Genomic DNA, 55,588 nt, shown 5'->3' on the forward strand with positions numbered 1-55,588 from the left:
AGGAGTCATCTCTTGGCCTGCTAAATAAAAGGCTGCTTTTAATCAGAGTCCACAAACCGGGTCACAGTTCAAGCTTAGCTTTGTGGCTGCTTTTTTTGTTCCATAACCTCTCCGTTTCTGCCGGAGATGCTTCCCGTTGAAATAAAACAATGGTAAACTTTTAATGATACCTTGTACCGCTGTCTGCATTGTTTTACAAATTTTGCAGTGTGTGAAAAGGAGAGGTAAATGGTTAAAGTAAAAACAAAGTTCTATTGCACGGAATGCGGGTATGAAACGCCCAAATGGTACGGCAAATGCCCCGGCTGCGGGTCATGGAATACCATGGTGGAGGAGACGGAGAAGGTCGTTAAGACTCAGGGTCTCACTTCAGGGATTTTTCATACGAAAGAAAAGCCGCTTCCGATCATAAATATAGAGAGTGGTCAAGAGCCGCGAATTCAGACCGGGATTGCCGAGCTTAACCGGGTATTGGGCGGAGGCGTAGTGCCTGGCTCCCTTATTCTGGTCGGCGGAGATCCCGGTATCGGCAAGTCGACACTGCTGCTGCAGACCTCTCATGAAATGGCCCGGGCAGGCTTGCGGGTGCTCTATATTTCCGGAGAGGAATCAACCCGGCAGACGAAGCTTCGCGCGGAGCGCCTGGGAGCCCTCTCGGCAGAACTGTACGTTCTGTGCGAGAGCAGCATGGACAATATCGAGGAAGCCATTGATCAGATCAAGCCGGACTTCCTTGTCATTGACTCCATCCAGACCGTCTATCTGGCAGAAGTAACAAGTGCGCCTGGGAGCGTGTCCCAGGTGCGGGAATGCACCGCACGCTTCATGCGGATTGCCAAAGGCCAGGGCATTGCTACGGTTCTCGTAGGCCATGTGACCAAGGAAGGCGCCATTGCGGGGCCGCGAATGCTGGAGCATATGGTCGATTGCGTTCTCTATTTTGAAGGGGAACGGCATCATTCCTATCGACTGCTGCGGGCGGTAAAGAACCGCTTTGGTTCGACGAATGAGATCGGGATCTTTGAAATGAACGAGGCAGGGCTTACCGAAGTAGCCAATCCTTCTGAGTTGTTCCTCTCCGAACGGCCGCTTGGAGTGGCAGGATCAACGGTCGTCGCCAGTATGGAGGGTACGCGTCCGATGCTGGTCGAATTGCAGGCGCTGATTGCCTCCACACATTTTCCTTCACCGAGAAGAATGGCAACCGGAGTTGACCATAACCGCATGAATCTGATTATTGCTGTGCTGGAGAAGCGGATGGGCATGTTCCTTCAGAATCAGGACGCCTATGTGAATCTGGCCGGCGGGGTCAAGCTGGATGAACCGGCTGTCGATCTGGCTATGGCAGTGAGCATTGCATCCAGCTTCCGGGATCTGCCTACCAAGCCGTATGACGTCATCTTCGGTGAGGTGGGACTGACTGGTGAAGTTCGGGCGGTGGCACGAGCGGAGCAGCGGGTCAAGGAGGCGGCAAAGCTTGGCTTCAAGCGGGTAATCCTTCCCGAGAAGAGCATGAAGGGCTGGAATAGCCCTAAGGATATTCAATTAATCGGTGTTAATACCGTTGCAGATGCGCTAGCTGTTGCGTTAGATTAGGGGGCACTAGATAATGAAGGAAACTACCCAGGCGGAAAAAATGAATGACTTGCTCAGGCTTGTGGCACCGGGAACGGCATTTCGCGACGGCCTTGAGAATGTGCTTCGCGCGAAGACGGGAGGGCTGATCGTTGTCGGATACAGCCCGGAAGTGATGGAGGTCGTCGAGGGCGGCTTCTCCATCAATTGTGATTTCACACCTAACTATCTGTACGAACTGGCCAAGATGGATGGTGCGATTATTCTGAGCGAAGACTTGAAACGGATTCTTTATGCAAATACCCAGCTCATCCCCGATTCATCGATTGCCTCCTCAGAGACGGGAATTCGGCACCGTACCGCGGAGCGGGTTGCGAAGCAGACCGGCAAGCTTGTGGTCTCGATCTCGCAAAGACGGAACATTATTACACTGTATCAAGGCGGGCTGAGATACGCCCTGAAGGAGATCGGCGTTATTTTGACGAAGGCGAATCAGGCGATTCAGACCCTGGAGAAATACAGATCCGTATTGAACCAGACATTGACCAACCTGTCTGCCTCGGAATTTGAAGAGCTTGTTACGATTCCGGAGGTTATTAACGTAATTCAGCGGGTTGAGATGGTGATCCGCATCAAAATGGAGATCAAGCGTTTTATTAACGAGCTTGGTACCGAGGGACGCCTGATCAGCATGCAGATGGAAGAATTGGTCAGCAACATGGAAGAAGAAGCTTGGCTGTTGTATAAGGACTATGCAAAGGACGGCAGTGATGAGGCAATCCGCGAGATTATCGGGGGATTGAAACGCTCAACCGATGACGAACTGCTGGATGACAATCATATTACCCGTCTGCTTGGCTATCCGCCTTCAGCTACGACTTCCGAGGAATTGATCTCTCCAAGAGGATACCGCATCCTGAACAAGATTCCCCGCCTTCCGAATGTGATTATCCATAATCTCGTTGAAAGATTTAATGAGCTTCCCAATGTACTTACCGCTTCAATCGAAGAACTGGATGAGGTGGATGGCATCGGTGAAGTGAGAGCCCGTGCCATTAAGGAAGGGCTGAAGCGACTTCAAGAGCAGGTGTTCATTGACAGACAAATCTAAATTCCCTACAATCAAGTGATGTTACCTGAATATCTATGAGGTGAAAAGATGATTACAAAATCAATTCCGAACTTGTTTACCCTTGGTAACTTGTTTCTCGGAATGCTGGCCATGATGCTGGCTCTTGACGGCAGGTACAGCCTTGCTGCCATCATGGTAATTGTCGCTATGCTGCTGGACGGCCTGGATGGACGTGTCGCCAGAGCCTTGAATTGCTCGAGCGAATTCGGCAAACAGCTTGATTCCTTATCAGACGTCATTTCATTTGGCGTAGCACCAGCACTTATTATGTATCTGATTTCATTCCAAAGTCTGCCGCAGACCGGATTAGTCTGGGTGGTTACGGCGCTGTTTCCGATGTGTGGAGCTTTGAGGCTTGCACGATTTAACGTTCATAAGGGAATCCCGGGATATTTTATTGGACTGCCGATTCCCGCCGCAGGCGGCGTAGTCGCTACGCTTTCCTTATTCAGCAAAGATATTTCCGCACTTTATCTGATGATTTCTATGATCTTGTTGTCTTACTTGATGGTCAGCTCTGTGAAATATCCGAACTTCAAAAAAGTGGGCTTACCCAAAAAGGCGCTTATCTTTACTCCTTTTGTAGTCCTTCTGGCCGTGATGATCGCGGTGATCTTTCCCGAACAGATTTCCAAGCTGATATTTGTGCCGCTGGTACTCTATGCCGGTTACGGCCTGAGGCAGAATGTCCGAAAGCTGCTGCGCCGCAAACGCAGGGAAGATGAGGACTCCGAGCGAATTTTCAAGTCGAAGCGTTAATTAATGCAATCATAAAAGGTTAGGGGCGGAAAATAGCTTCTCAAAAATAAAAAGTTGGGCGAGAAAACGTAACGATCCGTTTTCGGTCCAACTTTTTTGCTTTACTCCTTTTAATGCCTTTTTGCACTTAAATCGCCACATGAACCCCCCGCGCTGGCAATTTTAGTGACATTCTGCACTAAATTCACCATATGAGCTCCGACAACAACAATTTGTGCATTCCAGCACTTATTCACTTATTTCTACACCGCGCAGCGGCGGAGGTACGTTCAAGAAGCTGTCATCTACGATGACTTTGAGACTGCTTCTTTTGTTGATATTTGAACTAGGACATATTAAAAAAACCTAAGGTAGAACACTTTTGGGATTCCCGCTGCAGCACCTCTTCAAGCTCAATCCCGAGCAAATTACCGAGAGCGGACATATAGAACAGGCTTCGTCCAAGCTCATTGATCACGGCATCCCGGCAGTTCTCGCACAGTTCTCCGTGAACATGATGCTTGATATGCTCTTTGGCTTCTTCCAGAGCAATACCCGAAACGAATTCCTGCTTGGTGGCATGCAATTCGACACAACCGCATTCAGTGACCGCTTTGGTTACCGAACGGACGGCCGCTGTATTGGTTTGTCCCATTTTGGACATCACATCCAGCAGACTACGGTGACGGAGCAACAATTCCGATACTTGATCCTGAAATGCTTGTAGACTTGATGCGCTCATTTTCCATCCACCTCAACATATTTGAATTGCCTCCATTATATGCCACTCTTTCCTGCGTAATCAACCAGAAATCCCGCACTGACTGTAATTGGGTCATGCCGACATCAGAAAACAGACCAAAAAAATGTTCTCCGCCCCGGATTACAACGCCAAAAATTGGATCATACTGGTAATGAAAAAAGAATCAGGAGGTGAGGAATAACATGCTGAAACGTTATGTAAGGATATTGGCCGGCGTATGCGGGGCATGGTTCGGTTATACATTGGAGGGGGCGGCAGGCTTTTTTCCCCGTCCGTTGAGAGACTGGTTCATGATGATGCATCCGATTGCAGCGCAACTGTTGCTGGCGGCGGCAGGCGCATGCCTGTTTTTGTTTGTTTATTCGCTATCGTTTGAGATATTGTCCTCAAAGGTGAAGCAAGGAATATCCGCTCTGACACAGATTCCGATGAAGGATATGGCGGCGGGATCGGCCGGATTGACTGCGGGACTTCTTCTATCATTAATGGTCTACCCTATTCTAGCCGGATTGGGGAGTTTAGCGGGATTTCTTCAGTTTGCGGTGTCCATGCTGCTCGGATATGTAGGGCTCTGTGTCGGATTGGCGAAGAAGGAAGAGCTGTCCTCTCTATGGATTTCGGGAAAATGGGGAAGCGGAAGCACAGAAGAAACGTACAGGTTCGAGGAACACAAAATTTTGGATACAAGCGTCATCATTGATGGCCGGATTGCAGATATTTGCAAGACCGGATTTATAGAAGGAACAATCGTGATCCCTGAATTTGTGCTTGAGGAGCTGCAGCATATCGCCGATTCATCGGACTTGCTTAAGCGTAACCGCGGGCGCAGAGGGCTGGATATCCTGAACAAAATCCAGAAGGAGCTGGATGTGAAGGTGATGATCTATGAAGGGGATTTCGAAGAAATCTCCGAGGTAGACAGTAAGCTTGTCAAGCTGGCCAAGGTACTCCAGGGCAAGGTGGTTACCAATGATTTCAACCTGAACAAGGTATGCGAACTGCAAGGCGTGTCCGTGTTGAATATCAACGACCTGGCCAATGCGGTGAAGCCGGTGGTTCTGCCGGGTGAGGAGATCATGGTTCAGGTTATTAAAGATGGCAAGGAGCATGGGCAGGGGGTAGCGTATCTGGATGACGGCACCATGATTGTCGTAGAGGGCGGACGAGATTATATCGGCTCCATCACGGAGGTGCTGGTAACCAGTGTGCTGCAAACCTCGGCGGGACGGATGATCTTTGCCAAGCCGAAACTGTTGGAAAAAGCCCAATAATTAGGTATGATGGGGGTAATGACATTTCGACAGGGTGAGGCTTAACGATCATGGAGAACGGAAATTTTCCTGCGGCAGACGCGGGTGCGGTTATTGTGGCCGCCGGACGGGGAAGCAGGATGGGGACGAAGGAGAGCAAGCAGTTTCTCGTGCTTGAGGACAAGCCGATTATCGTCCATACCTTGGCGGTGTTTGACCGTCATCCTTTAATTGGGGAGATCGTCTTGGTGACAGGAGCGCAGGATGTAGATCGCTGCAAGGCCTGGATTGCCGAGTACGGCTTCAAGAAGCAGATCAAGGTTATACCGGGCGGCGCCGAGCGTCAGCACTCCGTATTCCAGGGACTCGCGGAACTATCCGCTCCCTGGGTACTGGTGCATGACGGCGTCCGCCCTTTTGTCACGAGCAGGGAGATTACTTCCTGCTACAAGGCCGCGGTCGAGCACGGGGCCTCCGTACTGGCGGTACCTGTAAAGGATACCGTCAAGCAGGTGAACGCAGAAGGCTATGTAACGGCGACGCCTGATCGACGCAGCTTGTGGGCGATTCAGACGCCGCAGGCCTTCCGGCGGTCTGACCTGCTGCTTGCCCATAAGCAGGCTGAGTCCGAGGGCTTTACGGGGACGGACGATGCTTCGCTCGTGGAGCGGATGGGCAAGGCCGTCAAGGTGGTTGAGGGCAGATATCATAATATCAAGATTACTACGCCGGAGGATCTCGGCATTGCCGAGTCCATTCTCAGACGGATGAATGAATCGAAAGAGGGAGAGGACGTTTCATGATCGCAGTGGGACAAGGTTTCGACGTGCATCAGTTGGTTGAGGGCAGACCATGTATTATCGGCGGTGTTCATATTCCTTATGAAAAGGGTCTGCTTGGGCATTCGGATGCCGATGTGCTTCTTCATACTGTGAGCGATGCCATTTTGGGAGCGCTGGCGCTGGGAGATATCGGCCGGCATTTTCCGGATACGGATGCCGAATATAAGGATGCGGACAGCCTGGTGCTGCTTCAGCGGGTATGGGAAATGGCGAAGGAGCGGGGCTACCGTCTCGGCAATCTGGATGCAACCATTATTGCGCAAGCTCCAAAGATGGCGCCTTATATCCCGCAGATGGTAGAGATTATCGCTGGAGTCCTGGAGTCTTCACCGCAGAAGGTGAATGTGAAGGCAACGACAACGGAGCATCTCGGGTTCGCCGGAAGAGGCGAGGGGATTGCTGCACAGGCTATTGTATGCCTAGTTTCCGATGTGCTATCATCGAATAGCGAGATTACCGGGAGGGGATTGTAATGACTGAGGTTCGTGTACGGTATGCCCCAAGTCCAACAGGGCATTTACATATCGGGAATGCCAGAACGGCATTGTTTAACTATTTATTCGCAAGACATCATGGCGGCAAGTTCATTATCCGCATTGAGGATACGGATGTGAAGCGGAATATCGAGGGTGGCGAGGAGAGTCAGCTTACCTACTTGAAGTGGCTTGGCATCGATTGGGATGAGAGCGTGGATGTCGGCGGAGAGGCTGGACCTTACCGTCAGACCGAGCGTCTGGATATTTACAAGACATATTGGCAGGATCTGCTGGACCGCGGTCTGGCTTACAAGTGTTATTGTACGGAAGAGGAGCTGGAGCAAGAGCGGGAAGGGCAGATTGCCCGCGGGGAACAGCCGCGGTATTCCGGCAAGCATCGGGATTTGACGCCCGAGCAGTGCGCAGCCTTTGAAGCGGAAGGACGGGTAGCAAGCATCCGATTCCGCGTACCGGAAGGACGGACCTATACCTTCGATGATCTGGTGAAGGGAAACATCTCCTTCGAATCCGAGGTTAGCGGCGACTTTGTAATCGTCAAGAAGGATGGCATCCCTACCTATAACTTTGCCGTAGCCTTGGATGACCACCTCATGAAGATTACTCATGTGCTCCGGGGTGAGGATCATGTCTCGAATACACCGCGGCAGCTGATGATTTACGAAGCGTTTGGCTGGGAACCTCCGGTGTTCGGACATATGACGCTGATTGTCGGAGACAACCACAAGAAGCTAAGCAAACGCGACGAGACAGTGATTCAGTTCATTGAGCAATATGACAAGCTCGGCTATTTGCCGGAAGCATTGTTTAATTTCATCGCACTGCTCGGCTGGTCGCCTGAAGGTGAAGAAGAAATCTTTTCCAAGGATCAGTTGATTTCAATCTTTGACGCGAATCGATTGTCCCGCAGCCCGGCAGTATTCGACAAGAACAAGCTTGCTCATTTGAATAACCATTATATCAAGAATGCGGATCCGGATCGGATTGCTGCGCTTGCCATTCCTCATTTGCAGGCGGCATCTCGTCTTCCTGCCCAATTGACTGCAGAGCAGGAAGCATGGGCGAAGACATTAGTGGCGCTCTATCAGGAGCAGATGGTGTCCGCTTCCGATATTGTCGAATTGTCGGACATGTTCTTCCGCAGTCACCTTGAGATGGATGAAGAGGCTGCCGGTATTCTTGCTGAGCCGCAGGTTCCTCAAGTGCTGTCTGCTTTCCTGGAGAAGGTTGAAGCCGGAAGCGAATACTCGCCTGAAGCGATTGCCGGTTGGATCAAGGAAGTTCAGAAGGAGACCGGCGTGAAGGGAAAAGGACTCTTTATGCCGATCCGTGTGGCCTTGACGGGGCAAACTCATGGGCGGGATCTCAATAAGAGCATCTACCTGCTGGGCCGCGACCGCACGATGGACCGGTTGAAGAGTCAGATTCGCGGGGCTTAACAGCATAGCTAAGATAAATCGGCTGTTGTCAATCTGACAGGTGATCGGGTAAGATACAGTAACAGGTATAGAAAATTAGGATATATTAAAGGCGTTGAACGGGAGAAGTACGCTGAATGAACCGCTTGGCCCAGAGAGGATAACAGTGGTTACAGGAGAACAGCCTGTACCCGTAGCTGAGAGTTATCTCCTTGCGAACAGTGGAAATGCACCCGGGAGCTGCAGATTTAGGAGAGTCAGTCTTGGACACCCCATAAATCTGACGATTGTCCGCGTTAAGGACGCACAAGGGAGAGGTCTTCTGACTCGGCTGCTCATGCAGGATAGTTAACGGCATAGAGCACTAACGTACAGGTAGACTTCATCCAAAGCAGAGTGGGACCACGCAAACCGGCGTCTCTGCAGCTAAGGCTGCAGGGGCGCCTTTTTACGGTTTTAGCCAGTTGAGCTTGCGAAATGTGAGAAACAAAACCTTTTATAAGGCTGAGAGAACGAGGGTTGAACCAACAGGATTATTGCTCCAGTTAATATTTAACCTAAGATGAGGGTTTAATTGTAACAGGTACACTTAATTTCTGAACTTTGGCTCCGAATCTAAAAGTAACTGTATGGAGTACAGTTAGATTCGCAAAAACTCAGCCATTCTGAAAAAAACGGGTTTTTAGCTGTGGTTTTTACAATTAAACCTATGAAGTTAAGAAATGGCGAGGATTTTAGTTGTACTTTCTACAATTAATCATCAAGGTTGTCCAGCAATCAGCCACAAAAGGATTAAATAAGATGAAGTAAGCAACAGGCGCAAAATACGTGAAGATCATTCAGCAGCTTGTATCCTGTATTGCTGCCTACGCGGATCAATCAGAATATGATTTTGCAACAATAACCGAACCAAAAGCCTATGTAGAAAGGGCATAAGTGTGAAGTGTGCTGTAGAAACGTAGTGGTCGCCTTTGCTAGCGGATTTCTCCCTTGTTCATTCAATCAAGGAATCCGCTAGCAACAGCGATCGTAGGCATACTTCACACGCTGCCCCGGCACACATCGTTAGTTAGTTCGGTTTGTATTACCACACAAATTGTTCGAGAAGGCTTTGGGAGAGAGGGTACTGAGAGGCGAAGCAGAAAGAGGGGGAGCCTATGTTTAAGAGAATGAAATCGGATATTCGGGCGGTCTTTGAGAATGATCCGGCTGCCAGAAGCAGATTTGAGGTCATATTTACTTACTCCGGTCTGCATGCCATTTGGAGCCACCGGATTGCGCATTTCCTCTATCATCGGCGTTGGTATACACTCGCGCGCATCGTGTCTCAGGTAAGCAGGTTTTTTACGGGAATCGAAATTCATCCCGGCGCAGTGATCGGGGAACGGCTGTTCATTGATCATGGCATGGGGGTCGTCATTGGCGAAACTTGCGAAATCGGAGATGATGTGGTTATCTATCAGGGAGTAACCCTGGGCGGGAGCGGCAAGGAGAAAGGAAAGCGTCATCCGACGATCGGCAATAATGTCGTTATCGGCTCCGGTGCCAAGATTCTTGGATCGTTCACTGTCGGAGACCAGTCCAATATTGGAGCCAACTCGGTTGTTCTGAAGGAGGTGCCTGCCGGCAGCACCGTAGTCGGTATCCCGGGCAAGATTGTTCGTCAGGGAGGCAAGCGTCTGGATCGCCTGAGCCATCAGCTCCCCGATCCGGTTGTCGATACGATGCGCGAGCTTCAGGAACAGATTGTACAGCTTCAGGAAGAGCTCAGAAGCTTGAAGGAGCAACGCTCGGACGAACAAGCTGTGAAGACGCTGCCGGATTGAGGCTTGAGCATATAAATACAGAGTAACAGTAACCGAGATTAGAAAGGGAAGAGAACATGAGCCTGCAAATATTCAACACCGTAACCCGGAGCAAGGAGACGTTCCAGAGTCAAGTGCCGGGACAAGTATCAATGTATGTATGCGGACCGACCGTATACGGCTATATTCATATTGGGAATGCGAGACCGATGATCTTTTTTGATGTGGTGCGCAGTTACCTGGAGAATCAGGGCTACAAGGTAAATTACGTCGTCAATTTTACAGACGTGGATGATAAGCTGATTCGCAAAGCGGAAGAGATGGGCGCGTCTGTGCCGGAGGTCGCGGAGACCTTCATCGGAGCGTACTACGAGGATTTGGAGGGCTTGGGTATACCCCGTGCGACGGCGAACCCGCGCGTAACCGAGAGCATGGAGCTGATCATCGAATTTATCCGTGATCTGGAGAACAAGGGCTACGCTTATGCTAATGGAGGCGATGTCTTCTTCCGGACGAAGAAATTCGCGGATTACGGCAAGATCTCCGGCCAGAATATTGAAGAGCTTCAATTCGGCATTCGGATCGATGTGGATGACCGCAAGGAGAGTCCGGAGGATTTTGTCCTGTGGAAGGCGGCCAAGCCGGGTGAGATTTTCTGGGAAAGCCCGTGGGGACCAGGACGTCCCGGCTGGCATATCGAATGCTCGGCAATGTCGCGCCATTTGCTTGGCGATACGCTGGACATTCACGGAGGCGGCCAGGATTTGCAATTTCCGCATCATGAATGCGAAGCAGCGCAATCCGAGGCAGTCACCGGCAAACCGCTCGCGAACTATTGGATGCATAACGGATATATTAATATCGGCGGCGAAAAGATGTCGAAGTCGCTGGGCAACGGCGTACTTGTAAAGGATTTGCGCGGTCAATACACGAAGGAAGCGATTCGCTACTTCATGCTGTCGACGCATTACCGGAACCCGCTTAACTTTACTGAAGAAACGATGCTTCAAGCGGTGCGCGGGGTGGAGCGGATCTCGAATGCGGCCGGCAACCTGCATTACCGGCTGCGGGAGGCGGAAGCTGCGAACGATGCTGCAGCGGCAACCCCGGAATGGACGCAGAAGCTGGAAGCGATCCGCAGCATGTTTCATGCCAAAATGCAGGATGATTTCAACACGCCGGATGCGATTACAGCCTTGTTCGAATGGGTCAGCGAGGTTAATGGCCTGCTGGCGCAGACTGAAGTGAAGGCGGCCGATCTCAAGGCGGCGGCAGAACTGTTCGCGGAGATGAACGGCGTGCTGCGTGTCGCTGCCGGTGAGGCAGAACCGGAGCTGCTTGACGAAGAGATCGAAGCGCTGATTGCGGAGCGGGTGGAAGCGCGGAAGCAGAAGAACTGGGCCCGGGCCGACGAGATCCGCGATCTCCTGCAGGAGCAGGGTATCCTGCTGGAGGATACCCCGCAGGGCATGAGATGGCGGCGCAAATGACGGGCCCGGGTGCAGAAGGCGGCGCCGGAGGCATGACCGGCGCCGATGATGCGGCGCTTTGGTTCCCCGAGCCGCCGTCCAAGCCCGCGCGGCTGCTGCCGCCGCTCGCGCTTGCCTATATCGGGGACGCCGTCTATGAGGTCGCCGTCCGCCAGCACGTGATAGCGCGGCCCAATCTCCGGCCGCACCAGCTGCATCTTCGCTCGACCAGCTACGTCTCCGCCAAGGCGCAGGCAACGATCCTGTCCCTGTTGGAGCCGGAGCTTGCCGAGCCGGAGCAGGACATCGTCCGCCAGGGACGCAACGCCAAATCCGGCACTGTCCCCAAAAATGCAAATGTGCTCGATTATCGCCATGCAACGGCATTTGAAGCGCTAATCGGTTTTTTATACTATTCGGGAAAGCATGACCGGCTTCGCTCGTTAATTGCTCTGGGTTTTGAGCGCTATGAAGCCTCAGAACAAAAGTGATGCATGAAACGGTATCAAGCACGGATAATGAATGAATGAACATGAATATCGATCAGGAGGATTTATTATGGAGGATCAAGAGTGGATTGCAGGCAAGCACTCGTTGCTGGAGGCATTGAGAGCTGGCCGCACCATCAATAAAATTTGGATAGCCGAGGGGGCGCAGAAGCATCTGACCCAGCCGATTATTTCGGAAGCAAAGAACCGGGGGATCATCGTTCAGTTCGTGGACAAGCGCAAACTGGATCAGATGGCTCCGGGTCTTCAGCATCAGGGCGTTGTCGCTCAAGCGGCTCCTTATGCCTATGTTGAAGTGGAGGACCTGCTGACCCGTGCATCCGAACGGGGAGAACCCCCTTTCTTGCTTATTCTTGATGAAATCGAAGACCCGCACAATCTGGGTTCGATTCTTCGGACGGCAGAGTGCACCGGCGTGCATGGCGTAATCATTCCGAAGCGGCGTTCGGCGGCAGTTACCGCTACCGTGTCCAAGACATCGGCCGGCGCTGTGGAATATGTGCCTGTGGCCAGGGTGACTAACCTTGTTCAGACGATGGAGCAGCTGAAGGAAGCCGGTGTATGGATTGTCGGTACCGATGTTGCAGCCAAAGAAGAGATTTACGGCGGCGGAAAGATTTTTACAGGACCTGCGGCAATCGTGATCGGGAATGAGAATAAAGGAATGGGGCGTCTGGTGCGCGAGACCTGTGACGTGCTGCTGAAGCTGCCGATGAGCGGTCAACTGAATTCCCTGAATGCTTCGGTTGCAGCAGGGGTAGTCATGTACGAAGTGCTGCGCAGACGACGCGGCGAAGGTTAACGCTATATGCGCGATCTGCGCGATTGTCTGCTGGTCGATGGATATAATATGATCGGTGGCTGGCCTGAGCTGTCCTCCCTATCCAAGACTGATCTGGAGGCGGCACGGGACCGTCTGCTAGAGCGGCTGGCCGACTATCAGGCCTTTTCGGGCAGGAAGGTTATTGTCGTGTTTGACGCCTACAGGGTGCCCGGTCTCGGCAAGTCCTTTGCCCAATACAAGGTTGACATTCATTTCACCAAGGAAAAAGAGACTGCAGATGAATGCATTGAACGGCTGGTAGGTGAGCTGTCCCACCGCCGCCGGCAGATCTATGTTGCCACGAGTGATATGGTCGAGCAGCATGTAATCTTCGGCCAGGGGGCGCTGCGTGTGTCGGCCAAGGAGCTGCTGACTCAGGTGGAGCAAAGCGAGAAGGATGTTCAAATCAAGCTGAATGAACGGCGCAGCAACTCGGGACGGAACACCATTGATTCGAAGCTTAGTCCCGATATGAGGACTATGTTTGAGCGATGGCGGAGGGAGTAAGGTCCTTACCCAATTATGCCCATTTCCTCTTGACAAGTTTCGACTTTACATCTTTTGGTACTTTTTTGGTTGACGCTGGTATGGACCATCATATATACTGTTCGTATTACTTGACTGAAGTGACGGGGCACCGTGCGTTGCAGCCGGAGGGATTAAGTGGTGAGTGTCAACCTCGAGACATGGGTTAGGTTCGACTATGAGGTCCTGAGCGATGAGGACATTGTAGAAGCTGTACGTAATGGTGATAGTGAAGCATTGGAATACTTGATTAACAAGTATCGGAGCTTTGTGCGAGCTAAGGCCAGGTCATACTTTCTCATCGGTGCTGATCGTGAGGATATCGTCCAGGAAGGGATGATAGGCCTATATAAGGCGATCCGGGACTTTCGGGGGGACAAGCTGGCTTCATTCAAAGCGTTTGCAGAGATTTGCATCACTCGTCAGATCATTACCGCGATCAAGACGGCAACGCGCCAGAAGCACATTCCGCTTAACTCTTATGTTTCGCTGGACAAGCCGATTTACGATGAAGAATCCGACCGCACATTGCTGGATGTAATTTGCGGCTCGCGCGTATGTGATCCGGAAGAACTTATAATTAATCAGGAAGAATTCATCGGGCTTGAAGACAAGATGTCCGAGATTCTTAGTGATCTTGAGCGCAAGGTACTGATGCTCTATCTTGACGGCAGATCGTATCAGGAAATTGCCGTAGATCTTAAGCGCCATGTGAAATCAATCGATAACGCTCTCCAGAGAGTCAAGCGGAAGCTCGAACGTTATTTGGAAGACCGCGATATGGGTATTTGAACTTATTGTTAGTGGGTTATGTAAAATAGAAAGCACAGAGACGGCGGGGACTCCCCTACCGTCTCTTTTTGACTTTTATTGAAGTGTAACGATGAGTGCATTGCTGATTTTCCTGCCGGGTGTCGTGAGATATTTTCCGTTATAATAGAGTCCGCTTGAGGCTCCTCCATCCAAATTCATGGCCTGCACAGCACCGGCCTGCTTCATGATTTCTGCAAGCTGCGGGATTGTCGCTCCAGTTGAGGTAACGAATAACAGCTCGTGGTTCTTGGTAATGCCAAGCGCGCTTCTTGCGCCTCCGCCCGTTAGAATCTTCGGATCACGGAATCCTTCCTCCACAACATCGACGGCAACCGCTCCGTCCTTCACAAGCCGCGGACCGGCTTGGATGCCGCCTTCGATAGATCCATGCTCAAAAGCATTGTTGAAGTCCGGCCCTGGGATCATGCCCGCCAGCATGTTTGTATCATAGGTGAAAATAGTCCGCCGGTCGCCCCCTGCCTTCATCTTTAATTCTCCGCCGGTTACGATGTAGCCATAGGGTGCCTTATGTGCGCTCTCCGTGTAGGCATCAAAGAAGGTACCGTTGATGGCGACCGCAGCCTTGCTTCGCTTTGCTATGCTGCTCAGTTCCTCAACCTTTCCGATTTCATCGCCGGCAAGAACGACATTTAGCCGAACATCCGGATGCATGAGATCCACAGTCACAATTTGGACTGTAAATGATTTCTTGGATACCTTGAAGGTCTTTTGCTCCTGCTTGACGGCCTTCTTGGCAGCCGAGCTTGGAGTCCGTGTGACAGCTGGCAGCACAAGCCTTTCTTCTCCGCCGGTGAGAATGACAGATAAAGGCGTCTTGCTCCATACCGCCGAGAGCTCAAGCTTGTCCAATGCAAGCTTGAGCGGAACGTATACGGTGCCTTCCTCTACAAAGGCGGCATTCGAAAGCAAGAACGGGGATTCGTTGATGGAAGCAGACTTTTCACCGACAGTGAGGGAGAGGCGGACAGCTCCCCGGATGAACTCAACTCTTTTTGACGAAGCAGACCAGATAACCTCGATTCCTGAAAAGCCGTTTAAAGCTCGTGCAGGTATGTAAGAGACGCCTCCTTGCGCTTCCAGAAGCACCTTGTTTTTCGCTTCCGCGGAGGGGCCTTCGGCTGCAAGGGAAACGGATGGAACGAGACACATCAGTGCCAGAAGGATAAGCAAGAACCTTTTCTTCATGTCAAAACTCCTTTTGCGCGTAGGTTATGTTTAATCATACAGCCTATTATCGGTAGAATAGCAGCTGGCATGAAGGTATCAGCAATAGGTTTAGTCCCGGCTTAGCTGTGCTATAATAGAACAAGTACGCATTGACAGCAGGCAGGCCTTAGGTCGGGGGAGATTAATCCCGGAGAAGATTCCAGAAATACCTCTATTTAACGAAGCGGAAAGCTTGCTTTGGCTCGTTGACACGGGTTATGGCATGTGATAAAGTGTTTTAGGTAGGCCTAAATTTGTGCTTTTCATTTTTAGGTTTAGACAATGAGACTTTCTCAATCAGGAATGTCTTCGGGAGGTGCACATCATGCGGGTAATAATTACGTTGGCTTGTACGAACTGCAAACAAAGAAACTACACGACAACGAAAAACAAGCGTAACCACCCCGACCGCATGGAGATGAAGAAATTTTGCAAGTTTTGCAACGAGCAAGTTCCTCATCGCGAAACCAGATAGTCTTTGGAGGTGTAGTCGCGCATGAAAAAAAGTTTCAAGTCGTTGATCTCTTTTTTCTCTGAAAGCTGGGCTGAGCTTAAAAAGGTTCGCTGGCCTAATCGTAAAGAGCTGACCAATTACACGCTGATTGTGCTCGGTACAATTGCTGTTGTCGCGATTTATTTTTGGGTACTTGATATCGGCATCTCTGCTGTGATCAATGCGATTATTTAAGAAGGGTCCACAGGTGGCTTGAGATGGAAAAAAGATGGTACGTAGTTCATACCTATTCCGGGTATGAAAACAAAGTCAAAGCCAATTTGGAAAAGCGTGTCGAGTCTATGGGCATGGAAGACAAGATTTTCCGCGTTCTTGTTCCTATGGAAGAAGAAGTGGTAAACAAGGACGGTAAGAAAAAGACCGTTATGCGTAAAGTTTACCCCGGATATGTCTTGGTTGAAATGATCCAGACGGACGATTCCTGGTATGTTGTTCGCAACACGCCTGGGGTTACCGGATTCGTCGGCTCAACAGGTTCCGGCTCCAAGCCTACACCTCTGCTTCCAGAAGAAGTAGAACAGATTCTACAGCATATGGGCATGGAAGAGCCGAAGCCTGTAATCGAGTTCGAATTGAAGGAATCCGTGCGCATCAAAGTTGGCCCGTTCGCCAATTTTGTCGGATCGATCGAAGAAATTCTGGTCGACAAAAGCAAGCTCAAGGTACACGTCAACATGTTTGGTCGAGAAACCCCGCTTGAGCTGGACTACACTCAGGTGGAAAAAATATAAGTAATTGCTCAAAGAATTAGATTTTTTTGAGCTACTTCTAAAGGTTTCTTAGGGTTTTACGTGGGAGGAGCTCTGGGCTCCGTCTACCACTATTAGGGCAAGGAGGTGTCTCACATGGCAAAAAAGGTAATCAAAGTTGTTAAACTGCAAATTCCTGCAGGGAAAGCGAATCCTGCGCCTCCGGTAGGTCCGGCACTGGGTCAAGCAGGTGTCAACATCATGGCATTCTGTAAAGAGTTCAACGCTCGTACCGCCGATCAGGCAGGTTTGATCATTCCGGTTGAAATTTCGGTGTTTGAAGACCGTTCCTTTACATTCATCACCAAAACTCCTCCGGCAGCCGTTCTGCTTCGTGTTGCAGCGAAGATCGAGAAGGGTTCCGGTGAACCGAACAAGAAGAAAGTGGCTACCGTGAAACGCGACGTTGTTCGTCAAATCGCGGAGCAAAAAATGCCTGACCTTAACGCAGCATCCGTTGAATCGGCTATGCGCATGGTTGAAGGTACTGCTCGCAGCATGGGCATCACGATCCAAGACTAATCCTTGGACGTACAAGCAACTTAGAAAAGCATCAAGAACTTGCAACTGAAGTTGCTCTGGTGGGAGGATATTCCGCTAATACCACAAAGGAGGACGAATTACATGGCTAAACACGGTAAGAAATACCTTGAAGCAGCCAAGCTGATCGACAGCGAAGCTACTTATGAGCCTGCCGAAGCCGTTGAACTGGTGAAAAAGGCAGCAACTGCAAAATTCGACGAAACCGTTGAAGCAGCAGTTCGTTTGGGCGTAGACCCTCGTAAGCAAGACCAAGCCGTTCGTGGTGTTGTTGTACTGCCGCATGGCACAGGTAAAACACAACGCGTTCTGGTATTCGCCAAAGGTGAAAAAGTGAAGGAAGCGGAAGCGGCCGGCGCTGATTACGTAGGCGACCAAGACATGATCAACAAAATCCAACAAGGCTGGTTCGAGTTCGATGTCTGCGTAGCAACACCGGACATGATGAGCGAAGTTGGTAAACTGGGCCGTCTGCTCGGTGGTAAGGGCCTCATGCCTAACCCTAAAGCAGGTACAGTTACGTTTGACGTAGCTAAGGCTGTTCAAGAAATCAAAGCAGGTAAAATTGAGTACCGTCTGGACAAGGCTGGACAAATTCATGCGCCAATCGGCAAAGTATCCTTTACTGCCGAGCAACTGAATGAGAACCTGAAGTCTCTCATCGACGCATTGAATCGTGCAAAACCAGCAGCTGCGAAGGGCGTATACTTGAAGAACATTGCGATTTCTTCGACAATGGGTCCTAGCGCTCGTGTTAACACTGCAGTTTACAAATAATACCGCTTGAAAGAGCAGGTTAGGGGATTGACAAAGTTTTGGAATCCCTGTAAACTGAACAAGTTGTTTAATACGACAAATTCATTTGAATATGATAACCGTAGACAGTAGGTGCCGATGGCTTAATTTCCTACCGAGGTGTTGTGATAGAATATCTGTTGATTGCAGTGTTGCAATTAATGATTCTTCAGGCCTTCGTGATTCTGCGGAGGCTTTTTTCATGACATGAAGAAAGCCGGGAAATCTATCAGGAGGTGTACAGGTTGGCAAACGCTAAAGTGATTCAAGCAAAACAAGAAGCCGTTGACGTTGTAACTGCTAAGCTGCGCGAGAGCGCAACGACTGTAGTAGCAGACTATCGCGGTCTGAATGTTTCCCAAGTGACCGAACTGCGTAAGCAGCTTCGTGAAGCTGGCGTAGAATTCCAAGTGCTGAAGAACACGCTCGTTCGCCGCGCAACTGCAGCCGCGGAACTTACCGAGCTGGATGAAGTGCTTGCAGGTCCTACGGCCATTGCATTCAGCGCGACAGACGCAGTAGCTCCAGCTAAAATTCTGAGCGATTTCGCGAAGAAGAATGAAGCTTTGGAAATTAAAGGTGGCGTGGTTGAAGGCCGTGTAGTCGGTGTTGACCAAATCAAGGCACTGGCGGATCTTCCTTCCCGCGAAGGTCTCCTTTCGATGCTCCTCAGCGTGCTTCAAGCTCCAGTCCGCAACTTGGCACTGGCAGTCAAAGCCGTTGCAGAGAAAGAAGAAGGCAGCGCAAGCGCATAAGCTTGCCTTGCTGACAGCAGTTTAAACTATTAATCAAATTCAAAATAACGGAGGTTCTATCATGAGTAAAGAGAGCATTTTGGAAGCCATTAAAGCGATGACCGTTCTTGAACTGAACGATCTCGTGAAAGCAATCGAAGAAGAATTCGGCGTAACTGCAGCAGCTCCAGTAGTTGTAGCAGGTGGCGGCGGCGGCGCAGAAGCAGCTGCTGAGCAATCCGAATTTGACGTAATCCTGACTAACGCAGGCGCGTCCAAGATCAACGTTATCAAAGTAGTTCGTGAAATCACTGGTCTGGGCTTGAAAGAAGCAAAAGACCTGGTTGACAACGCTCCGAAGCCACTGAAAGAAAAAGTTGCTAAGGAAGAAGCAGAAGCAGTAAAAGCTAAATTGGAAGAAGCAGGCGCAAGTGTAGAAGTAAAATAATTCTTCTATATGAAGGCAAACCCCTTGAATTTATTCAAGGGGTTTGTTTGTAAGTGCGAGTTCAAAAAGTCAGCTTTTCAGTACTGATAAGGTTGCGAGAACCTGAAGAAGGAGGAACGGAGTGTAGGCAAGACCTACAAGAGCGAAATGCTTCCAAAGGAAGCATACCTCGTAAGCATCCGTTCGGACTTCGAGGGTGAACGCAAGATTCGATGCCGAATCAACCGCTCGGTATACTTCGTGATCAAAAGAGGACTTTTTTGAATAACTTCTATAAGTACTAATGACAAGATGGAGGGTTCATTATCGATGCCTGACCATTACTATACCAATAATCCTTCTGCCTCTCATGATCGTAAATTATGGGATACGGTGCTTCGGGGACAAACCTATCGATTCGTCAGTGATGCCGGAGTCTTTTCCAAGAATGGCGTTGATTACGGTAGTAGGGTATTGATTGAAGCAATCGATGTTCCTTCGGGAGCGAGCGTGCTTGATGTCGGCTGCGGTTACGGTCCGATCGGCCTGACGGCAGCACAGCTGACCGGAGAGAGCGGCCATGTGACTATGATTGATGTGAACAGCCGGGCAGTGGAATTGGCGCGTGAAAATGCTGCGGTTAATGGAATAACCAACGTTACAATTCTACAGAGTGATCTGTTTGAGGGATTAGGTCAAGAGCGGTTTCATATGGTGCTTACAAATCCGCCTATCCGCGCAGGAAAGAGTACGGTGCATGCTATTTTTGAGGGGGCTTATGAAAGACTTCTGCCTGGAGGAACGCTGTGGATTGTTATTCAGAAGAAGCAGGGCGCTCCATCTGCCAAGGAGAAGCTGGAGTCTTTGTTCGGTGACGTAGAAGAGGTTACCAAGGATAAAGGCTACCGGATTTTCAAAGCTGAAAAAAAGATTTGACCCGGCCTCTCGGTTGTGGTATTATTATAAAATGTCAGTATTAGGATACTCTCGGTGGCTTTAGCAGACTGAAATGTCAAGAGTTATATTCTCAGGATGTATAAATAGACATCAATTGACGTATAATATGTACATTTCGTGTAAATCTACTGAATGCCGGGAGACATCAGACTGGAAATGACACAGATAATGGTGCTCTTTTTTCGAAAGCATTCGATAAGGGCTTTTCTTTATTTGTGGGACGAATCTTCTGTATGGTCTATTATAAGGTCACAAACAGAGGTTCGCAATGTATTTTTAAAGTGAGTAGACATGAGGGGTGAGTATAAGTTGGCAGGACATCTTGTTCAATATGGTCGACGCACTCGGCGAAGTTATGCACGAATTAACGAGGTACTCGAAGTTCCGAACCTGATCGAAATCCAGCAGAAATCGTATGAGTGGTTCTTGGAAGAAGGCCTTCGGGAAATGTTCCAAGATATCTCGCCAATTCAGGATTTCACTGGTAATCTGGTGCTGGAGTTCATCGATTACAGTCTTGGAGAGCCAAAGTATACGGTAGATGATGCGAAAGAACGCGATGTTACCTATGCGGCGCCGCTTCGAGTTAAGGTCCGGCTCATTAATAAGGAAACGGGCGAAGTCAAAGAGCAGGAAGTTTTCATGGGAGATTTCCCGCTGATGACGGAAACAGGCACGTTCATTATTAATGGTGCTGAACGGGTTATTGTCAGCCAGTTGGTTCGCTCTCCTAGCGTCTATTTCAGCACTAAAGTAGATAAGAACGGCAAGAAGACCTATACAGCAACCGTAATTCCTAACCGTGGCGCTTGGCTGGAGCTGGAGACGGACGCGAAGGATATTATTTATGTCCGGATCGATCGTACTCGTAAAATTCCGGTCACCGTTCTGCTTCGTGCGCTTGGATTCGGAACCGATGCGGAGATTCTTGATCTCCTCGGTAATGATGAATATATTCGCAATACGCTGGACAAAGACAACACCGATTCAACGGAAAAGGCTCTGATTGAAATCTATGAGCGCCTGCGTCCGGGTGAGCCGCCGACACTGGACAACGCCAAGAGCTTGCTTGTCGCGCGTTTCTTTGATCCTAAACGCTATGATTTGGCTAATGTAGGCCGCTACAAAATCAACAAGAAGCTTCATATCAAGAACCGTCTGTTCAACCAACGTCTGGCTGAAAGCTTGATCGATACGGCTACTGGCGAAATTATCGCCGAAGCTGGTCAAATGGTCGATCGGCGTTTGCTCGATCAAATTTTGACGCAGCTGGATACTTCGGTTGGCTTCAAGGATTATCACGTAGCCGGTGGAGTGCTTGATGCGAATGAAGTTCCATTACAAACCATCGACGTGTTCTCACCGATTGAGGATGGCAAAGTTGTTAAGGTCATTGCTAACCGGAATATCGACAAGTCGGTGAAGCATATTACACCTGCCGATATTATTTCCTCGATCAGTTATTTCCTGAACCTCTTGCATGGCATTGGCAGCACGGATGATATCGACCACCTGGGTAACCGTAGACTGCGCTCTGTAGGTGAACTTCTGCAGAACCAGTTCCGTATCGGTCTGTCCCGGATGGAGCGTGTAGTCCGTGAGAGAATGTCCATTCAGGATGCGAATGTGATCACGCCTCAAGCCCTGATCAATATTCGTCCGGTCATTGCTTCGATTAAGGAGTTCTTCGGAAGCTCCCAGTTGTCACAGTTTATGGACCAGACGAACCCGCTAGCAGAATTGACGCATAAGCGTCGTCTGTCTGCACTCGGCCCTGGCGGTCTGACGCGGGAGCGCGCAGGCTTTGAAGTGCGTGACGTTCACCACTCTCACTATGGCCGGATGTGTCCGATCGAGACGCCGGAAGGTCCGAATATCGGTCTGATCAACTCCCTCTCGACATTCGCGCGCATCAACGAGTATGGCTTCATTGAAGCTCCATATCGTTGGGTTGACCCGAATACGAGCAAGGTTACGGATCAAATCGCTTACCTGACGGCAGATGAAGAAGATAATTACATTATTGCACAGGCCAATGCGGTGCTTAATGAAGATGATACGTTCCGTGACGAGAATGTCATCGTCCGGTACAACAAGCAGTCCGACAACATCTTGACGATGCCGAGCGACCGTGTGGACTACATGGACGTATCGCCGAAGCAAGTAGTGTCTGTCGCTACAGCGCTGATTCCATTCTTGGAAAATGACGACTCCAACCGCGCGCTCATGGGATCGAACATGCAGCGTCAGGCTGTACCGTTGCTTATTCCTAAGGCGCCTCTCGTAGGTACCGGTATGGAGCACAAGTCGGCCAAGGATTCAGGCGTATGTATTGTCTCCAAATACGACGGAATCATCGAACGTTCCGCTGCGAACGAAATTTGGCTGCGCCGTGTAGAGACGATCGACGGCAAGGAAGTCAAGGGCGATATCGTTAAACATAAATTACACAAATTTATGCGTTCGAACCAAGGTACTTGCATCAACCAGCGTCCGATTGTCAAGCGCGGTGATGTCATCAAGAAGGGAGATATCCTCGCGGACGGGCCTTCGACCGAAATGGGCGAATTGGCGCTTGGACGTAACGTTGTCGTTGCCTTCATGACTTGGGAAGGCTACAACTACGAGGATGCGATCCTACTCAGCGAGAAGCTGGTGAAGGAAGATGTATATACCTCCATTCACATTGAGGAATATGAATCCGAAGCCCGCGATACGAAGCTTGGACCGGAAGAGATTACCCGCGATATTCCTAACGTCGGTGAAGAAGCGCTCCGCAACCTGGATGAGCGCGGTATTATCCGCGTTGGGGCCGAGATCGCAGCCGGTGATATTCTTGTGGGTAAGGTAACGCCGAAGGGCGTAACCGAGCTTACAGCAGAAGAGCGCCTCTTGCATGCGATCTTCGGAGAGAAGGCTCGCGAGGTTCGCGATACTTCGCTGCGCGTACCGCACGGTACAGATGGTATTGTCGTGGACGTGAAGGTATTTACCCGGGAGAACGGTGATGAGCTGCCTCCAGGTGTAAACCAACTGGTTCGTGTATATATTGCCCAAAAACGTAAAATTTCCGAGGGCGATAAGATGGCCGGACGTCATGGTAATAAAGGGGTCGTAGCCCGTATTCTTCCAGAAGAGGATATGCCGTTCATGCCGGATGGCACGCCTGTACAAGTCGTTCTTAACCCGCTCGGGGTACCGTCGCGGATGAACATTGGTCAGGTACTGGAGATTCATCTGGGGATGGCTGCACTCAAGCTCGGTATTCACGTGGCAACGCCTGTATTTGACGGTGCTAGTGAATATGACGTATTCGATACCATGGAAGAAGCCGGCATGCAGCGCAATGGTAAGACCGTCCTGTATGATGGCCGGACTGGCGAACCATTTGAGCGTGAAGTGACGGTTGGCGTCATGCACATGATCAAACTGGCGCACATGGTTGACGATAAGATCCATGCCCGTTCCACAGGTCCTTACTCGCTCGTTACGCAACAGCCGTTGGGTGGTAAAGCCCAATTCGGTGGACAGCGTTTCGGGGAGATGGAAGTATGGGCGCTGGAAGCCTATGGCGCGGCCTACACGCTGCAAGAGATTTTGACCGTCAAATCCGATGACGTGGTTGGTCGGGTGAAAACCTACGAATCGATCGTCAAGGGTGAGAATGTGCCAGAACCTGGTGTGCCGGAGTCGTTTAAAGTCTTGATCAAGGAGCTTCAAAGCTTGGGTATGGATGTGAAGATCCTGACCGAGAACGAAGAAGAGATCGAGATGAAAGAGATCGACGATGAAGACGATGCGTCCGGAGACAAGCTGAGCTTGAATCTGGAAGGTGCTGAAGTCGGAGTAGAATAAATAGTTGTGGCGGGTGGTGTCCCAGGCACCGCCCGAACAACGAATATTGCCGGATAGTGTCAATATCAGGACTTGGTTAAGGAGGGATGCTCCTTGTTGGATGTCAACAACTTCGAGTATATGAAAATCGGGCTTGCTTCCCCAGATAAAATTCGTTCTTGGTCCCGCGGAGAAGTGAAGAAACCGGAAACGATCAACTACCGTACATTGAAGCCAGAAAAAGAAGGCCTGTTCTGTGAAAAGATTTTTGGCCCGACAAAAGACTGGGAATGTCATTGCGGTAAATATAAGCGTGTCCGTTATAAAGGCGTTGTCTGCGACCGCTGCGGCGTCGAAGTAACCAGAGCAAAGGTGCGCCGTGAGCGCATGGGCCATATCGAACTGGCTGCTCCGGTATCTCATATTTGGTATTTCAAAGGTATTCCGAGCCGGATGGGCTTGGCGCTGGATATGTCTCCGCGCTCCCTGGAAGAGATCATTTACTTTGCATCTTATGTAGTAACTGATCCAGGCGAGACTCCGCTGGAGAAAAAACAGCTTCTGTCCGAGAAGGAATATCGCAGTTATCGTGAAAAGTACGGATACGGGTTCCAGGCCGGTATGGGTGCTGAAGCTGTGAAGAAGCTGCTTCAGGATCTCGATATCGACAAGGAACTGGACTTCCTGAAGGAAGAACTGCGCACGGCGCAAGGCCAACGCCGTAACCGTGCGATTAAACGTCTTGAGGTTATCGAAGCTTTCAAGAGCTCCGGCAATGAGCCGGAGTGGATGATCCTTGACGTATTGCCTGTTATTCCGCCGGAATTGCGTCCGATGGTACAGCTGGATGGCGGACGTTTTGCGACATCTGACCTGAATGACCTGTATCGCCGCGTAATCAACCGGAACAACCGTTTGAAGCGCCTGCTGGATCTTGGTGCGCCAGACATTATCGTACAGAATGAAAAGCGGATGCTTCAGGAAGCTGTAGATGCCCTGATCGATAACGGCCGCCGCGGTCGTCCGGTAACGGGTCCAGGCAACCGTCCGCTGAAATCCCTCAGCCATATGCTGAAGGGTAAGCAAGGCCGCTTCCGGCAGAACCTGCTCGGTAAACGGGTCGACTATTCCGGTCGTTCCGTTATCGTCGTAGGTCCTTACCTGAAAATGTATCAATGCGGTCTGCCTAAGGAAATGGCGCTTGAATTGTTCAAGCCATTCGTTATGAAAGAATTGGTCAATAAAGGCCTTGCCCATAACATTAAGAGCGCGAAGCGCAAAGTGGAACGCGTCAGCCCAGAGGTATGGGATGTGCTCGAGGAAGTCATCAAGGAGCATCCGGTGCTTCTGAACCGTGCCCCTACGTTGCACAGACTTGGTATTCAGGCGTTCGAACCGATTCTGGTTGAAGGCCGCGCCATCCGTCTGCATCCGCTCGTATGTACGGCTTATAACGCCGACTTCGACGGTGACCAGATGGCCGTGCACGTACCGTTGTCCGCTGAGGCCCAGGCTGAGGCGCGTATCCTGATGCTGGCATCGGGTAACATTCTGAATCCGAAGGACGGCAAACCGGTCGTTACTCCTTCACAGGATATGGTTCTTGGATCTTACTACCTGACGATGGATAACAAGGACGCTCTTGGCGCAGGCATGATCCTGGGCTCTGTGAACGAAGCCTTCTCCGCATACCAACGCGGAACGGCATCGCTGCATGCTCGGGTGGCTATTCCGGCCAAGGCTCTTAACAAGACGGGCTTTACTCCGGAACAACAGGAAGCACTCTTGATTACAACGGTAGGGAAAATTATCTTCAACGAAATCTTCCCGGCAAGCTTCCCGTACATCAATGAACCTACCCGGGTTAACCTGTTCCAAGGTACTCCGGATAAATACTTTATTCATGGCAAAGGCGCTAATGTTGCCGAGCGCATTATGGATGCTCCGCAAGCTGGCGGCGTGGGTAAAGAATACCTCGGCGAGATTATCGGACGTTGCTTCGAGATCTACCATACAACCGAGACTTCCGTTATTCTCGACAGAATCAAACAAACCGGCTTCACGTATTCGACACGTGCCGGCGTTAGTATCGCCGTATCTGACGTTATCGTTCCTGACGAGAAGCAAGAGATTCTGCGCCAGTCTGATGAGAAGGTTCAAGTTATTACGACTCAATACCGTCGCGGTCTGATCACGAATGAAGAACGTTATGACCGTGTTATCGATATCTGGTCTAAAGCGAAGGATCAAATTACCGAAGTGCTCATGAAATCAATGGATAGATACAACTCCATCATGCTCATGGTGGATTCCAAGGCACGGGGTAACAAATCGCAGATCACCCAGCTGGGCGGTATGCGCGGTCTGATGGCGAACCCATCCGGCCGGATCATCGAGCTCCCGATCAAATCGAACTTCCGTGAAGGACTTACCGTCCTCGAGTACTTCCTATCGACGCACGGTGCCCGGAAGGGTCTTGCCGATACGGCGCTCCGGACTGCGGACTCGGGTTACTTGACTCGCCGTCTCGTTGACGTAGCGCAAGACGTGATCGTTCGTGAAGAGGATTGCGGAACGGATAAAGGCTTCACCGTCAGCGTTATCCAAGACGGCAAAGAGGTTATCGAGGATCTGTACGACCGTATCGAAGGACGTTATTCCTTTGAAACGATCAAGCATCCGAAGACAGGTGAAATCATAATTCACCGCAATGAACTGATCGACTCCGACAAAGCGCATGAAATTGTCGATGCTGGTATCGCAAAACTGCAAATCCGTTCTGTGCTTAGCTGCCGTGCTCGTCACGGGGTATGTAAGAAATGCTACGGCCGCAACCTGGCTACCGGCAAGCACGTTGAGATTGGTGAAGCTGTCGGTATCATCGCAGCGCAATCCATCGGGGAGCCGGGAACCCAGCTTACAATGCGTACGTTCCATACCGGGGGCGTTGCCGGAGACGATATCACTCAAGGTTTGCCGCGGATTCAGGAGCTCTTTGAAGCCCGGAACCCGAAGGGTCAAGCCACAATCAGTGAAATCGACGGCGTCATTAAGGAAATCCGTGAAGCGAAGGACCGTCGCGAAATCGAGGTTCAAGGCGAAGCGGAGACGAAGGTGTACTCCGTTACCTATGGTTCCCGCCTGCGCGTAAGCGAAGGACAGGAAATCGAAGCGGGCGACGAGCTCACTGACGGTTCTATTGACCCGAAAGAAATTTTGCGCATCAAGGGCATCCGCGGCGTGCAGAACTACATCCTCCAGGAAGTTCAGCGCGTATACCGGAACCAGGGCGTAGAAATCAACGACAAGCATATCGAAGTTATGGTACGGCAAATGCTGCGTAAAATCCGTATCGTCGATGCTGGGGACACGCCGCTTCTGCCGGGATCCTTCGTCGATCTGTATGAATATGAAGTTGCTAACAAGGATGCGATTCTGTCCGGACAAGAGCCTGCTGTGGCCAAACCGGTATTGCTCGGGATTACCAAAGCTTCGCTCGAGACAGATTCCTTCCTCTCCGCCGCTTCCTTCCAGGAAACGACACGCGTGCTTACCGATGCCGCAATCAAAGGCAAAGTGGATAAACTGCTCGGCCTTAAAGAGAACGTCATTATTGGTAAGTTGATCCCTGCGGGTACGGGTATGAACCGCTATCGCAGCGTTCAATTCGAAGGTCCAGAGGATCAGGAGACAAATGAAGAGAATCTGGAACCTGTGTCCGTCGAGTAGGTAACAGAATATAGCCGGCATAGCCTGACTTGAGTCAGTGCTATGCCGGCTTTTTTTATATGGAATTTCAGCAATAGGGAGCATTGTTATCTGGAATGGCCAGGCTCAAAGAGGAATATGCTTTTCTAAGCAGAATTAATAGATGGGATCATGTGAATTATTGATCAAGGAGGAGTGAAGTCATGACATTGTCAATAACCCTTTCAGAGAATAAATCAGCAACGCAGATCCGGATCATGAGGGAAGATGAAGCCAAGACTGTTCAGCGATTAGGCAGACAAGCCTTCAGCAGCTTAGAGAGCCTATTCATATCGCCGCCTAAAGAAGCTATAGTTGCGGTCGAAGGAGAAAAGATTATCGGTGCTGTTATCTTGAAGCTTCTAAAAGGGGAGCAAGGGGTGTTGATTGGCGACTTCAGTGCCGGATTTGTTGATCCTGCCTGTAGGGGAAGAGGAATAGCAAGCCAGTTGTACAAAGCAGCAACAAAACGATTTTGGGAACTGGGCTGTACCTTTATCACGGCGCAAGTGAAGGATGAAAATACTGGATCCTGGCGAGCGCTTGAGAAAAACGGGTTTGCGAGAGTCACCTATATGGAATTGCGGAGATTGTCAGGAGTAAGAGGGCTAGTGTCCGTGTTAAAATCTTCGCCGACAGCTTTTGCTTATGGCATGGATTTATATTTGGCTGCAAAGACGGTACCGGTCAAGAAAAAGGCAGACTCCAGCGTATTGCAGATCGCCGCTTACATACTTCTAAATCTGATCATGGTTTGCACAGCGTTATTGCTAAACAGGCAGCTTCATCTGGGCTGGTTCTTGCTCGCTTATGGGGCATTACTGATAGGAGAGCTTCTTTTTACCCGGATTGGGTTGGTCTCGGAGCACCGATGGAACTTTCGTCTGACAAACTGCGGATTTCTAATTCCCTTGCTAGTGCCGCTTCTCGGCGCAGCCTTTCCTATGCAAGGCAATTGGATTCCCGAGAAATACGAGAATACCTCCAGGTTTCGGTGGATCTTGGGCGGTGGTGCCGTCCTGGGCTGGATTTATCTGCTCCTGACCGTTGCCCTGTCCAAGTGGGTGTGGACGGATTTGGAGTTCACCTCATACCTGTATCGGCTAGGCAGTATTTTATTGATATATAAACTGCTTCCGGTATATCCATTCGAAGGGCTCGGAGCGGCGAGAGTATTCCGAATGAACAAGCTCGTCTATGGGACAATGGCTATCGCGACGTTGATACTTCTGATTGTGTAGAAGAGATTCAATTATATCTTGACATCGCCTATCCGGAGTGATAATATATCAAAGTGCGTGAGTTCGGGTGTACCCTGTGCTTTGGAGGACAATGCGTATGTCTAATGATAAAGGACTACAGGATGCTCATATCAAGATCGGCACTAAGCAGACGATGCGAATGGTCGAGCTTGGTCTCGCCGAAGAAGTATATGTAGCAGAAGATGCAGATCCGCGCCTGACATCGAAGATCATTGCGCTTTGTAATCAGCGAGGCGTCAAGCTGACGCTGGTGGATACGATGCACAATCTCGGCAAGGCTTGCGGGATTGAGGTCGGAGCGGCAATGGCGGCAATCGTAAAACCATAGTTTAAAGAACTGTTTTTGCAGCAAGGGGTCTATCCCTCTGGCAAAAACTTTTCATTTGTTCTTTTATGAACCGCCTGGGTCTGTGGGCTTAAAAAAGTGGTTTATAAGGAAACATGAATATTGAGGAAGGGGGTGGCAACAACATGCCAACAATTAACCAGCTCGTCCGTAAAGGACGTCAAGACAAAGTGTACAAATCCAAGTCGCCAGCATTGCAAAGAGGTTTTAACGCCTTGAAGCGTGAGGCTACTGATCTGAGCTCCCCGCAAAAACGCGGTGTGTGCACACGTGTAGGTACAATGACTCCTAAGAAACCGAACTCCGCACTTCGTAAATATGCCCGTGTTCGCTTGACGAACCGTGTAGAGGTGACGGCTTACATTCCAGGTATCGGTCATAACCTGCAAGAGCACAGCGTTGTATTGATTCGCGGTGGCCGGGTCAAGGACCTTCCAGGGGTACGTTATCATATCGTACGCGGAGCACTTGATACAGCAGGCGTTAACAACCGTATGCAAGCTCGTTCGAAATACGGTGCTAAGCGTCCTAAAGCCAAGAAATAAAATCCTAAGCTAATGCCAACATTAGTTTATTGAACCGAACAAGGTTTGGATTATTACTGAAAGGGGGATAACTATGCCACGCAAAGGTCCAGTTACGAAGAGAGATGTGTTGCCAGATCCGGTGTATAACAGCAAGCTTGTTACTCGTCTGATCAACCGCATCATGCTCGACGGTAAACGTGGAGTTGCTCAAAGCATTCTGTATAATGCGTTCAACCTGATTCAAGAACGTACTGGGAATGACCCTATGGAAGTATTTGAAGCAGCTTTGAAAAATATCATGCCTGTATTGGAAGTTAAGGCTCGTCGTGTGGGCGGTGCCAACTACCAAGTGCCTATCGAAGTAAAACCGGAAAGACGTACATCCTTGGGATTACGTTGGCTCGTGAACTACTCCCGCAACCGCGGTGAGAAGACGATGGAAGAGCGTTTGGCTGCTGAGATCATCGATGCATCCAACAACACAGGCGCTTCTGTTAAGAAACGCGAAGATACGCACAAAATGGCCGAAGCGAACAAAGCGTTCGCACACTACCGCTGGTAGGATTCGGATCAACTTATTAAAATATTTTGAAGGGAGACTAATTCATGACAAGAGAGTTCTCCTTGAAAAATACACGTAACATCGGGATCATGGCGCATATTGACGCCGGTAAGACAACTACAACGGAACGTATTTTGTTCTATACAGGCATTACGCACAAAATCGGGGAAGTTCACGAGGGTGCTGCAACAATGGACTGGATGGAGCAAGAGCAGGAGCGCGGGATTACAATTACATCCGCTGCTACTACCGCTTCCTGGAAGGGTCACCGCGTAAATATCATCGATACCCCGGGGCACGTTGACTTCACTGTAGAAGTTGAACGTTCCCTACGTGTATTGGACGGGGCAGTAGGCGTTTTCAGTGCGAAGGAAGGCGTTGAGCCTCAGTCAGAGACTGTTTGGAGACAGGCTGACAAATATAGCGTTCCTCGGATCGCTTATGTAAATAAAATGGATATCATCGGTGCGGACTACCTGAACGTTGTCAATGATATGCGCGAGCGTCTGCAAGCGAACGCAGTTGCAATCCAACTGCCGATCGGTGCGGAAAGCGACTTTGTCGGTATTATCGACATTGTTGAGCAAAAAGCGTATATGTACAAAGACGACTTGGGTCAAAACATCGAAGAAACCGAAATTCCTGCCGAGTACCAAGCGAAGGTTGAAGAACTTCGTGCGGAGCTGGTAGAAAAGGTTGCAGAGCTTGACGAAGAATTAACAATGAAATACCTTGAAGGTGAAGAAATCACTGTTAGTGAACTGAAAGCAGCCCTTCGTAAAGGTGTAGTAGATGTTAAGATCTTCCCTGTAGTCTGTGGTTCTTCTTACCGTAATAAAGGGATCCAGCTTGTATTGGACGCTGTTGTAGATTATCTGCCGGCTCCAATCGACATTCCAAGCATCAAGGGTCATCTGGAAGATGGTTCCGAAATTGAGCGTCATTCCTCTGATGAAGAGCCATTCTCCGCGCTTGCATTTAAGATTATGACTGACCCTTACGTGGGTAAGCTGACGTTCTTCCGCGTGTACTCCGGTATTTTGCAATCCGGTTCGTATGTGCTGAATGCAACAAAAGGCAAGCGTGAGCGGATCGGACGTATTCTGCAAATGCACGCCAACAGCCGTAAAGAAATCACCGAAGTTTATTCGGGCGATATCGCAGCAGCTGTAGGTTTGAAAGATACGGGAACAGGTGATACACTGTGTGATGAGAAGGCTCCGGTTATTCTCGAATCCATGAACTTCCCTGATCCGGTTATCGAAATCGCAGTTGAACCTAAGACAAAAGCTGACCAGGACAAAATGGGCGTTGCCCTCGGCAAGCTGACTGAAGAAGATCCTACGCTTCGTGCTCATACGGATGAAGAAACTGGCCAGACGATCCTTGCAGGTATGGGTGAGCTTCACCTGGATATCATCATCGACCGTATGCGCCGTGAATTCAAGGTTGAGACAAATGTAGGTAAACCTCAGGTTGCTTATCGTGAAACGTTCAAGGCTCCTGCACGCGTTGAAGGTAAATTCGTGCGTCAATCCGGTGGTCGTGGTCAATACGGTCACGTATGGGTTGAATTTGAACCATTGGAAGCAGGAAGCGGCAACCAGTTCGAAAGTAAGATCGTCGGCGGTTCCGTACCAAGAGAGTATATTGCTCCTGCACAACAAGGTATCGAAGAAGCAATGAAGAACGGTGTCCTTGCAGGCTTCCCATTGGTAGACGTTAAGGCGACCATCGTTGATGGTTCCTACCATGACGTTGACTCCAGTGAAATGGCGTTTAAGATTGCCGGTTCCATGGCGCTTAAAGCTGCTAAGGAAAAGTGCCAAGCTGTATTGCTTGAGCCGATCATGAAGGTTGAAGTAACGGTTCCCGAGGAGTACATGGGTGACGTTATGGGTATGCTGAACTCCCGCCGTGGACGGATCGAAGGTATGGATTCCCGTGGTGGCGCTCAAATTATCCGTGCGAAGGTGCCTCTCTCCGAAATGTTCGGTTACTCGACGACTCTGCGCTCCGGTACACAAGGACGCGGCGTATTCTCGATGGAGCTGTCTCACTATGAAGAAGTTCCTAGAACCATCGCCGAGGAAATTGTGTCCAAGCACAAAGGCGGAGAATAATATTAGTATCTGCTGACCGGGGGCTTGATCTTCTTAAGGGGCTCCGGCTCCCTGGTTAGTCCAACATAACAATCCATATTTTAAGGAGGAAATGTTTAAAATGGCAAAGGCTAAATACGAACGTACAAAACCGCATGTTAACATCGGTACAATCGGTCACGTTGACCATGGTAAAACTACTCTGACTGCAGCCATTACGACTGTATTGTCTAAAACTTACGGCGGTGCTGCTATCGCATTCGACCAAATCGACAAAGCTCCAGAAGAACGCGAACGCGGTATCACAATTTCTACTTCCCACGTAGAATACGAATCCGCTAACCGTCACTATGCACACGTTGACTGCCCAGGACACGCCGACTATGTTAAAAACATGATCACGGGTGCTGCTCAAATGGACGGCGCAATCCTGGTTGTATCCGCAGCTGACGGCCCAATGCCGCAAACTCGCGAGCACATCCTGTTGTCCCGTAACGTAGGCGTTCCTTACATCGTTGTATTCTTGAACAAATGCGACATGGTTGAAGACGCTGAACTGATCGAACTCGTTGAAATGGAAGTTCGCGACCTGCTTAACGAATATGAGTTCCCTGGTGATGACACTCCAATCATCCACGGTTCCGCTCGTGAAGCTCTTCAAAACCCTGATGGCGATTGGGCTAAGAAAATCGTTGAAATGTTCGAAATCATCGACGAGTACATTCCTCTTCCAGAGCGTCCAGTGGACAAACCGTTCCTGATGCCTGTCGAAGACGTGTTCTCCATCACTGGCCGTGGTACAGTTGCTACTGGTCGTGTAGAACGCGGTACTGTTAAAGTCGGCGATGAAATCGAAATCGTTGGTATCAAGGAAGAAACTAAGAAATCCGTCGTTACAGGCGTTGAAATGTTCCGTAAATTGCTCGATTCCGCTCAAGCGGGCGACAACATCGGCGCATTGCTCCGCGGTGTAGACCGTAACCAAATCGAGCGCGGTCAAGTATTGGCTAAGCCAGCTTCCGTTAATCCGCATACTGAGTTCTCCGCTCAAGTATACGTATTGACTAAAGAAGAAGGTGGCCGTCATAAGCCTTTCTTCACGGGCTACCGTCCACAATTCTATTTCCGTACAACTGACGTAACAGGTGTTATCAACCTGCCTGAAGGTACTGAAATGGTTATGCCTGGCGACAACATCGAAGTTACAGTACAACTGATCAACCCAATCGCGATCGAAGAGGGAACTCGCTTCTCCATTCGTGAAGGCGGACGTACAGTTGGATCTGGCGCCGTTGTTACCATCAGCAAATAATAAGGTTCTCAGAGCCTGCAATAAAAAGCACAACTCGCCTTTATAAGCGGGTTGTGCTTTTTTAATTCGATTTGGTATAAGCGACTATTTAAGTATTTCTTCCTGAAGCTTCTTCTGGTCATTGACGATGTTAAAGATATCTTCAGGCATCAGAATATGATCCTTGTTGTCGCTATACCATTTTTGATAGAATTCATCGATCTTCTTGCCGTTGTATTTGTCCCAGGTTGCCTGTGCATCTGCCATTGCCTGTTCAACGGTGTAGCTGGCGCCGCTAACCATAGCGCTTTTAAAGATGTTTGGTATTTCGGTCCCTGCATTTTGCAAATCTACAAGCAGCTCCTGAGGCACGCTTGGCAGGTGCTCACTGTGAGTCAGACCGGGCCAATTTGCCTTTTGATCGATCATGCTATAGAAAATGTCCAGATTGGCTTTGAACATATCCTTGGCTAACTTCTCTTCCGGATTCTCTACATTAAAGGTTCCTGCGATGAAAAAGCATTTGCCACCTTCAGGTACGGAGAATATCATGTTATAATCTTGCCCCAAATAGCCGGTCTCCGTCTTGTTCTTCTCGGGGTCGATGACATTCGGACAGCCATTAGCAGCGTTATTCCAGTGAACGCCCTCTAATCCGCTGGTCAGAGTTCTACCGGTGCTTGGAGTGGATAGAAAATCAATGTATTCCATAATTGCTTTGGGATCCTTGGCGGATCGATTCACGACAGCCGTCATTTGCACGGGATTGTTAATCCAGTTAATAAACTGTCCAATCGGAGAGGAAGGGTACGGGAGAATAGCCAACTCAGCATCAGGTACATTCGCTTTGAGCGTTCCATAGTCGGCAACCCATAATCTGTTCCAGAGGCTGGTGTTCGCCTGAGTGAAATAGATGCCGGTTTTACCATTCAGGAAATCCTGGCGAGCTTTGGCTCCGTTATTGTCAGTGATGAAGTCTTTATCAATAATTCCCTCATCAAATAGCTGCTTAACAAATGCCGTATGGTATTTGTGATTATCCCATTGCCGTACCAGTTCACCATTCACATCGATATAGGAATTATTTAAGCCGCCTCCGCCGAATACATCGGACAGACCAGCTCCGATATTAAGTCCATACGTGTCCTTCTTGCCGTTTCCGTCGGGATCCTTCTCAGCAAAAGCCTTCGCCACCTGATATAGCTCCTCAGTTGTTGTGGGAGCGGTCAGATTTAACTTGTCCAGCCAATCCTGCCGGATGACCGCAATGTTCTGCGGGATCGCTTCATTTAGCTTTCCGAACTCATACATTTTGCCATCCGATTTAAGGGCGGCCTGCTTGAGAATAGGATTCTCCTCAATCAGCTTTTTGTAGACGGTACTGTATTCATTGATCATGTCATCAAGAGGCATCAATTGCTTTTGATCATAAAGCGGATTCTTAATATTCGGATCGAATTCAAAGATTAGATCAGGTGCGCTGCCAGATGCAAAAAGAGTGTTCAGCTTTTGCTTTGATTCTGTGCGCGGAACGGCTACGAAGGTCACATTTGTTGGACTGTTTTCATTAATCCACTCCGTCCAGCGGTTCTCCTCCATCGTACCTTCGGAGGCTGGGATCAGTCCGCGATCATAGACGGTGGCGCTGATGGAGCCCTTCTTCGACGGAGAGCCTTCGCTGGTTTGGCTTTCCTTACCACACGCTGTAGCAACTGTGAAGAGAGTCAGCATGGCACAGGTCAGGATGGCGGTTCGCTTATTAAATGGAAACATAATAAATTTCTCCTCTACTATATAATCGGATCAGCCTTTAACAGACCCCAACATTACGCCCTGTACAAAATATCTTTGCAGGAATGGATAGATAAGAACCATGGGCAGGATGAGCACAATGATACCAGCTGATTTGATACCTTCAGGTATCAGTTGGGTGGCCGTCACATCGTTGGCCAGCGCTTCGGTTAGGAGCGATTGGCTCTGAATCATTTGCTGGATTAGAACGGTGATGGTGTATTTGTGCGTCGAGTTGATGTAAATCAACACACTCATGAAAGAGTTCCAGTAGCCTACCCCATAGAATAGCAGCAAGGTAGCGATCACCGGCATGGATAGCGGAAGAATGATCTTGCTCATCAGCTTCCATTCGTTGCAGCCGTCGATCCGGGCGGCATCTTCAACCTCGGAGGAAATCCCCTCGAAATACGAGCGCATAATGAGCATATTGAAGGTGCTGATTACACCTGGCATCCAGATGGCCCAGTATGTATCAATCAATCCGAGTGATTTGACAACCAGATAGGTAGGAATCAACCCTCCGCTAAATACCATTGTAAAGAGAATTAGCAGGGTAAATACCCGTCTGCCGAAAAAATATTTCTTGGAAAGCGGGTAAGCGGCACAAATGGTAAAAGCCATCGACAGGAGCACTCCGCCTATCGTTAATAGGAGGCCGTTACCCAGAGCGCTTAAGATTCGTGTCCCTTTGAACAATGTTTCATAACTCTGAAGAGTTATATCTACAGGCCAAAGGAGTACCCGACCCGATTCGACAGCCTGCTTCCCGCTTAGGGAAATGGAGAGGATGTTGAGAACGGGAGCTAAGCAAGAGATTGCAATCAGCAGCAGGATAAAGGAAATGATGATTCTTGAGATTTTGTCTCCATTAGATTCGCTCAATTTTGAATTCACCTCAGAACAGATGGTTATCGAATTTTTTGGCTATCAGGTTAGCTCCAAGAATGAAGATGAAGGCTACGACGGATTCAAAGAATCCAAGTGCTGCCGTCAGACTGAACTGCCCGCCCTGTATACCCATTGAAAAAATATACGTGCTGATGACCTCGGAGATTTGCGAGACCATCGCGTTCCGCAGGTTATAAATCTGGTCAAAGCCTACCTCCAGAATTCTGCCCATAGACAGAATCAACACCAGAATAATAGTGCCCCTTATACCGGGCAAGGTAACATGCCAGGTTCGTCGCCATTTCGTCGCTCCATCGATGGAAGCTGCTTCGTATAGAGAAGGTGAGATGGATGTCAGTGCAGCCAGATAAATGATAGTGCTGAACCCCATCTCCTTCCAGATCCCGGCTCCGACGAAGATGGATACCCAAGAGAAATGGCGGTACAGAAATGGATAGGGCTCCCCATAGTGCTGGGTAATCCATTGGTTGATAAATCCGGATTCCAGGGAGAAGATCGTCACAACCATGCCCCCCACAATAACCCAGGAGAAAAAGTGAGGCAGGTATACAAGCGTCTGCACCAGGCGTTTGTACCACATCTTCTTGACGCTGTTGAGCAGCAAGGCCAGAATAATCGGAACAGGGAACCCGACGATCAAATTCAAGAAGCTAAGCCACAGCGTATTCCAGATGATGAGCAGCGTCTTGTCGGTGCTGAACAGCATCTGGAAGTTCTTCAACCCCACCCAGGGACTATGCAAGATGCCATCGAAGAAGTTATAGTTCTGAAAAGCAATGACTAATCCACCTATTGGCAAATATCGAAAAATCAGATAATATGCAATTACTGGCGCAAACATGACGTATAGCGGGATGTTCTTTTGGAATAAAGCTCCTCTAAACAATTTCCTCATGCTAGAATTTCACCTCCTTCGTTGTGGTTGCTTCTATGGTACCCCCTTTCATTCGCTCATCTCTTTAAATATAATTGGCAGTACTTTTGCTTAAATTAGATAGTTATAGATTAAGCAGCTTGGGAGGTACATATTGTTGAAAACGTTTTCCCCAACCCGAAGCCTGATTGTCAAGCTTATATGCAGCTTCTCGCTCATTGTGATTGCCACTTCTGCTATTTCAGGTCTGATCATTTACCGGTCTAATCAGACTTTGTTTCAGGAGGAGATTAAAAACCAATTTTTCAAAACCAACGAACAAAGCCTGCAAAGAATCAATCAGAGCGTTCACGAGGTGGAACGGATAACCCAATCCATCGTGTTTCAGCCCACGGTTGTCGAGATATTGATGGGTACTACCGGCCCCATGGATAAGGTGCATGGCTTGCAATCTCTGTATGAGGTCGTCTCCCAGGCCAAACTGGATGCCCCGGATATCCGGGCCATGTTTATTTATAATCTGCAGGGTGATAGCTACTACAATGCCAACTACGGAGCCGTGTCTATGCTGGACACCGAGGCTCGCAGCTACATTGATCAAGAACTGGAAGGGACGAGAGGGGCTTTGACCTGGTTCAGGATGAAGCTGGCCAGTTCAGCGGATCCTGATGGATACCGGACGATGATCATTGCCGCACGGCTGATGAAGAGCACCTGGCAGGAAACCTACGGTACTCTGGTGTTGGTGCTGGATGAAGGATTTTTCTCAGAAGTGACAGCGGAGCTGGAAGGAGAAAGCGGCAAGGTTTATTTGCTGGATAAGAAGGACCGCGTGCTGTTCACCGGGCAGCAGCGGCTCGATCCGGTGCTGGATGAGATTCCATTGCAATATGCTGACGAGGAGTCGGAGTCGGTGGTCCGGGCTACCGAAGAGGGGAACTATTTATTTGTGAAGAAGGAGTCGAGCTCGGGTAATTTCAAATTGGTCAGCGGATTATCTCTGCGGGAGATGGACAAGCGGAATAGTGATATTTTCAAGACAATTGTATTGTCAGGGCTTATCAGTATCTTGCTCACCAGTCTGCTTCTGGCCATGGCCAGTTCCAGGCTGCTCCGCCCGCTCAGGGAGCTGGTAGTCAGTATGAGAAGAATCCGTTATGGCCAGATGAATGCGAGAGTCGAGGTCCGTACCAAAGACGAGCTGGCGTTTCTGGGGGAAACGTTCAATGACATGATCGATCATATTCATACCTTGATCAATGAAGTGCTGTTGAAGCAATTGCGTGAGAAGGAAGCGGAGCTAAGGACCTTGCAGGCGCAGCTTAATCCGCATTTTCTGTACAATATCTTCAATGAAATCTATTGGAAGCTGTACTTGCAGAATGTCAAGGATACGGCCAATATTATCAAGTCACTCTCTAACATTCTGCAGTATTCTTTAAAGCCTATTGAGCTGCCTAGTACACTGCATGAGGAAATGGAGCAGATCAAAAGCTATATTGCGATTCAGATGGAGCTGTTTCATCCGGAACTGGAACTGACTATTCAAGTAGAAGAGGCAGCGGCCGAATGTCCGATTCAACGGCTCATTTTGCAGCCAACAATCGAGAATATATTCGTTCATGCCTTCGAGCGAAAAATGAATGCGGGTAATAAAAAGCTAAGCATACATGCTTATTTGGAACGGAATATACTGCGAATTGATATAGCGGATAACGGGAAGGGTATCGAGCCGGAGCTTCTGCAGAGGCTGCAGGATCCCTCTCACGATATTCTGAACGAACATTTGGGTGTACAGAATGTGAAACGGAGAATTCATCTTGTTCATGGCGGTTCATACGGCCTTGAATTTGCCAGCCGAATTGATGGTGGTACATTGATCAGCTATATCTTGCCCATGGGGAAGGAGGAGCAGGCATGAAGAGGACGATTTTGATCGTAGAGGATCAGCCCAATTTCCGTGAGGGATTGAAATTTTTTATCCAGCAGAAGTCTATGGAATGGCAGGTGATCGGCGAGGCGGAGACGGGCGAGGAAGGCTGGCGCAAGATCATCCAGCTGCAGCCGGACCTGGTGCTGATGGATATACATATGCCATTAATGAGCGGTATTGAGCTGGCAAGGAAGATTCACGATCATCAAGTCGATGCCCTCTTCGTAATGATTACGGGCTATCAGGATTTCCATTATGCTCAGTCCGCGCTGCGTTATGGGGCAATGGATTTTCTGCTGAAGCCATGTACTGACGGGGATATTTCCCGTGTTCTTCGTGCCGCTACAGGCAGACTTGAAAGTAAAAGCACGGTGCAAAGAGCTGCGAGAGAGCTGCTGCTGCGTTCTATTCTGTTGAAAATTCAAATGAACGAAGAGATTGCAGCCCGATATGAGCGGTTGTTCATAGGCCAGCAACTGTGGCTGGTTGATGTACGTGACTATTTTCCCGAGGAGAAGCGTTACCGGCAAGAAGATATGTATCTGCTTCAATACGGAATTCTGAATATTATCCAGGAGCTTGCTTGCAAGGAGGGAGTGCGGGTAGAACTTCTGGTTCTGACTGCTGATCGATTTGTGCTGTCGGCCGAAGTGAATGGGTTACCCGAAGCTTGGTGGGATCAATCGGTGAAGGCAGTGAGAGAATTTCTCGGCATTGAAATGGACAGCGTCTTTCTGGGAGAATGTACGAATGCCTATTCCTTACTTGAAGCTTATACGGGGGTTGGCGAGGGCAAGGATAAGGGGTGGTGGTCCCCATCGCCTTCTTCCGGAGAACTCAACGGCTATCAGGCAGCTCAAGATATCAAGAATGAGATTATGGATTTAATTGTATCCGGAGAAGAAGGGCGTCTCGAAGATTATTTTGCAGGAACCCTCCGTCAGCTATCGCAGCATCCTACAGCAGAAAGTAAAATCAGAGCGGTTAATCAGGCCATGGCACTGAATCAGGCTATGGCGCTCCTGAGCCTGTCTCCGCAGCCTGTCCAACCGGTGGCGGAATTGCTTGATCATGTCCGTGGTCTTCGCAATTCCTTACAGGTGGCTGAGTGGCTTGGTGAGGAATATCAGAGCTTTGTACTCTGGCTGAAGCAATGGAAGCAACCATTAAACCGGAATACGAATCCGATGGAGCAGGCCTGTGAATATATCCGCCAGCACTATATGGATGAACTTTCAGTCAAGCAGGTGGCAGAGCATATTCATTTGAATCCGAGCTATTTCAGCACACTCTTCAAGAAGGAGACGGGAGAGACCTTTACGGGGTATGTCAACAAGCTGAAACTTCAACGGGCTCAGGTGCTGCTCAGGAATACCGATATGAAAATGACGGATATTTGTCAGGCTGTAGGGTTTGAGGACTCCACGTATTTTTCAAGTGTTTTCAAAAAGTATTTTCACATGTCTCCGAGCGAATTTCGTCAGAATAAGCAATTTGAATGAGCTATGATATTATCTTTCTTCTATATATATGTCACGCAGAAATGGAGGATAAATAATTTATAATTTCTGCTTGCAATGGGCCGGGCTTTTCTATATAATAATGAATGTTGTTCTGTGACTGTGCGATGATGTGAGAGGTTACTGACACACCCGGCCCCTTTGCCATGGGAAAGGTGGTCAGAAAATTTTCACGGAGTATGTCCGATACTAAATTGGGCGATAGAAGGAGGGACTAAAATGGCAAAGCAAAAAATTCGTATTCGTTTGAAAGCTTACGACCACAGAATTCTTGATCAATCCGCAGAGAAAATCGTTGAAACAGCAAAACGTTCGGGTGCAGGTGTTTCCGGACCGATTCCGCTGCCAACTGAGAAGCAAGTGATTACTATTCTCCGCGCGGTACACAAGTACAAGGATTCCCGGGAGCAATTCGAGCAACGCACTCATAAGCGTCTGATCGACATTGTTAATCCGACTCCACAAACTGTGGATGCCTTGATGCGCTTGGACCTGCCGTCCGGTGTAGATATCGAAATCAAATTGTAATCCCATTATGTAATGGAATAGGAAAGGAAAAGAGGTGTCAACATGAAAGGTATCTTAGGGAAAAAACTTGGAATGACTCAAGTGTTTACTCCGGAAGGGAACGTAGTTCCTGTAACGGTTATCGAAGCAAGTGGCAACGTAGTTCTTCAAAAGAAAGACCTGGAGAATGACGGCTACGAAGCGATCCAGCTCGGTTACTCCGATAAGAAGGAAGCAAGAGCTAACAAACCTGAAGTAGGCCATGCTAAAAAGGCTGGTGCTGCTCCTAAGCGCTACGTTCGCGAAGTTCGCGGTGTTGATCTGGCAGGATTCGAGGTTGGCCAAGAGGTCAAGGTCGATATTTTTGCAGAAGGCGAATTTGTTGACGTAACAGGTATTTCGAAGGGTAAAGGATTCCAAGGTAACATCAAGCGTTGGGGACAAAGCCGTGGCCCTATGTCACACGGTTCCCGTTATCATCGCAGACCGGGCTCCATGGGTTCGATTCAAGCGAACCGCGTTCCGAAGGGCAAGCACCTTCCAGGACACATGGGTAGTGAAACGGTTACGATTCAACACCTTGAAGTGGTGAAAGTCGATGTGGAACGTAATGTTCTGCTTGTAAAAGGCTCGATCCCAGGTCCTAAAAATAGCTTTGTAAAAGTAAGACAAACAATTAAGAAATAATTGACGAAAGAAAGGAGGAACAACAAATGCCAAAAGTAGCACTATTTAATGTTAGTGGTAGCCAAGTTGGCGAAGTTGAGCTGAACGACGCGGTATTCGGTATCGAACCTAATACTCATGTTCTTCATGAAGCAGTCGTTATGCAGCGCGCTTCCCTGCGTTTTGGTACCCATAAAGTAAAAGGACGCTCTGAAGTTCGTGGCGGCGGCCGTAAACCTTGGAAGCAAAAAGGTACGGGTCGTGCTCGTCAAGGCTCCATCCGCTCTCCACAATGGGTAGGCGGTGGTGTGGTATTCGGACCAACTCCACGCAGCTATTCCTACAAATTGCCGAAGAAAGTACGTCGTTTGGCGATTAAATCGGCTCTTTCCGCAAAAGTGATCGATCAGGACATCATCGTATTGGATGCATTGACCCTGAGCGCTCCTAAGACGAAAGAATTCGCAGCGATTTTGAACAACCTGAAGGTTGATCGTAAAGCTCTCGTTGTAGCTCCTTCTTATGATGATAACGTGGCGCTTTCCGCTCGTAACATTCCGGGTGTGAAATTCGTAGCGGCTGACGGCATTAATGTTCTTGATGTGCTCTCGCACGACAAGCTGATCATTACGAAGGAAGCAGTTCAGAAGGTAGAGGAGGTGCTCGCGTAATGAAAGATCCTCGTGATATTATCAAGCGTCCGGTGATTACGGAACGTACGGCTGACTACATGAACGATTTGAAATATGTGTTCGAAGTAGACATCAAAGCTAATAAGACCGAAATCAAGAAAGCTGTAGAAGCGATCTTTAATGTAAAAGTGAGCAATGTAAATACCTTGCGTGTACCTGCCAAGCCTAAACGGTACGGACGTCACTTCGGATATACTCCGGAATGGAAGAAAGCGTTCGTTACTTTGGCGGAAGGCAGCAAGCCGCTTGAGTTTTTTGAATCGGTATAAAAATCGTTAAAGTAAGGAGGGAAATCTAGTGCCTATCAAAAAGTTTAAACCGACATCTCCGGCAAGACGCGGCATGTCCGTGTCCACATTCGAAGACATCACCACGGATCAACCGGAGAAATCTTTGCTGGCTCCGCTGAGCAAAACAGCTGGCCGCAACAACCAAGGTAAAATTACGGTTCGTCACCATGGCGGCGGACATAAGCGTAAATACCGTATCATCGACTTCAAACGGAACAAAGATGGAATTCCAGGCCGCGTTGCTACGATCGAGTATGACCCGAACCGGACTTCCAATATCGCTTTGATCCACTATGCCGACGGTGAAAAACGTTACATCCTGGCGCCTAAGGGCTTGAAGGTTGGCGACGTAATCGAGTCTGGCGTGGGTTCCGACATCAAGATCGGTAACGCATTGCCGCTTGAAAATATTCCTGTAGGTACAGTTATCCACAACATCGAGTTGAAGCCTGGCAAGGGTGGACAGTTGGTTCGCGCAGCCGGCACAGAAGCTCAGTTGCTGGGTAAAGAAGAGAAATATGTAACGATCCGCCTTTCCTCTGGCGAAGTTCGTAAAGTCCTGAAAGTTTGCCGCGCTACCATCGGTGCTGTAGGCAACGGCGACCACGAGCTCATCAAGATTGGTAAAGCCGGACGTAACCGTTGGCTCGGACAACGTCCTGAAGTACGCGGTGTCGTCATGAACCCTAACGATCACCCTCACGGTGGTGGTGAAGGTCGCGCTCCGATCGGACGTAAATCTCCATTGTCTCCTTGGGGCAAACCGACCCTTGGTTACAAGACTCGTAAAAAAGGTAAAGCATCCGATAAATATATCGTTCGCCGCCGCACGAAGTAATCCGCGCTTAGCGGATCACTTCGCGGCAGTGGATGAACTAAGGATTCAAGCAGCGTAACGAAGGGAGGATAAAAAAATGAGTCGCAGTCTTAAAAAAGGACCATTTATCGATGGATACCTGCTCAAGAAAGTGGAAGAAGTGAACGCTTCGAACAAGAAGGTCGTGATCAAGACCTGGTCCCGTCGTTCCACCATCTTCCCGCAATTCATTGGCCATACGTTCGGTGTATATGACGGCCGCAAGCATGTTCCGGTTTATGTGACTGAGGATATGGTTGGACACAAGTTGGGTGAGTTCGCTCCAACACGTACCTACAAAGGTCATACGGACGACGATAAGAAAACGAGACGCTAATAACGATAAGTTCTTCGTTTGAGAGGAGGTAACACACATGGAAGCTAAAGCATCTGCAAATCAAGTGCGCATCGCCCCGCGTAAGGCTCAACTCGTTGTCGATTTAATCCGCGGTAAGCAAGTTGGCGACGCGATCGCGATTCTCCGCCATACGCCAAAGGCGGCTTCCCCGATTGTGGAGAAGCTTTTGAACTCGGCGATTGCCAATGCTGAACATAACTATTCTATGGATGTAAATAAATTGGTTATTACGCAAGCTTACGTAAACCAAGGTCCGACAATGAAGCGTTTCCGCCCTCGTGCAATGGGACGTGCAAGCCGGATCAACAAACGCACCAGCCACATTACTTTGGTGGTATCCGAAAAATAAGGAGGGAAAACGTGTGGGCCAAAAGGTAAATCCGGTCGGATTACGGGTAGGTATTATCCGTGATTGGGAATCGAAATGGTACGCAGGCAAAGATTTTGGTGATCTTCTGCTTGAAGACGTGAAAATCCGTGAATACTTGAAAAATAAATTGAAAGACTCCGCTGTATCTCGTATTGAGATCGAGAGAGCAGCAAGTCGCGTGAACGTGACTATCCACACTGCAAAGCCGGGTATGGTAATCGGTAAAGGCGGTTCGGAAGTTGAAAACCTCCGCAATGAGATCACTAAGATCGCTGGCGGCAAAAAAGTTCACATCAATATCTCTGAAATCAAACACCCTGATCTTGACGCGATTCTTGTCGCAGAAAGCATTGCACAACAACTGGAACGTCGTGTTTCTTTCCGTCGTGCACTGAAACAAGCGATTCAAAGAACAATGCGTTCGGGAGCAAAAGGGATTAAGACAGCAGTCAGCGGTCGTCTCGGCGGTGCTGAAATTGCTCGTACAGAAGGCTACAGTGAAGGAACTGTTCCACTTCATACGCTCCGCGCCGACATTGATTACGGTACGGCAGAAGCTCATACGACTTATGGACGTATCGGCGTAAAAGTATGGATCTATCGTGGAGAGGTTCTTCCTACGGCTAAGAAACAACAAGCTGTTCAGGAAGGAGGCAACTAATCATGTTGGTACCTAAACGTGTAAAACACCGCAAGCAACAACGCGGTCATATGAAAGGCCAAGCTAAAGGCGGCACTGAATTGAACTTCGGTGAATACGGCTTGCAAGCTTTGGAACCTACTTGGATTACGAACCGTCAAATCGAAGCAGCGCGTATCGCGATGACTCGTTACATCAAGCGTGGCGGTAAAGTATGGATTAAGATTTTCCCTGACAAGCCGATTACTCAAAAGCCTCTTGAAGTCCGGATGGGTAGCGGTAAAGGTAACGTAGAAAAATGGGTCGCAGTTGTGAAGCCTGGTAAGATCATGTTCGAACTTGCCGGTGTATCGGAGGAAATCGCGCGTGAAGCTATGCGTCTTGCCGCCCACAAACTGCCGATCAAAACGAAGTTTGTGAAACGTGAAGAATTGGGTGGTGAAGCAAATGAAAGCTAATGAACTTCGCAACTTAACCACTGCTGAGATTGAACAAAAAGTCGCAGGCTTTAAAGAAGAACTCTTTAACCTTCGTTTTCAATTGGCTACGGGCCAACTTGACAACCCGACTCGGATCCGCGATGTGCGTAAGGAAATAGCTCGTGCTAAAACCGTATTACGTGAAAGAGAACTTGGGATCATCAGTTAATTAATGCGCGCAGCGTGAAGCAAAGCGCCTAAGTCCAGGAAGGAGGCTAACCATGAGCGAAGAGCGCAACAGCCGTAAAGTGCAAATTGGTAAAGTCGTCAGCGACAAGATGGATAAGACAATCGTCGTTGCTGTTGAAACCTATAAGAAGCATGATCTGTACCACAAACGCATTAAGTATACGAAGAAATTCAAAGCGCATGATGAGAACAACACTGCGCAAATCGGTGATACTGTGAAGATTGCTGAGACTCGTCCTTTGTCTAAAGACAAGCGTTGGAGACTCGTTGAAATCGTTGAGAAGGCAGTAATCATCTAATAGCAAGATAGCTTAGACTGAAAGGAGGAACTTTCCATGATTCAACCATTTACACGTTTGCAAGTTGCAGACAACTCCGGCGCGAAGGAATTGATGTGTATTCGTGTTCTGGGCGGTACGGGTCGTCGCACGGCTCAAATCGGTGACCTGATCGTATGCTCTGTGAAACAAGCAACACCAGGGGGCGTTGTCAAAAAAGGTGATGTGGTCAAAGCGGTTGTCGTTCGCACAAAGCGTTCGGTTCGCCGTAAAGACGGTTCTTACATTGCATTTGATGAGAACGCAGCGGTTGTAGTGAAAGAAGACAAGAGCCCTCGCGGTACTCGTATTTTCGGACCTGTTGCTCGTGAACTGCGCGACAGAGATTTCATGAAAATCGTTTCCTTGGCTCCGGAAGTTATCTAATACGCCCCAGCGTAAGGGGATTGTTTAATAAGCCGACGAAACAGGAGGTGTAAGTGAAATGCCAAGATTGAAAAAAGTTCTGGAATCCCACAACAACAAGCTGCATGTCAAGAAGGACGATAACGTTATCGTGATCTCCGGTAAGGACAAAGGCAAGAAGGGCCGCGTTATCGCTGCTTATCCACGTGAAAATCGTGTGCTGGTTGAAGGTGTGAACATGGTGAAAAAACACCAGAAGCCGAACCAACTCAACCCGCAAGGCGGCATCATCGAAAAGGAAGCTCCGATTCACGTATCGAACGTTATGCACGTTGATCCTAAGAGCGGAAAAGTAACCCGTATCGGTTACAAGGTATTGGACAACGGCAAGAAAGTTCGTGTTGCGAAGAGATCCGGAGAAGTGATCGATTAATCCAGGAACGAGAAGAAAGGAGGTCCATGATTCATGGCAAGATTGAAAGAACGTTTTTTGAACGAAGTTACACCTGCTTTGATTCAAAAATTCAACTATACAACTGTAATGCAAGTGCCTAAAGTCGAGAAGGTTGTTATCAACATGGGTGTTGGCGATGCTGTTGCCAACTCGAAGGTACTTGATTCCGCTGTGAACGACATGCAGCTGATTTCTGGTCAAAAGCCGGTTATCACTCGTGCGAAGAAGTCGATCGCAGGCTTCAAGCTTCGTGAGAATATGCCAATTGGCGTGAAAGTAACATTGCGCGGTGAGCGTATGTATTACTTCCTCGACAAGTTGTTCAATGTAACGCTTCCACGCGTTCGTGACTTCCAAGGCGTATCGACGAAAGCATTTGACGGCCGCGGCAACTATACACTCGGTTTGAAGGAACAATTGATCTTCCCGGAAATCGAGTATGACAAGGTTGATAAAGTGCGCGGTATGGATATCGTTATCGTAACTACGGCTAAAACCGATGAAGAATCCCGCGAACTGCTGAGCGGACTCGGAATGCCTTTTGCGAAATAAGCATCATTTTTTCTCCGATACTATTTAGGAGGTGTCAGGCTAAGTGGCAAAAACTTCGATGAAAGTTAAACAGCAACGCACTCCGAAATTCAAAGTACGGGCTTACACCCGTTGCGAGCGTTGCGGTCGTCCACATTCGGTATTGCAAAAGTACAAAATTTGCAGAATTTGTTTCCGTGAATTAGCTTATAAAGGCCAGATTCCTGGCGTGAAAAAAGCAAGCTGGTAATCCATCAACAACGGGAAGGAGGTTTACACTAATGACTATGTCTGATCCTATTGCAGATATGCTTACTCGTATTCGTAACGCGAACACGGTTCGCCACGAAACAGTAGAACTGCCTGCATCCACGATTAAGAAGCAAATCGCTGAAATCCTGAAGCGTGAAGGTTTCATTCGCGACGCAGAATATATCGATGACAACAAACAAGGGTTGATTCGTATTTTCCTGAAATACGGCCCGAACAATGAGCGCGTTATTACTGGACTTAAGAGAATCAGTAAGCCTGGCCTTCGCGTGTATACGAAGAGCAACGAAGTTCCTCGTGTACTCGGCGGTTTGGGAATCGCGATTGTCTCCACGTCCAAGGGAGTTATGACGGACAAGGAAGCTCGTCAGGCGAAAGCTGGCGGCGAAGTTGTCTGCTACGTTTGGTAATTAACGTCACAAAACAAGGAGGTGCAGCAAATGTCTCGTATTGGTCGCAAACCAATTACAGTACCAAGTGGTGTGGATATCACACTTAATAATAGTCTCATTACGGTAAAAGGCCCTAAAGGCACTTTGACCCGTGAGCTTCACAAGGACATGAAGGTTTCGGTTGAAGATAACCAAATCCTTGTCGAGCGTCCTTCCGACAACAAATTACATCGTTCCCTGCACGGTACAACCCGTAGCGTAGTGAACAACATGGTGAGCGGAGTAACCGAAGGTTTCACCAAAACTCTCGAGCTTGTTGGTGTCGGTTACCGTGCCAGCAAATCCGGTGAGAAACTGGTTCTGAACGTAGGCTACTCTCATCCGGTTGAAATCACGCCGGAAGCTGGGATTACGTTTGAAGTTCCAACGAACACGAAGATCATCGTGAGCGGAATCAATAAAGAGCGCGTAGGCGAGTATGCTGCGAATATCCGTGCTGTCCGTGCACCTGAACCTTATAAAGGCAAAGGGATTAAGTACGAAGGCGAACGTATCATTCGTAAAGAAGGTAAAGCTGGTAAGAAGAAATAAGCCTTATAATCGAAGGCTGCTTCTTCTTGCTTCTTGACTTGTACGGCCGCGCATGGCGTGAAGGTAAACCGAAGGGAGTGAAATGGAAGTCATGATTACAAAAGGCGATAAGAACAAAGCACGTCTGAAAAGACATTTGCGTGTACGTAAGAAAATCCAAGGAACGGCTGAGCGTCCTAGATTGAACGTATACCGTTCTTCCAAACATATCTATGCTCAATTGATCGATGATGTAGCAGGTGTAACCCTGGTATCCGCTTCGACAGTTGACAAGGAAATCAGCAGCGAAATCAACAATGGCGGCAATGTCGAATCCGCACGTAAAGTCGGAGAACTGGTTGCTAAGCGCGCTACCGAAAAGGGCGTGAAGGTTGTTGTTTTTGACCGCGGAGGATACTTGTACCATGGACGGATTCAAGCATTGGCTGATGCAGCTCGCGAAGCAGGTCTTGAATTCTAATATTATTTTAAAAAGGAGGTTAACGACTTGCGTGTAGATCCTAACACTTTAGAACTGACAGAAAGAGTTGTAAATATTAACCGCGTAGCTAAAGTAGTAAAAGGCGGACGTCGTTTCAGCTTCAGCGCACTTGTTGTTGTCGGTGACGGCAAAGGCTGGGTTGGCGCTGGTATCGGTAAAGCTGGCGAAGTTCCTGATGCGATCCGTAAAGGAATTGAAGATGCCAAGAAGAATCTTGTGCATGTTCCGCTTGTAGGAACAACTATTCCTCACCTTGTTACCGGACATTTCGGTGCAGGCCGCGTGCTGTTGAAGCCGGCTTCCGAAGGTACCGGAGTTATCGCAGGCGGTCCTGTTCGTGCAGTACTTGAGCTGGCAGGCGTAGGCGACATTTTAACTAAATCACTGGGTTCTTCGAATTCCATCAACATGGTCAATGCAACTTTGGAGGGCTTGTCCCGTCTGAAGCGTGCTGAGGATGTTGCGAAATTGCGCGGTAAAACCGTCGAAGAACTTCTCGGTTAAGGAGGGAATCTCATGGCTAAACTGCAAATTACCCTCGTACGTAGTTTGATCGGTCGTCCGGAGAACCAACGTACTACCGTGAAAACTTTGGGACTTCGCAAAATCAACCAGTCCGTGGTTCACAACGATAATCCAGCCATCCGTGGCATGGTTAATCAAGTAAGCCACCTGGTTTCTGTTCAAGAAATCACTGAATAGTCACTGTACTACTCAGTGAATCAACATCTAATAAGGAGGTGCAACGAACGATGAAGTTACATGAGCTCTCCCCAGCTGCAGGTTCCCGTCATGAGCGTAAGCGTGTTGGACGCGGTACCGGTAGCGGCATGGGTAAAACATCTACACGTGGCCATAAAGGTCAAAATGCTCGTTCCGGCGGTGGTGTACGTCCGGGCTTCGAAGGCGGACAAAACCCGTTGTATCGTCGCTTGCCAAAACGTGGATTTAACAATCCTACGCGGAAAGAGTACGCGATTGTGAACATCGAAGAACTTAACAACTTTGCTGCGGGTACGGAAGTAACTCCTGAACTGTTGTCTGAACAAGGAATCGTGAAGAACGCGCTGAGCGGAATCAAGATCCTTGGCAATGGCGAAGTAACTGTCAAGCTGACAGTTAAAGCGAATAAGTTCTCTCAATCTGCGGTAGAGAAAATCGAGGCTGCCGGCGGTAAAACCGAGGTGATCTAATGTTTAAAACATTGAAGAACATTTGGCACGTTCAGGATCTCCGTAACCGGATCCTATTCACCCTGTTCGTATTCATTATTTTCCGGATCGGTTCCTTTGTTCCGGTTCCTGGTGTGGATGCTTCCGTATTTCAAAATACCGGCAATGCCGGTGCAGAAAACCTGTTAGGACTCCTGAACACATTCTCGGGCGGCGCTCTAAAGAACTTCTCGATTTTTGCCCTCGGGATTATGCCGTACATTACGGCTTCCATCATTGTTCAGCTCCTCTCCATGGACGTTATTCCGAAATTTGCGGAATGGGCGAAGCAAGGAGAGCACGGCAAGAAGAAAATGGCTCAGGTTACTCGTTACGGTACGGTTGTTCTCGCGTTGATTCAAGCGTTTGCCACTTCGGTCGGCTTTAACCGTATGTACAACATCGAGATGGTACCTAATGCTACCTTTGCTGATTATCTTGTGATTGCCATTGTACTGACGGCAGGTACGTCCTTCCTGATGTGGCTTGGCGAGCAGATTACCGAGAAGGGAATCGGCAACGGGATTTCGTTGATTATCTTCGCCGGGATCGTAGCCGCTATTCCTCACCACATTGAGTCGATTGCAAAATCGGAGTTCATCGTTGAGGGTCAAACCTTCATGAATGTGGTTAAATCGATCGGTATTCTTCTTGTTTGTGTGTTGATCGTAATCGGCGTTATTTACATTCAACAAGCGATTCGGAAAATTCCGGTACAATATGCTAAACGTGTTGTAGGTAACAAAATGTATGGCGGCCAGAATACGCACATTCCGCTGAAGATCAACGCAGCGGGCGTTATTCCGGTAATCTTCGCTGTATCCCTGTTGCAATTCCCGGTTGTGATCGCCAACTTCTGGTCGACGCATAGTTGGGCGAAGTGGATTATGGCCAATCTGTCCACCAGTCACCCGCTTGGGATGGTTCTCTATGTTGTCATGATCATCGGCTTCACATTCTTCTATACTTTTGTACAGATGAATCCGCAGCAGATGGCTGAGAACATGAAGAAGAACGGTGGATATATTCCGGGAATCCGTCCTGGTAAAACAACCGAGGTATACCTGACCAAGGTATTGACTCGTTTGACAATGACAGGCGCGTTGTTCCTTGCGGCGATCTCCGTACTTCCTGTAGGCTTGGGAGCTTTGGCTAACCTGCCTCAAAGTGTACAGATCGGCGGTACTTCGATCCTGATCGTTATCGGGGTTGCACTTGATACGATGAAGACGATCGAAAGCCAGTTGATCAAACGTCACTACAAAGGCTTTATTAATAAGTAAGCGATAGGTACCAGGTCTGAGCTCGCAAGAGATCGCTCCTGGCGCCTATTGTTATGTTTCTTGAAATGGATTGTAATCTGGAGGGAGTGATAGACATGAACATTCTATTCATGGGGCCTCCTGGAGCAGGGAAAGGGACACAAGCAGAAGTCATTGTGAACCAGTTCGGTATTCCGCACATCTCTACCGGAGATGCGTTTCGTCTGGCCATCAAGCAGGGAACCCCTGTGGGGCTCAAGGCAAAGGAATACATGGATCAAGGACTTCTGGTGCCTGATGATGTAACGGTCGGTATTGTTCGCGAACGTCTGCAGCAGTCCGATTGCGAAAAAGGTTTCTTATTGGACGGTTTTCCAAGAACCCTTTCGCAAGCGGAATCGCTGGAGGAGCTGCTTGGCGGATTAGGCAAGCAGCTGGATCATGTCATCAACCTGAAGGTAGACCGCAACAAGCTGCTGGCTCGTCTGACTGGACGCCGCCTTTGCAAAGCTTGCGGAGCTACTTATCATGTGATCTTCAATCCTCCTGTTCAGGAAGGTGTTTGTGATAAGTGCGGCGGTGAGTTGTACCAACGTTCCGATGATAACGAAGAGAGCGTAGGAACACGGCTGGACGAGTATATCAACAAAACGGCACCTCTCCTCAAGTTTTATGAAGATAAGGGCCTGTTGCGTCAAGTAGATGGAGAACAGGAAATCGGAGCGGTTTCAGAAGAAATCGTGTCCATACTGCGAGGTTAGGTGTAATGATCATTTGTAAATCCGAAACGGAACTGGGCTTTATGCGCGAAGCGGGACGAATTGTAGCGGAAACGCACAGACTGATTGCTAAGTCGATTGAGCCGGGAATTACGACGGGGGAACTCGATCAGATCGCCGATAAATTCATTCGCAGTCAACATGCGGTGCCTTCTTTCAAGGGATATAACGGTTTTCCTTCTAGCATCTGTGCTTCAGTCAATGAAGAATTGGTACACGGTTTTCCCGGCAAACGCAAATTGAACGAAGGCGACATCATCACGCTTGATATCGGTGCAGAATTCCGTGGCTTCCATGGAGATTCGGCATGGACCTATCCGGTAGGTCAAATATCTGAAGAAGCCCAGCGGCTTCTGGATGTGACTGAAGGTTCCCTGTATGCCGGCCTGGCACTGGTCAAACCTGATGTACGCTTGTACACTATTTCGCATGCGATCCAGCAGTTCATTGAGGATGCGGGATTCTCCGTCGTGCGTGAATATGTCGGTCATGGTATCGGCAAGGATCTGCATGAGGAGCCGCAAATTCCGAACTACGGAAGTCCGGATCGGGGGCCACGGCTTAAGCCTGGCATGGTACTGGCAATCGAGCCGATGGTTAACGCCGGTAAACGGTACGTAAGAACGTTGGAAGATAATTGGACTGTGGTGACGGTTGACGGATCACTGTGCGCTCATTTCGAGCATACAGTAGCAGTTACGCCGGATGGTCTTGAGATTTTCACTAAACTGGATGCGTAGGTGATGAGCTTGAAGCACAGCACAGAGGCGCAGATCGGTCAATTGGTGAAAGCTTTGAAGGGCAGAGATGCTGAAGCGGTTTATGTGATTGTCGGAATTGTGGATGAGAAATTCGTCCTCATTGCAGACGGAGACAAACGCAAATTCGATCAACCGAAACGTAAAAACATTCAGCACCTTAACCTCCAGCCGATGATCAGCAGCGAAGTTGTTCATAGTTTGCAAGAGAGCGGCAGAGTGACAAATGCCAAGCTGCGTTACGCGGTTCAAGCATTTCGTCAGGCTGAGGGCTCCAATGCCGAAGAGAAAGGGGAATGACAGTGGCCAAGGAAGATGTAATTGAAGTTGAAGGTACAGTTATTGAGCCGTTGCCGAATGCTACTTTTAAAGTAGAGCTGGAAAACGGACATCAAATTCTTGCTCATGTATCCGGCAAGCTGCGTATGCACTTTATCCGGATTCTGACAGGAGACAAAGTTGTTGTTCAATTGTCGCCTTATGACCTGACTAAAGGTCGTATTACGTATCGTAAATAGATTCCAATACCATTTGGAATAAATATGTGTTATGATATTCAGGTTGAGTAATTTAGAACATCTAAATTTACTTCTAATGCCTGTTTTACATTCGTAAAACTGAGTTTATCCTTACGAAGTGAGTTTTGCTCCGCAAAACTTTAAGGAGGTAATCAACATGAAGGTAAGACCTTCTGTGAAGCCTATCTGCGAAAAATGCAAAGTCATTCGTCGCAAAGGCAATGTTATGGTGATTTGCGAAAATCCGAAACACAAACAAAAACAAGGTTAAAGAAGGGGGTGTAGCGTAAAATGGCACGTATAGCTGGTGTGGATTTGCCACGTGATAAGCGCGTTGAGATCGCCTTGACTTACATTTTCGGAATCGGTAAAACGACTTCCCAGAAAATCCTGTCCGAGACAGGCATCAGTCCGAACACTCGTGTTCGTGATTTGACGGAAGATGAGGTTAGCAAACTACGCGAAACGATCGACAAAACGGTTAAGGTTGAAGGTGACCTGCGTCGTGAAATTTCCTTAAATATTAAGCGTCTGATTGAAATTGGCTGCTACCGCGGTGTTCGTCATCGTCGCGGCTTGCCTGTTCGCGGACAACGTACTAAGACGAATGCTCGTACTCGTAAGGGTCCTCGTCGTACAGTAGCGAACAAGAAGAAATAAGAAGGAGGGATAACAGACAATGGCTAAACCAAAAAAGGTCGTACGTACAAAACGTCGTGACCGTAAAAATATTGAATCCGGTGTGGCACATATCCGCTCCACCTTCAATAACACGATCGTCACCATTACGGATCCGCACGGTAACGCAATTTCCTGGGCAAGCTCCGGCGGTCTTGGATTTAAGGGTTCCCGTAAATCGACTCCGTTCGCCGCTCAAATGGCTGCGGAATCGGCTGCAAAAGCCGCTATGGAACATGGCATGAAGAGCGTCGAAGTTATGGTTAAAGGTCCTGGAGCCGGCCGTGAAGCCGCTATCCGCTCCTTGCAAGCTGCGGGCCTTGAAGTAAACATGATTAAAGACGTGACTCCAATTCCTCATAACGGTTGCCGTCCTCCAAAACGCCGTCGTGTATAATTGAAGCCGCCTCTAGTGTGGTATAACAACATCATAATTGGTAACAATGGTTGTTTAGGCATACTACATGATAGACTTCAAGGATCACATGACCGTTTGTAAGGAACGACGTTTGAAGGAGGGGTACTTTCGTGATAGAAATCGAAAAGCCGAAAATCGAGACCGTAGAAGTTAGCGATAACGGCACCTATGGGAAATTTGTAGTAGAACCACTTGAGCGTGGATATGGCACGACACTGGGCAACTCGCTTCGCCGGATTTTGCTCTCTTCTCTACCGGGTGCTGCGGTAACCTCGGTCCAAATCGATGGTGTTCTGCATGAATTCGCGACCATTCCAGGTGTAATGGAAGACGTCACGGAAATCATTCTGAACCTGAAGGCTCTTTCGCTCAAAATCCACTCCGATGAAGAGAAAATTCTCGAAATCGATGCGGAAGGCGAAGGTGTCATTACGGCGGGAGATATCCGTGCGGACAGCGATGTCGAAATTTTGAACCCGGATCTTCATATTGCAACATTGGAGCCGGGCTCCAGACTTCACATGCGCATTTATGCCGGCCGCGGTCGTGGTTATGTTCAGGCAGATCGGAATAAACGGGATGATCAACCGATTGGTGTCATTCCTGTCGATTCGATCTATACCCCGATTGCTCGCGTCAATTACGTAGTAGAAAATACACGTGTTGGCCAAGTGACCAACTACGACAAGCTGACGCTTGAAGTATGGACCGATGG

General features: G+C 48.9%; 66 protein-coding genes and 1 other annotated feature (1 of these 67 cut by a window edge). Of the genes, 61 read left to right on the forward strand and 5 right to left on the reverse strand.

Annotated elements, in window-relative coordinates:
- Positions 1-228 precede the first annotated feature (228 nt).
- From radA to pssA, 3 genes are read left to right on the forward strand one after another with little or no spacing between them, the layout of a single operon-like run.
- Positions 229-1,596: a DNA repair protein RadA gene (gene radA, locus KQJ23_RS19965; protein ID WP_216480715.1), complete on the forward strand. Its 1,368-nt coding sequence runs from the start codon at positions 229-231 to the stop codon at positions 1,594-1,596.
- A 13-nt stretch (positions 1,597-1,609) separates the two neighbouring features.
- Complete coding sequence (gene disA, locus KQJ23_RS19970; protein WP_216480717.1) at positions 1,610-2,686, forward strand: DNA integrity scanning diadenylate cyclase DisA; 1,077 nt, start codon at positions 1,610-1,612, stop codon at positions 2,684-2,686.
- A gap of 48 nt (positions 2,687-2,734) precedes the next feature.
- Positions 2,735-3,466, forward strand: a complete 732-nt coding sequence (gene pssA / locus KQJ23_RS19975) for a CDP-diacylglycerol--serine O-phosphatidyltransferase (protein ID WP_216480719.1) — start codon at positions 2,735-2,737, stop codon at positions 3,464-3,466.
- A gap of 325 nt (positions 3,467-3,791) precedes the next feature.
- On the opposite strand, the gene KQJ23_RS19980 is transcribed toward pssA, so the two are convergent.
- Positions 3,792-4,187: a nucleoside triphosphate pyrophosphohydrolase family protein gene (locus KQJ23_RS19980; protein ID WP_216480720.1), complete on the reverse strand. Its 396-nt coding sequence runs from the start codon at positions 4,185-4,187 to the stop codon at positions 3,792-3,794.
- Between the two features lie 203 nt (positions 4,188-4,390).
- Here KQJ23_RS19980 and KQJ23_RS19985 point away from each other — a divergent pair, with 203 nt between their 5' ends.
- The 10 genes from KQJ23_RS19985 to sigH all read left to right on the forward strand — a co-directional run bounded on the left by KQJ23_RS19985 (position 4,391) and on the right by sigH (position 14,135).
- Positions 4,391-5,479 carry a PIN/TRAM domain-containing protein gene (locus tag KQJ23_RS19985; protein ID WP_216480721.1) on the forward strand — a complete coding sequence of 363 codons (1,089 nt, stop codon included), beginning with the start codon at positions 4,391-4,393 and terminating at the stop codon, positions 5,477-5,479.
- Between the two features lie 50 nt (positions 5,480-5,529).
- Positions 5,530-6,261, forward strand: a complete 732-nt coding sequence (ispD, locus tag KQJ23_RS19990; RefSeq protein WP_216480723.1) for a 2-C-methyl-D-erythritol 4-phosphate cytidylyltransferase — start codon at positions 5,530-5,532, stop codon at positions 6,259-6,261.
- Positions 6,258-6,773 carry a 2-C-methyl-D-erythritol 2,4-cyclodiphosphate synthase gene (ispF, locus tag KQJ23_RS19995; RefSeq protein ID WP_216480724.1) on the forward strand — a complete coding sequence of 172 codons (516 nt, stop codon included), beginning with the start codon at positions 6,258-6,260 and terminating at the stop codon, positions 6,771-6,773. Before ispD ends, ispF begins: the two co-directional genes overlap by 4 nt.
- A complete protein-coding gene (gltX, locus tag KQJ23_RS20000; RefSeq protein ID WP_216480725.1) occupies positions 6,773-8,233 on the forward strand; it encodes a glutamate--tRNA ligase in 1,461 nt (486 codons plus the stop codon). Before ispF ends, gltX begins: the two co-directional genes overlap by 1 nt.
- Before the next feature lie 1,136 nt (positions 8,234-9,369).
- The gene (gene cysE, locus KQJ23_RS20005; protein ID WP_216480726.1) at positions 9,370-10,038 is read left to right on the forward strand and encodes a serine O-acetyltransferase; all 669 of its coding nucleotides are present in this window, start codon (positions 9,370-9,372) and stop codon (positions 10,036-10,038) included.
- A 56-nt stretch (positions 10,039-10,094) separates the two neighbouring features.
- Positions 10,095-11,507, forward strand: coding sequence for a cysteine--tRNA ligase (gene cysS, locus KQJ23_RS20010; protein WP_216480728.1), 1,413 nt, complete (start codon positions 10,095-10,097; stop codon positions 11,505-11,507).
- On the forward strand, positions 11,492-11,977 hold the full coding sequence (locus KQJ23_RS20015; RefSeq protein ID WP_430522323.1) for a Mini-ribonuclease 3: 486 nt from the start codon (positions 11,492-11,494) through the stop codon (positions 11,975-11,977). Before cysS ends, KQJ23_RS20015 begins: the two co-directional genes overlap by 16 nt.
- A gap of 67 nt (positions 11,978-12,044) precedes the next feature.
- Positions 12,045-12,797 carry a 23S rRNA (guanosine(2251)-2'-O)-methyltransferase RlmB gene (gene rlmB / locus KQJ23_RS20020; protein WP_216480730.1) on the forward strand — a complete coding sequence of 251 codons (753 nt, stop codon included), beginning with the start codon at positions 12,045-12,047 and terminating at the stop codon, positions 12,795-12,797.
- Between the two features lie 6 nt (positions 12,798-12,803).
- Positions 12,804-13,325 (forward strand): NYN domain-containing protein, encoded by a 522-nt coding sequence (locus KQJ23_RS20025; protein ID WP_216480731.1) that lies wholly within the window; start codon positions 12,804-12,806, stop codon positions 13,323-13,325.
- Between the two features lie 159 nt (positions 13,326-13,484).
- The gene (gene sigH, locus KQJ23_RS20030) at positions 13,485-14,135 is read left to right on the forward strand and encodes an RNA polymerase sporulation sigma factor SigH (RefSeq protein ID WP_216480732.1); all 651 of its coding nucleotides are present in this window, start codon (positions 13,485-13,487) and stop codon (positions 14,133-14,135) included.
- 75 nt (positions 14,136-14,210) lie between these two features.
- On the opposite strand, the gene KQJ23_RS20035 is transcribed toward sigH, so the two are convergent.
- Positions 14,211-15,362: a phosphodiester glycosidase family protein gene (locus KQJ23_RS20035; protein ID WP_216480733.1), complete on the reverse strand. Its 1,152-nt coding sequence runs from the start codon at positions 15,360-15,362 to the stop codon at positions 14,211-14,213.
- 346 nt (positions 15,363-15,708) lie between these two features.
- On the opposite strand from KQJ23_RS20035, the gene rpmG reads away from it, so the two are divergent.
- The 16 genes from rpmG (at position 15,709) to tuf (ending at position 33,791) form a co-directional block, all read left to right on the forward strand.
- Positions 15,709-15,858 (forward strand): 50S ribosomal protein L33, encoded by a 150-nt coding sequence (gene rpmG, locus KQJ23_RS20040; RefSeq protein ID WP_071784256.1) that lies wholly within the window; start codon positions 15,709-15,711, stop codon positions 15,856-15,858.
- Positions 15,859-15,879: 21 nt separating this feature from the next.
- Positions 15,880-16,071, forward strand: coding sequence for a preprotein translocase subunit SecE (secE, locus tag KQJ23_RS20045; RefSeq protein ID WP_216480734.1), 192 nt, complete (start codon positions 15,880-15,882; stop codon positions 16,069-16,071).
- A 23-nt stretch (positions 16,072-16,094) separates the two neighbouring features.
- The gene (gene nusG, locus KQJ23_RS20050) at positions 16,095-16,628 is read left to right on the forward strand and encodes a transcription termination/antitermination protein NusG (RefSeq protein ID WP_216480735.1); all 534 of its coding nucleotides are present in this window, start codon (positions 16,095-16,097) and stop codon (positions 16,626-16,628) included.
- A 114-nt stretch (positions 16,629-16,742) separates the two neighbouring features.
- Positions 16,743-17,168: a 50S ribosomal protein L11 gene (gene rplK / locus KQJ23_RS20055; RefSeq protein WP_044482537.1), complete on the forward strand. Its 426-nt coding sequence runs from the start codon at positions 16,743-16,745 to the stop codon at positions 17,166-17,168.
- A 102-nt stretch (positions 17,169-17,270) separates the two neighbouring features.
- Positions 17,271-17,963, forward strand: coding sequence for a 50S ribosomal protein L1 (gene rplA, locus KQJ23_RS20060; RefSeq protein WP_044482536.1), 693 nt, complete (start codon positions 17,271-17,273; stop codon positions 17,961-17,963).
- An 80-nt stretch (positions 17,964-18,043) separates the two neighbouring features.
- Positions 18,044-18,191: a sequence feature (ribosomal protein L10 leader region), on the forward strand.
- Positions 18,192-18,226: 35 nt separating this feature from the next.
- Positions 18,227-18,736, forward strand: a complete 510-nt coding sequence (gene rplJ, locus KQJ23_RS20065) for a 50S ribosomal protein L10 (RefSeq protein WP_044482535.1) — start codon at positions 18,227-18,229, stop codon at positions 18,734-18,736.
- 61 nt (positions 18,737-18,797) lie between these two features.
- Positions 18,798-19,163, forward strand: coding sequence for a 50S ribosomal protein L7/L12 (rplL, locus tag KQJ23_RS20070; RefSeq protein WP_216480736.1), 366 nt, complete (start codon positions 18,798-18,800; stop codon positions 19,161-19,163).
- Positions 19,164-19,472: 309 nt separating this feature from the next.
- Positions 19,473-20,078, forward strand: a complete 606-nt coding sequence (locus tag KQJ23_RS20075) for a class I SAM-dependent methyltransferase (RefSeq protein WP_216480737.1) — start codon at positions 19,473-19,475, stop codon at positions 20,076-20,078.
- A gap of 330 nt (positions 20,079-20,408) precedes the next feature.
- A complete protein-coding gene (rpoB, locus tag KQJ23_RS20080) occupies positions 20,409-23,954 on the forward strand; it encodes a DNA-directed RNA polymerase subunit beta (protein WP_216480738.1) in 3,546 nt (1,181 codons plus the stop codon).
- A 93-nt stretch (positions 23,955-24,047) separates the two neighbouring features.
- Positions 24,048-27,662, forward strand: coding sequence for a DNA-directed RNA polymerase subunit beta' (rpoC, locus tag KQJ23_RS20085; protein ID WP_216480739.1), 3,615 nt, complete (start codon positions 24,048-24,050; stop codon positions 27,660-27,662).
- A 182-nt stretch (positions 27,663-27,844) separates the two neighbouring features.
- Positions 27,845-28,921, forward strand: a complete 1,077-nt coding sequence (locus KQJ23_RS20090; protein WP_216480740.1) for a GNAT family N-acetyltransferase — start codon at positions 27,845-27,847, stop codon at positions 28,919-28,921.
- Between the two features lie 97 nt (positions 28,922-29,018).
- Positions 29,019-29,270 carry a ribosomal L7Ae/L30e/S12e/Gadd45 family protein gene (locus KQJ23_RS20095; RefSeq protein WP_212943434.1) on the forward strand — a complete coding sequence of 84 codons (252 nt, stop codon included), beginning with the start codon at positions 29,019-29,021 and terminating at the stop codon, positions 29,268-29,270.
- A 143-nt stretch (positions 29,271-29,413) separates the two neighbouring features.
- Positions 29,414-29,833: a 30S ribosomal protein S12 gene (gene rpsL / locus KQJ23_RS20100; RefSeq protein ID WP_009226633.1), complete on the forward strand. Its 420-nt coding sequence runs from the start codon at positions 29,414-29,416 to the stop codon at positions 29,831-29,833.
- Between the two features lie 73 nt (positions 29,834-29,906).
- Positions 29,907-30,377, forward strand: coding sequence for a 30S ribosomal protein S7 (rpsG, locus tag KQJ23_RS20105; RefSeq protein WP_044482526.1), 471 nt, complete (start codon positions 29,907-29,909; stop codon positions 30,375-30,377).
- Positions 30,378-30,421: 44 nt separating this feature from the next.
- Positions 30,422-32,500, forward strand: a complete 2,079-nt coding sequence (fusA, locus tag KQJ23_RS20110) for an elongation factor G (protein WP_216480741.1) — start codon at positions 30,422-30,424, stop codon at positions 32,498-32,500.
- A 100-nt stretch (positions 32,501-32,600) separates the two neighbouring features.
- Positions 32,601-33,791, forward strand: a complete 1,191-nt coding sequence (tuf, locus tag KQJ23_RS20115) for an elongation factor Tu (protein ID WP_216480742.1) — start codon at positions 32,601-32,603, stop codon at positions 33,789-33,791.
- Positions 33,792-33,875: 84 nt separating this feature from the next.
- Here the strand turns inward: tuf and KQJ23_RS20120 are convergent, their stop codons facing one another.
- The 3 genes from KQJ23_RS20120 to KQJ23_RS20130 all read right to left on the reverse strand — a co-directional run bounded on the left by KQJ23_RS20120 (position 33,876) and on the right by KQJ23_RS20130 (position 37,368).
- Positions 33,876-35,543 carry an extracellular solute-binding protein gene (locus tag KQJ23_RS20120; protein WP_216480743.1) on the reverse strand — a complete coding sequence of 556 codons (1,668 nt, stop codon included), beginning with the start codon at positions 35,541-35,543 and terminating at the stop codon, positions 33,876-33,878.
- A 30-nt stretch (positions 35,544-35,573) separates the two neighbouring features.
- Positions 35,574-36,185: a carbohydrate ABC transporter permease gene (locus KQJ23_RS20125; protein ID WP_346779434.1), complete on the reverse strand. Its 612-nt coding sequence runs from the start codon at positions 36,183-36,185 to the stop codon at positions 35,574-35,576.
- Positions 36,186-36,459: 274 nt separating this feature from the next.
- Positions 36,460-37,368 (reverse strand): ABC transporter permease, encoded by a 909-nt coding sequence (locus KQJ23_RS20130; protein ID WP_216480745.1) that lies wholly within the window; start codon positions 37,366-37,368, stop codon positions 36,460-36,462.
- Positions 37,369-37,504: 136 nt separating this feature from the next.
- Between KQJ23_RS20130 and KQJ23_RS20135 the strand changes: the two genes are divergently transcribed.
- The 32 genes from KQJ23_RS20135 to KQJ23_RS20290 all read left to right on the forward strand — a co-directional run.
- Positions 37,505-39,268: a cache domain-containing sensor histidine kinase gene (locus tag KQJ23_RS20135; RefSeq protein WP_216480746.1), complete on the forward strand. Its 1,764-nt coding sequence runs from the start codon at positions 37,505-37,507 to the stop codon at positions 39,266-39,268.
- Positions 39,265-40,782 carry a response regulator transcription factor gene (locus KQJ23_RS20140; protein ID WP_216480747.1) on the forward strand — a complete coding sequence of 506 codons (1,518 nt, stop codon included), beginning with the start codon at positions 39,265-39,267 and terminating at the stop codon, positions 40,780-40,782. Before KQJ23_RS20135 ends, KQJ23_RS20140 begins: the two co-directional genes overlap by 4 nt.
- 237 nt (positions 40,783-41,019) lie before the next feature.
- The gene (gene rpsJ / locus KQJ23_RS20145; protein ID WP_009226637.1) at positions 41,020-41,328 is read left to right on the forward strand and encodes a 30S ribosomal protein S10; all 309 of its coding nucleotides are present in this window, start codon (positions 41,020-41,022) and stop codon (positions 41,326-41,328) included.
- Between the two features lie 42 nt (positions 41,329-41,370).
- On the forward strand, positions 41,371-41,994 hold the full coding sequence (gene rplC, locus KQJ23_RS20150; RefSeq protein ID WP_216480748.1) for a 50S ribosomal protein L3: 624 nt from the start codon (positions 41,371-41,373) through the stop codon (positions 41,992-41,994).
- Positions 41,995-42,020: 26 nt separating this feature from the next.
- A complete protein-coding gene (rplD, locus tag KQJ23_RS20155; RefSeq protein ID WP_216480749.1) occupies positions 42,021-42,644 on the forward strand; it encodes a 50S ribosomal protein L4 in 624 nt (207 codons plus the stop codon).
- Entirely contained in the window at positions 42,644-42,934 is a 291-nt protein-coding gene (gene rplW, locus KQJ23_RS20160) for a 50S ribosomal protein L23 (RefSeq protein WP_216480750.1), read from the forward strand. The genes rplD and rplW overlap by 1 nt, the downstream gene beginning before the upstream one ends.
- Positions 42,935-42,962: 28 nt before the next feature.
- Positions 42,963-43,793: a 50S ribosomal protein L2 gene (rplB, locus tag KQJ23_RS20165; RefSeq protein WP_216480751.1), complete on the forward strand. Its 831-nt coding sequence runs from the start codon at positions 42,963-42,965 to the stop codon at positions 43,791-43,793.
- Between the two features lie 76 nt (positions 43,794-43,869).
- The gene (gene rpsS / locus KQJ23_RS20170; RefSeq protein ID WP_044482519.1) at positions 43,870-44,148 is read left to right on the forward strand and encodes a 30S ribosomal protein S19; all 279 of its coding nucleotides are present in this window, start codon (positions 43,870-43,872) and stop codon (positions 44,146-44,148) included.
- A 37-nt stretch (positions 44,149-44,185) separates the two neighbouring features.
- Positions 44,186-44,518: a 50S ribosomal protein L22 gene (gene rplV, locus KQJ23_RS20175; RefSeq protein ID WP_216480752.1), complete on the forward strand. Its 333-nt coding sequence runs from the start codon at positions 44,186-44,188 to the stop codon at positions 44,516-44,518.
- Between the two features lie 13 nt (positions 44,519-44,531).
- Positions 44,532-45,200: a 30S ribosomal protein S3 gene (rpsC, locus tag KQJ23_RS20180; protein WP_044482517.1), complete on the forward strand. Its 669-nt coding sequence runs from the start codon at positions 44,532-44,534 to the stop codon at positions 45,198-45,200.
- A gap of 2 nt (positions 45,201-45,202) precedes the next feature.
- Positions 45,203-45,637, forward strand: a complete 435-nt coding sequence (gene rplP, locus KQJ23_RS20185) for a 50S ribosomal protein L16 (protein ID WP_216480753.1) — start codon at positions 45,203-45,205, stop codon at positions 45,635-45,637.
- On the forward strand, positions 45,627-45,827 hold the full coding sequence (gene rpmC / locus KQJ23_RS20190) for a 50S ribosomal protein L29 (RefSeq protein WP_044482515.1): 201 nt from the start codon (positions 45,627-45,629) through the stop codon (positions 45,825-45,827). The genes rplP and rpmC overlap by 11 nt, the downstream gene beginning before the upstream one ends.
- Before the next feature lie 52 nt (positions 45,828-45,879).
- A complete protein-coding gene (gene rpsQ / locus KQJ23_RS20195; RefSeq protein ID WP_044482514.1) occupies positions 45,880-46,146 on the forward strand; it encodes a 30S ribosomal protein S17 in 267 nt (88 codons plus the stop codon).
- Between the two features lie 36 nt (positions 46,147-46,182).
- Positions 46,183-46,551 carry a 50S ribosomal protein L14 gene (gene rplN, locus KQJ23_RS20200; RefSeq protein ID WP_044482513.1) on the forward strand — a complete coding sequence of 123 codons (369 nt, stop codon included), beginning with the start codon at positions 46,183-46,185 and terminating at the stop codon, positions 46,549-46,551.
- Positions 46,552-46,609: 58 nt separating this feature from the next.
- Positions 46,610-46,963 (forward strand): 50S ribosomal protein L24, encoded by a 354-nt coding sequence (gene rplX / locus KQJ23_RS20205; RefSeq protein ID WP_081671875.1) that lies wholly within the window; start codon positions 46,610-46,612, stop codon positions 46,961-46,963.
- A 33-nt stretch (positions 46,964-46,996) separates the two neighbouring features.
- Positions 46,997-47,536 carry a 50S ribosomal protein L5 gene (gene rplE, locus KQJ23_RS20210; RefSeq protein WP_212943446.1) on the forward strand — a complete coding sequence of 180 codons (540 nt, stop codon included), beginning with the start codon at positions 46,997-46,999 and terminating at the stop codon, positions 47,534-47,536.
- A gap of 43 nt (positions 47,537-47,579) precedes the next feature.
- Positions 47,580-47,765, forward strand: coding sequence for a type Z 30S ribosomal protein S14 (locus tag KQJ23_RS20215; RefSeq protein WP_009226651.1), 186 nt, complete (start codon positions 47,580-47,582; stop codon positions 47,763-47,765).
- A 31-nt stretch (positions 47,766-47,796) separates the two neighbouring features.
- The gene (rpsH, locus tag KQJ23_RS20220) at positions 47,797-48,195 is read left to right on the forward strand and encodes a 30S ribosomal protein S8 (RefSeq protein ID WP_044482511.1); all 399 of its coding nucleotides are present in this window, start codon (positions 47,797-47,799) and stop codon (positions 48,193-48,195) included.
- A gap of 30 nt (positions 48,196-48,225) precedes the next feature.
- Positions 48,226-48,768 carry a 50S ribosomal protein L6 gene (rplF, locus tag KQJ23_RS20225; RefSeq protein WP_216480754.1) on the forward strand — a complete coding sequence of 181 codons (543 nt, stop codon included), beginning with the start codon at positions 48,226-48,228 and terminating at the stop codon, positions 48,766-48,768.
- 91 nt (positions 48,769-48,859) lie between these two features.
- Complete coding sequence (rplR, locus tag KQJ23_RS20230) at positions 48,860-49,228, forward strand: 50S ribosomal protein L18 (RefSeq protein WP_081671879.1); 369 nt, start codon at positions 48,860-48,862, stop codon at positions 49,226-49,228.
- Between the two features lie 27 nt (positions 49,229-49,255).
- Positions 49,256-49,753, forward strand: a complete 498-nt coding sequence (gene rpsE / locus KQJ23_RS20235; protein ID WP_044482508.1) for a 30S ribosomal protein S5 — start codon at positions 49,256-49,258, stop codon at positions 49,751-49,753.
- A gap of 12 nt (positions 49,754-49,765) precedes the next feature.
- Positions 49,766-49,951 (forward strand): 50S ribosomal protein L30, encoded by a 186-nt coding sequence (rpmD, locus tag KQJ23_RS20240; RefSeq protein WP_044482507.1) that lies wholly within the window; start codon positions 49,766-49,768, stop codon positions 49,949-49,951.
- Between the two features lie 50 nt (positions 49,952-50,001).
- Complete coding sequence (gene rplO, locus KQJ23_RS20245) at positions 50,002-50,442, forward strand: 50S ribosomal protein L15 (RefSeq protein ID WP_216480755.1); 441 nt, start codon at positions 50,002-50,004, stop codon at positions 50,440-50,442.
- Positions 50,442-51,743 carry a preprotein translocase subunit SecY gene (gene secY / locus KQJ23_RS20250; protein ID WP_216480756.1) on the forward strand — a complete coding sequence of 434 codons (1,302 nt, stop codon included), beginning with the start codon at positions 50,442-50,444 and terminating at the stop codon, positions 51,741-51,743. Before rplO ends, secY begins: the two co-directional genes overlap by 1 nt.
- A gap of 95 nt (positions 51,744-51,838) precedes the next feature.
- Positions 51,839-52,483: an adenylate kinase gene (locus KQJ23_RS20255; RefSeq protein WP_216480757.1), complete on the forward strand. Its 645-nt coding sequence runs from the start codon at positions 51,839-51,841 to the stop codon at positions 52,481-52,483.
- A 5-nt stretch (positions 52,484-52,488) separates the two neighbouring features.
- On the forward strand, positions 52,489-53,241 hold the full coding sequence (gene map / locus KQJ23_RS20260) for a type I methionyl aminopeptidase (RefSeq protein ID WP_044482503.1): 753 nt from the start codon (positions 52,489-52,491) through the stop codon (positions 53,239-53,241).
- 3 nt (positions 53,242-53,244) lie between these two features.
- Positions 53,245-53,559: a KOW domain-containing RNA-binding protein gene (locus KQJ23_RS20265; protein ID WP_044482502.1), complete on the forward strand. Its 315-nt coding sequence runs from the start codon at positions 53,245-53,247 to the stop codon at positions 53,557-53,559.
- 2 nt (positions 53,560-53,561) lie between these two features.
- On the forward strand, positions 53,562-53,777 hold the full coding sequence (infA, locus tag KQJ23_RS20270; protein WP_006212898.1) for a translation initiation factor IF-1: 216 nt from the start codon (positions 53,562-53,564) through the stop codon (positions 53,775-53,777).
- Positions 53,778-53,934: 157 nt separating this feature from the next.
- The gene (rpmJ, locus tag KQJ23_RS20275; protein ID WP_003333770.1) at positions 53,935-54,048 is read left to right on the forward strand and encodes a 50S ribosomal protein L36; all 114 of its coding nucleotides are present in this window, start codon (positions 53,935-53,937) and stop codon (positions 54,046-54,048) included.
- Between the two features lie 20 nt (positions 54,049-54,068).
- A complete protein-coding gene (gene rpsM, locus KQJ23_RS20280) occupies positions 54,069-54,437 on the forward strand; it encodes a 30S ribosomal protein S13 (protein ID WP_044482501.1) in 369 nt (122 codons plus the stop codon).
- A gap of 19 nt (positions 54,438-54,456) precedes the next feature.
- Positions 54,457-54,852, forward strand: a complete 396-nt coding sequence (gene rpsK / locus KQJ23_RS20285) for a 30S ribosomal protein S11 (RefSeq protein WP_018753969.1) — start codon at positions 54,457-54,459, stop codon at positions 54,850-54,852.
- 131 nt (positions 54,853-54,983) lie between these two features.
- Positions 54,984-55,588, forward strand: the 5' portion of a protein-coding gene (locus KQJ23_RS20290; protein ID WP_044482500.1) for a DNA-directed RNA polymerase subunit alpha. It continues 340 nt past the right edge of the window; only the first 605 of its 945 coding nucleotides appear in the window; the start codon lies at positions 54,984-54,986; the stop codon falls past the right edge of the window.

The sequence above is a fragment of the Paenibacillus brevis genome, from assembly GCF_018919145.1.
GTDB lineage: Bacteria > Bacillota > Bacilli > Paenibacillales > Paenibacillaceae > Fontibacillus > Fontibacillus brevis.

What these genes read in the sequence shown, in the direction of transcription:
- fusA (WP_216480741.1), top strand. Translation starts at nt 30,422, where the DNA reads ATGACAAGAGAGTTCTCCTTGAAAAATACACGTAACATCGGGATCATG.
- KQJ23_RS20255 (WP_216480757.1), top strand. Translation starts at nt 51,839, where the DNA reads ATGAACATTCTATTCATGGGGCCTCCTGGAGCAGGGAAAGGGACACAA.
- disA (WP_216480717.1), top strand. Translation starts at nt 1,610, where the DNA reads ATGAAGGAAACTACCCAGGCGGAAAAAATGAATGACTTGCTCAGGCTT.
- KQJ23_RS20015 (WP_430522323.1), top strand. Translation starts at nt 11,492, where the DNA reads ATGGCGGCGCAAATGACGGGCCCGGGTGCAGAAGGCGGCGCCGGAGGC.
- rpsL (WP_009226633.1), top strand. Translation starts at nt 29,414, where the DNA reads ATGCCAACAATTAACCAGCTCGTCCGTAAAGGACGTCAAGACAAAGTG.
- tuf (WP_216480742.1), top strand. Translation starts at nt 32,601, where the DNA reads ATGGCAAAGGCTAAATACGAACGTACAAAACCGCATGTTAACATCGGT.
- nusG (WP_216480735.1), top strand. Translation starts at nt 16,095, where the DNA reads ATGGAAAAAAGATGGTACGTAGTTCATACCTATTCCGGGTATGAAAAC.
- rplC (WP_216480748.1), top strand. Translation starts at nt 41,371, where the DNA reads ATGAAAGGTATCTTAGGGAAAAAACTTGGAATGACTCAAGTGTTTACT.
- rpmC (WP_044482515.1), top strand. Translation starts at nt 45,627, where the DNA reads ATGAAAGCTAATGAACTTCGCAACTTAACCACTGCTGAGATTGAACAA.
- rplX (WP_081671875.1), top strand. Translation starts at nt 46,610, where the DNA reads ATGCCAAGATTGAAAAAAGTTCTGGAATCCCACAACAACAAGCTGCAT.
- KQJ23_RS20130 (WP_216480745.1), bottom strand. Translation starts at nt 37,368, where the DNA reads ATGAGGAAATTGTTTAGAGGAGCTTTATTCCAAAAGAACATCCCGCTA.
- rpmJ (WP_003333770.1), top strand. Translation starts at nt 53,935, where the DNA reads ATGAAGGTAAGACCTTCTGTGAAGCCTATCTGCGAAAAATGCAAAGTC.
- rpsG (WP_044482526.1), top strand. Translation starts at nt 29,907, where the DNA reads ATGCCACGCAAAGGTCCAGTTACGAAGAGAGATGTGTTGCCAGATCCG.
- rplN (WP_044482513.1), top strand. Translation starts at nt 46,183, where the DNA reads ATGATTCAACCATTTACACGTTTGCAAGTTGCAGACAACTCCGGCGCG.
- rplK (WP_044482537.1), top strand. Translation starts at nt 16,743, where the DNA reads ATGGCAAAAAAGGTAATCAAAGTTGTTAAACTGCAAATTCCTGCAGGG.
- radA (WP_216480715.1), top strand. Translation starts at nt 229, where the DNA reads ATGGTTAAAGTAAAAACAAAGTTCTATTGCACGGAATGCGGGTATGAA.
- rpmG (WP_071784256.1), top strand. Translation starts at nt 15,709, where the DNA reads ATGCGGGTAATAATTACGTTGGCTTGTACGAACTGCAAACAAAGAAAC.
- rplF (WP_216480754.1), top strand. Translation starts at nt 48,226, where the DNA reads ATGTCTCGTATTGGTCGCAAACCAATTACAGTACCAAGTGGTGTGGAT.
- rplD (WP_216480749.1), top strand. Translation starts at nt 42,021, where the DNA reads ATGCCAAAAGTAGCACTATTTAATGTTAGTGGTAGCCAAGTTGGCGAA.
- rplV (WP_216480752.1), top strand. Translation starts at nt 44,186, where the DNA reads ATGGAAGCTAAAGCATCTGCAAATCAAGTGCGCATCGCCCCGCGTAAG.
- rplL (WP_216480736.1), top strand. Translation starts at nt 18,798, where the DNA reads ATGAGTAAAGAGAGCATTTTGGAAGCCATTAAAGCGATGACCGTTCTT.
- rlmB (WP_216480730.1), top strand. Translation starts at nt 12,045, where the DNA reads ATGGAGGATCAAGAGTGGATTGCAGGCAAGCACTCGTTGCTGGAGGCA.
- KQJ23_RS20265 (WP_044482502.1), top strand. Translation starts at nt 53,245, where the DNA reads ATGAGCTTGAAGCACAGCACAGAGGCGCAGATCGGTCAATTGGTGAAA.
- KQJ23_RS20075 (WP_216480737.1), top strand. Translation starts at nt 19,473, where the DNA reads ATGCCTGACCATTACTATACCAATAATCCTTCTGCCTCTCATGATCGT.
- secY (WP_216480756.1), top strand. Translation starts at nt 50,442, where the DNA reads ATGTTTAAAACATTGAAGAACATTTGGCACGTTCAGGATCTCCGTAAC.
- KQJ23_RS20090 (WP_216480740.1), top strand. Translation starts at nt 27,845, where the DNA reads ATGACATTGTCAATAACCCTTTCAGAGAATAAATCAGCAACGCAGATC.
- rpmD (WP_044482507.1), top strand. Translation starts at nt 49,766, where the DNA reads ATGGCTAAACTGCAAATTACCCTCGTACGTAGTTTGATCGGTCGTCCG.
- pssA (WP_216480719.1), top strand. Translation starts at nt 2,735, where the DNA reads ATGATTACAAAATCAATTCCGAACTTGTTTACCCTTGGTAACTTGTTT.
- rplA (WP_044482536.1), top strand. Translation starts at nt 17,271, where the DNA reads ATGGCTAAACACGGTAAGAAATACCTTGAAGCAGCCAAGCTGATCGAC.
- ispF (WP_216480724.1), top strand. Translation starts at nt 6,258, where the DNA reads ATGATCGCAGTGGGACAAGGTTTCGACGTGCATCAGTTGGTTGAGGGC.
- cysE (WP_216480726.1), top strand. Translation starts at nt 9,370, where the DNA reads ATGTTTAAGAGAATGAAATCGGATATTCGGGCGGTCTTTGAGAATGAT.
- KQJ23_RS20035 (WP_216480733.1), bottom strand. Translation starts at nt 15,362, where the DNA reads ATGAAGAAAAGGTTCTTGCTTATCCTTCTGGCACTGATGTGTCTCGTT.
- map (WP_044482503.1), top strand. Translation starts at nt 52,489, where the DNA reads ATGATCATTTGTAAATCCGAAACGGAACTGGGCTTTATGCGCGAAGCG.
- KQJ23_RS19985 (WP_216480721.1), top strand. Translation starts at nt 4,391, where the DNA reads ATGCTGAAACGTTATGTAAGGATATTGGCCGGCGTATGCGGGGCATGG.
- KQJ23_RS20125 (WP_346779434.1), bottom strand. Translation starts at nt 36,185, where the DNA reads ATGGCTTTTACCATTTGTGCCGCTTACCCGCTTTCCAAGAAATATTTT.
- KQJ23_RS20095 (WP_212943434.1), top strand. Translation starts at nt 29,019, where the DNA reads ATGTCTAATGATAAAGGACTACAGGATGCTCATATCAAGATCGGCACT.
- KQJ23_RS20025 (WP_216480731.1), top strand. Translation starts at nt 12,804, where the DNA reads ATGCGCGATCTGCGCGATTGTCTGCTGGTCGATGGATATAATATGATC.
- rpsK (WP_018753969.1), top strand. Translation starts at nt 54,457, where the DNA reads ATGGCTAAACCAAAAAAGGTCGTACGTACAAAACGTCGTGACCGTAAA.
- rplP (WP_216480753.1), top strand. Translation starts at nt 45,203, where the DNA reads ATGTTGGTACCTAAACGTGTAAAACACCGCAAGCAACAACGCGGTCAT.
- gltX (WP_216480725.1), top strand. Translation starts at nt 6,773, where the DNA reads ATGACTGAGGTTCGTGTACGGTATGCCCCAAGTCCAACAGGGCATTTA.
- rplE (WP_212943446.1), top strand. Translation starts at nt 46,997, where the DNA reads ATGGCAAGATTGAAAGAACGTTTTTTGAACGAAGTTACACCTGCTTTG.
- rpsJ (WP_009226637.1), top strand. Translation starts at nt 41,020, where the DNA reads ATGGCAAAGCAAAAAATTCGTATTCGTTTGAAAGCTTACGACCACAGA.
- KQJ23_RS19980 (WP_216480720.1), bottom strand. Translation starts at nt 4,187, where the DNA reads ATGAGCGCATCAAGTCTACAAGCATTTCAGGATCAAGTATCGGAATTG.
- rplO (WP_216480755.1), top strand. Translation starts at nt 50,002, where the DNA reads ATGAAGTTACATGAGCTCTCCCCAGCTGCAGGTTCCCGTCATGAGCGT.
- cysS (WP_216480728.1), top strand. Translation starts at nt 10,095, where the DNA reads ATGAGCCTGCAAATATTCAACACCGTAACCCGGAGCAAGGAGACGTTC.
- rpsQ (WP_044482514.1), top strand. Translation starts at nt 45,880, where the DNA reads ATGAGCGAAGAGCGCAACAGCCGTAAAGTGCAAATTGGTAAAGTCGTC.
- rplW (WP_216480750.1), top strand. Translation starts at nt 42,644, where the DNA reads ATGAAAGATCCTCGTGATATTATCAAGCGTCCGGTGATTACGGAACGT.
- rplR (WP_081671879.1), top strand. Translation starts at nt 48,860, where the DNA reads ATGATTACAAAAGGCGATAAGAACAAAGCACGTCTGAAAAGACATTTG.
- KQJ23_RS20120 (WP_216480743.1), bottom strand. Translation starts at nt 35,543, where the DNA reads ATGTTTCCATTTAATAAGCGAACCGCCATCCTGACCTGTGCCATGCTG.
- rpsS (WP_044482519.1), top strand. Translation starts at nt 43,870, where the DNA reads ATGAGTCGCAGTCTTAAAAAAGGACCATTTATCGATGGATACCTGCTC.
- ispD (WP_216480723.1), top strand. Translation starts at nt 5,530, where the DNA reads ATGGAGAACGGAAATTTTCCTGCGGCAGACGCGGGTGCGGTTATTGTG.
- secE (WP_216480734.1), top strand. Translation starts at nt 15,880, where the DNA reads ATGAAAAAAAGTTTCAAGTCGTTGATCTCTTTTTTCTCTGAAAGCTGG.
- rpsH (WP_044482511.1), top strand. Translation starts at nt 47,797, where the DNA reads ATGACTATGTCTGATCCTATTGCAGATATGCTTACTCGTATTCGTAAC.
- KQJ23_RS20140 (WP_216480747.1), top strand. Translation starts at nt 39,265, where the DNA reads ATGAAGAGGACGATTTTGATCGTAGAGGATCAGCCCAATTTCCGTGAG.
- rpsM (WP_044482501.1), top strand. Translation starts at nt 54,069, where the DNA reads ATGGCACGTATAGCTGGTGTGGATTTGCCACGTGATAAGCGCGTTGAG.